Raw genomic sequence first — 55,619 nt, 5'->3', positions numbered from 1 at the left:
GTCGACAACTTCGCGACAAGATCGAGCAAGAACGTCTAGTTGCCTCGGACGAAATCTGCCGGCAGGTGAAGCCGGAACACGACCGCCTGCGGGACAAGGCGGCAAAGGCGCTGGCCGAGGCGATCCGCGCCTATGACGCGTACGGGGATTTCAAGGCGCAGCTTCGCAACGCCAACGTCTCATTCGGCCAGCTTGGCGTCCTGAATGCCGACACCAGCGCCATCCGCCGGGAGCTTGCGCGACATATCCGTGACGGGAACCTGAACCGAAACATCGTGAAGGGGATCAAGACGTGAATCGCCACCTCTCCCCGCTCGCAATGGCGGATGCCGACCGCCTCCACCAACTCACGCAAGCGCGCCTTCGCGCGGGTGCCCCGGAAATGGCGCCCCCGCCGGTCGGCAAACAGCCGATGCCCGCAGTCCAAGGTCTGGCGATGTCGTATCGGAGGGCTGCAGCTCGCGATGGCCATTACGTCGTTTACCTGCCGGGCGCATTCGAAAAGGCCCTCCAGGGCAGCCGGCCAATCAACCTGCGGAAAAGCCATAACAAGGCGAAATCCTACGGCAGCACAGCCGACGGCAGCCTCGAAGTCTGCGACGGCCCCCACGGCCTCGGCATCCGCTGGACGCCAAAATGCGAGGCCGGGCAGCGCCTGTTCGAGGAGGTGCGCGAAGGCAGACTCTGCGGCCTGTCCGTCGGCTGCCTCCGCCGCAGTGTGTCGAACAAGACCATTGCCGGGGAGTTGGTTGTGTTCGTCCACGAGGCGGACCTGACCGAGATCAGCCTCACGGAACAACCCGGCATGAGCCAGACAGCCGCGTGGATCACCAACGCCGCGTCCGCGCCGCCGCTCCGCGAGGCCGTCGCATCGGGCAACCTCCGGTGCCGCGCCGCCCGGTTTCATGTGGATCGCAGTTTCGAAAGCCTCTCAACCATCCTGGAGCGCGCTCATGATTAGCTCCTTTACCCCGCAAAAAACTCCTGAGCCTGAGTTGCGGCGGCCGGACCAGTCGCAGGTGTCCGGGGCCAAGAACAGCGACAGCGGCGGGCCGCCTCTCCTTTGCGGCCGTGGTCGTACCACTGAAGGTCACGAGATGAATGAGCGGGATGGCGGTGCAAGTGCAAGTGCCGCTGTCCCGCCGCTCGTGCTCGACTACCAGAACGTGGAAGGAATGCGCGCCCTGGTCGATTGGGCACGGCAACGAGGTGACGAATACCTTGTGCGGCTCGTTCAGCAGTATCGCGACACAAGAGCAACGGGCGCCCTGTCCGCTCTGCGGGACCGCATCGCCAGCATGTCGCACGACGACCAACAGGACATCGCGGACATCCTCAGAGGGGGGGGGTGGGTCAAGACCTGTCAGGCAAGCGGCCAGGAGCGGCGCGGAACCTCCGTGTAGCCAAAACTAAGGATTTGCTTTGAAAAGTTCGGCACAAAAGCGCAGAAATCCGCCAAAAACACTAAGCCACGAGGCGCGCGGCTGGTGGAAAAAGCTCGTCGCGGATTACGAATTTGACGACGAGGCCGCTTTTTTATTGCTGCAAACGGCGCTCGAAGCCTTCGACCGAATGCGCGAGGCGCAGGCGACCATCGCCGCAGACGGAGCCGTCATTCTCGACCGTTTCGACCAGAAAAAAGCGCACCCGTCGGTGACGACCGAACGGGATTCGCGCTCGCAAATGATCCAGGCGCTCAAGTCCCTAAATCTTGATTTGGAACCGCTGAACGACGGCCCCGGACGGCCGCCGGGGAGTTAGACATGGCAACCAACAGGCGCCGCAGGGTCAGAAACCGCAGGGACGATGCCGAGCTTCAAGTCGTGCGCCGCCATCTGGTCGACGGCGACGTGCGGCCCAGCGACTGGCATTTTACCTATCCGTGGTTTCCGATTGACCATTATGTGAAGCCGATGTGGGAGCGGCTGCGCGATGACATCCTTGCCGCGCATATCCGCGATCATCCGGGCACGCGGCCGCACGGCTGGTGGCGCTTCGATGCACCAGAGCCGCGCCGCCAAGTCGGCGGAACCGGGCAACCGTCGGACGCCTTGTTGCCTGCCCTGAAAGATACCTATTCGTTCGGCGTCCCAACCTCGTGGTGGAGCGATGATAACGCGGCAATTCACGGCTGCGGCATCCCCGTCGATCCTGACGACCCCCCGCTGATCGAATCCGAAGCCGCGTACCTGGACCGCCACAACCTCCTGACCGATGCCGAGCGGAAGCGGCTGCCGGCGGCGGCCTTCGAGCCGGAGCGGCTCAACCTAAAGGACGATGAATAATGGCAACCATCGCCAGCATCTTCGTTGATCTGCAAGCAAACTCGGCAGGGTTCCAGCGCGACATGAGCAAGGCGTCCGAGGCGGCCCGGTCGAGTACAGCGCGGATCAACCAGAGCCTGTCCAAAGTTGACAAATCGTTCGGCAGGATGACAGGCAGCGTCCAGAAAACCGTCAAATCGTTCTTCTCGTTGAAGGGCGCCATCGGGCCGCTGGTCGCGGCGGCGGGCGTCGGCGGCATCGGCGCGCTGGTGAGCAAGAGCCTGTCCGCTGCGGACGCCATCGGGAAGATGTCGGCGGCGGCGGGCATCAGCACGAAAACACTCCAGGAGCTACGCTTCGCGTTTTCCCAGCAAGGCGTGGAAACCGCCAAGGTCGATGACTCACTCAGGCGCTTCAACCGCCGCCTGGGTGAGGCCAAGAACGGTAGCGCCGAATTTGGAAAAGCCTTCAACCGGGCCGGGGTGGACATCGGCCAGACGACGAACGGCGCCTTGGAGCAGGCGCTTGTCCAGCTTTCGAAGATGGAGGACGCCAGCGAACGCGCGGCGACGGCCAGCCGCCTATTTGGCGAAGATGTCGGCCCAAAACTCGCGGCCGCGCTCGGCAACGGCATCGGCGCGATGCGCAGTCTACGACAGCAGGCAAATGAGCTTGGCATCGTGATCGAAAAATCCTTGATCGAGGACGCGGAATCGGCCCGGAGCCGGATGGACGCGCTCGGCAACGTCATGTCCGCGCGGTTGACCTCGGCGGTTGCGCAGGTTGCGCCGCAACTCGACAGCCTGTTCTCGCAAATCCTTGAGGATTTGCCGAAAGCGCTGACGGGCCTGGAACGCTTCTCACAGCGCTTGGGCCTGATCGATCAGTTATCGGATCGCGCCAAGGCGGCGGAGTTGGCGCAGGAGCTGGCCAAGGTCGATGAACGCTTGCAGGGGATGCGCAATCTCCGCGAAACCGCGGGGCCGGTCGAGGACGCGCTCCGCTTCCTGGGGCTGTCGGACCTGGACGAAGCCATCGCACAACTTGAACAGCAACGAGGCGAGCTTGGCCGCAAGATCGGCCTTCTCCGCCGAGAAGCCGATCCGCTTGGCCGACTGTTCGTGGAAGGGGCAATCGGCTTGAACAGGTTCAGTGCAGCGGCGGGAGCGGCGGAACAACCGACCAGCGCGCTCGGCCTTGCCATCAGCGACTTTGTGGTGAATGCACTGGAGTTGCCGAAGGCATCGGCGCGGATGCAGGAACTCGGCCAGCGTGTCTCGGCCATTAACGACAACGTCGTAGAGTTCCGGGAGAACCAAGTCGAACAGACGAACGCCATGGCGAAGCAGGCGCGTCAGGCGGAAATTCTGGCTGATGTACTGCGTAACCAGGGCGGAGATGCTTACGAGCGGGTTAAGGATCAGATCGACCTCGTCAACACCGCCCAGCGTTTGAACATCGATATCACCTCGAAACAGGGGACGGAGTGGGCCGAAAACTTCCGCCGCCTGCAAGATGCCGAACGCCAGATGCAGGCGTTCCGAGAGGAACAGGCCAAGGCGTCGAAGACCAGCGACGATCTCGCCGGCAGCGCGCGTGATCTCGGTCTCAGGATGCAAAGCATGGCGGAGATCGCCAGCGAGTCCGTGCGGGAGATCGTTCGCGACACGCAGTCCACCGTGACGGGTGCCTTCGACCGCCTGTTCGACGGGCAGATCAACAGCTTTGGTGACTTCTGGGATGAGATGATCAATGTCGCCCGCCGGGGTCTTGCCAATTTGGCGGGGGCGATTGCCATGCAGAAGTTCATCACCCCCGTTTGTTGTGCCCCCGTTGGCGGCGGGAGACTGGCATGACGATCTTCGCGGCCGTGATCTTGCCGGAGACCGCGCACGTCTGTACCGATACCGCCTGTTTCCAAGCGGACGGCGAGTTCTACAGCTTCACGAGCAAGCTATTCCCGCTGCCGCACATTGATGCCGTGATCGGCGGCCGGGGCGCGCGGGAGCCGCTTGCCGACGCATATTGCGAGTTGCTGGCCGAACCCCTGCCAAACGGCGTCGACGACCTTGCCGAACGCGGCCAGGAGATTTTTCGCAGGCGCTTTGCACGCTACATGACCAGGACCGGGCGCACGGCCCGCATCATCAGCATGGCCGAATTCGCGACCACGACGCCCGACGAGATGATGGAGGCGTTCGTTATTGGGTACTCGTACAGTCTCAAAGTCTATCGCGGCCTCGCTTTCCACAACATCGAATCCGACTTCGCGCCGATGTTCTTCGACCCGAACTCGGACATGATGTCGCCACCGGCAAACGTTGTCGGGTTCCAGTGGACGACCTCGCAGCCGGGCGTCCATGACGTGGTGCGGGCAAGCAAGGCGCAATACAAGGCTGCGGCGGAGAACGGCCTTGGCAACTACGTCGGCGGCGAGGTGCAGGCGGCGACGTTGCGGCCCGGCTCCATCGAAGTGCGCACCATCGACCGATATCCGAACTACAACAATCTCGTGACGGCCATTGGTGGCACCGTCCGTCCTCTCGCCAGCAAGTCGCCGGAAGCAAGGCAGAACACACCGCAGGCGCCGCAAGGCTTGTCCAGGGCCGAGCGGCGGCGCCTGGAGCGGGAACAGCGGAAAGGCCGTCGCCATGCATGATGATGTGAAAGACCTCGCCAAGCACCTCGAACAGATGTGGAGCGGTTGCGCCGAAGTCCGCAACGAATGGCAAAAATCGTTTCTCCAGCAATACCCCCAATACGCCTGGGAACAGTGCGACATAATTTTGTTCATGGCGGGGTTGTTCGGGATTGTCGAAGAAGAAGGCCGTGCGGAAGGCGTCCGCTTCCTGCGGGAAACGGCGAACGCGCTGGAGCTGGCGGACGTGATGACCACCCGGAACAAGCTGCCGGGGCCTGTGAGACAGTGAACGTGCCGCGCTTTTACGCCCAGCCGGACGCGGCGCGTAACCCCGGCGGGTGGGTAAAGGGCACCCGCCGGGGCATGACACGGGAGTGCGCCATGCCGGACAAGAGCTATCGCAACGACGTCACCCCGGCACAGGCGGAGGAACGGCATCAAGCCTTCGCCATGCTTCTGAGGACGGCGTGCAGGACGATCAACGAGCAAGGCCGTGGCGATAGCCTGCGGAACCTTGAACGTGCCGTGCAGCGGATCGTGAGCGCCTATGGCGAATGATACCACCATCCGCGCCTTGGCGATGCACGCGGCCCTCGTGACCGGCGGCGACCTCGGGGCCGTGGAGCGGGCGGAAGGGTATGCGCGGCTGATTCAGGAGTATGCGGATACAGGCGATTGCGCGGAGCTGCGGCAGACGACCGAGGTCGCACGGCGGGAGAACGCGGATGCTGGAAACATGCCAGTGGATTGATAGCGGTCCGAGCTTCGACGATATATGCAAGTGCAGGTGGCCAACGTGGTTCGGGAATATTATGAGAAGGTTTATATCTAACACGGTAACACCCGTTGACGATTCAGAGTCGCCAAGCCACTTATCAGATGTGGGCACTTGGAAATCGAGGCCCATTGTGTCACCCTGCAACCTACACGAAGCGTAAACGGATGCTATGTAAGCTCTGGACTGCAAGTTGAGAGGCGTCGCAGATTTTCGGGCGAGTACTTGCGACGGGGCGGAACCAAGATGAAGTTCGTGCAAGACATAATCCGATTCCCAGTGAATCCGGACAAGTGCATCCAAGGGGTGGATCTGCTGGCACAACGTCAGCCGGGAATTACCCAATATTACGTCTGTAAAGTGTTCTTTTTTGCGGACCGGGAGCATTTGTTGGACTGGGGTCGCCCAATTTCCGGCGATCGCTTTGTCGCAATGGAGCATGGTCCGGTACCGTCCTTCGTATATGATTTGCTGAAGAACTGTGACGCTGAACCGGATGAGGTTGTTCAAAAGCTCAATGAGCGCGTACTGATAGAGCGCCAGCATAATATGCTCAAGGTATACTCCAAAGGGAAAAACTCATTCGATTTGCTTAGTGGAAGCGATGTTGAATATCTTGAGTGGTCGCTGAAAAAGCATATCCATTTATCCTTCGGCCGATTGCGCGAACTGTCCCATCAAGACCGGTCCTATAAAGCAGCTTGGGAAAAGCCTGGTTTAAACAACGAGATGGATATCTCGTTGTGGTTTGGCGATAATGACGAGGAGAGGGGCGCAGCCTTGGATGAGCTTTCAGGTAAGGCGAATATTATGTTTTCAACTGCAGCAGAATAGATGACGCGTTTTGTTGAAAAAGTGGGACATTTTAAGCATTTGGTATCCTGAGTCACGACAACCTCATTTTAAATATTGTATATGCATATGTCCCAAAAGATATTGGTTTTTATTTATCAACTCGGACCCACCGGTTGGCCGGAAAGCTCGTAAATACGCGGTCGAAATTGAAAATTATCAAGCCACATTCCTTAGATATAGATCATATATTGACACGACTTTTGTTGCCAAATTTGACAAAGATAGAGTTTCCGACGCCCTCAATAGCGATAACGGGCAATGTGGTGCTTTAACCCCCCAGCTGCGAAGTGAAGTTAAGCATATGGCATCTCAGCATAAAGTACTAAATATCGCTGAATTAAACGCCGTGCTTAATGATTGATATAATATTAATAGATATTACTGATGATATATTGAATGTCTATATTGTCAGAAGCGAGATCAACTTATAAGGGCGTCGAGAGAAACGTACGAGTGTGTGGATTGGTTCGCCCCACTGGGCCGCCCGCTGGACGCTGCGCTCGGTGTTCCCAGTCTTCGATGCCGAGTCAGCCGCGAAGGACGAAAACTTTTCGTCTTTCGTCTGCTTTCCTCCGCCGGCTTTACCTGGAGCACCACCCTGCCGCGTCTCCGGATGCAGCCGCTCGTATAGTTCCTTCCGCCGGGCGATGTGGGCGCGGGATGCGCCGTGAAGGAAAAGCCCCGCCGCACGGAGCGACGGGGCAGATACAGGGATTGGGGATGGCGTCAGGCGGCTTTTGTCTGCGGGTTCTCCGCAAACCTGTCCGCCTCTTGAATGTGCCGCTCCAGTTGCCGCGCAAGGTAGGCGAGGCGATCCATTTCCGCCTTGTCGGCTTCGGGCAGTCCGCTGCGGTCGAACTCAATGAGGCCGTCTCGCAGCATATCGGCGGCATGGGCCGCGTCTTGCAGGCAGTAAAGCAGATCGTTCCATTGGCGATGATCGAACTCAGGCATGGCTCAGGCCCTCCCCGTCACGGATGCCGCTGCAAGTTCCGCGATCATGCAATGCATGTCGCCTCTGATGACGTAGTCGAACGATTGGTTGTAGCGGCACATGAACTCGTGGAACGGCTCGAACGTCTCATCCGTGTGCGGCTCCCCTCGTGCTTGGCCGCGCAGGTAGTCGAGGGCTTGCTCGGCAAGCTGGTGGTCGAACTTGAAGCCATCCGCGACATGGCAGGTGGACAAGGTGTTCACGACCACCTCAAGGCGTGCGAGGGCTGCGTTCTTGTCGATAGCCATGACTACACCTCCCCGGCCGCACGCATGACGGCCTCAAACACGCGGTCGACCAGACGGCCGCACACGTCCGGGCACCAAGCCTCGAAGCCGTCGACCTCACGCCAGTGTTGCAGCACTTTGGCTTGAGCCGCAGCGCCGGCAGGGGAATCCGCCGCGATGTCGGCCATCTGCCGCTCAATGTGCAGCCCTTCGGCCAACAAGGCGTCTTCGCGCGCCCGGAGGCGATCCAGGCCAGCGTCGACCTGCCACTGGCGGCGGGCCTTCTCGCGCCCGTCGTAGATCGCCACGGCTGCTTGCTGATCGCCCCGGTTCAGCGCGGCGCGGCTATCTTGCCGAATGCGATCCGAGTGGAGTTCCGGCGGCATCCCCCCGTCGATCCGGTCGTATTCAGATTCGATCTGATCAACTTCGGCGTGGACGGCCGCGAACCGTCGCCACAGCGCCCACAGCCGGGCGTCATTCGGCCCCTGAGCGGCGTTCGCCATCGCCCCGGCAGTCGGCAGTGCGGACGCTACCGCCGCCGCTGTCGCGCCCGTGAGGGCGTTCCTGCGCGTGATCGGCATGGTTCAACCCTCCCCGGCGAGGCGTTGTACGTCATAAAGCGTGGCAATCATGCCGCGCTCGAAGACATCGGCGTGGCAGTTACCGTTATTGTCGTAGAACATCAGTTCCGCCTCGACGCGGCAGATGGCGGCGCGAGCTTCGGCGCCCCTGATCGTATCCGCCGGGGTGTCGACCATCCGCTGGAGAATGACATCCTGCAAAGTCAGAATCTGGTCGCGACGATCAACGACATTGTCGCCAAGCCGCGCCGTCTCGCGTTCCTTCTGACGCTCCAGCGCATACCAGCGACGCTCCAACTCCATCAGGCGCCGGTCGTTCGGGCCGATCACGCTTTCAGCCTCTAGCGCCTTGCCGATGACGTCGGCTCCGATCCGATTCCGCCACCAAGCCAGGAAAAGAAGCTGGTCGGACGGGATGCGCCCGATTCCTTCGTCGTAATACCCCCCACGGCCGAATGTTAGGGAGACCCCAAGGCTTCGGGCGGTGTCGATCCAGGCGCGGGCATCGAGCGGCATCCGCTCGGCAACCATGCGAGCGGCGTCAGAGTAGCGTGGACCAGTGCTGGTCTCGTTGTTCTGGAGAACACTCGCTCCGGCCGTGGCGGGCACCGCTGCGGCGATAGCGGCGGCGGCACCGGAAACAAGGGCCGTGCGGCGATTAACTTTTGTTGTCATAAGAACCTCCCGTTGATGGGCCTGCCGGGAGGCTGCGAATCGATTGATGCGCTGCTATGTATTGCATAGCCCCTCTTGCCTCCATGCAGGCGGGTGGGGTTAGGGCCAGTCGGGAGCTAGCACCTCCCGGCTGGTCCGCCTATTCCAAACCTTCCCCCGCGAAGTTTGCAACGGAAAAAACGGGTTACTTTTCCATACGCCACCTAGGCGATGGCGTGCGCCGTGTTGGAAGGAAGTCCCTGCCGCTGCAACCTAAACTGCAACCTATTTGCCAAACCCCACCCGTCGCCGCTTTCGGCGGAATGTGATTTTTGCTGGTTTTATCGGGGGTTAAGGTGGTGAGCCCGGCAGGACTTGAACCTGCGACCCGCTGATTAAAAGTCAGCTGCTCTACCAACTGAGCTACGGGCTCGCCGTGCGCGCTTGGCGCGATTCGCGGGGCGGACGATAGGTCGAGCCGGGGCCGCGGTCAACATGGAAGGGCGAGGGTTCGCCCTAGTGTTCCGCCGCGGTCCGGCCGGCGAGCTTGGCGGTATCCTCGCCCTCCCTGGCGAAGCGCCGGGCAAGGTGCTCCGCTACGCGTGGACTGACAAAGGTGGAAATATCGCCGCCAAGGGAGCCGATCTCCTTCACGAAGCGGGAGGAGATGAACTGCTGGCGCTCCGAAGCCGTCAGGAAAACCGTCTCGATCTCCGGATTCATCCGCGTGTTCATGCAGGCCATCTGGAACTCATATTCGAAGTCCGAGACAGCACGAAGCCCACGCAGGATAACGCTGGCGCCGACATCGACCGCGAAATGCATCAGCAGCGAATCGAAGGCGTGCACCTCCACATCTGCGCCGTTCGTTTCCAGCTCGTCCATTTCCTCGCGGACCATCTCCACCCGCTCATCGGCGGAGAAAAGCGGGCCTTTGCCGGCGTTCGTCGCCACGGCGATCACAAGGCGGTCGACGACCTTGGTGGCCCGGCTGATGATATCCATGTGGCCAAGCGTGATCGGATCGAAGGTACCGGGGTAGACGCCGACAAGCGGCCCGCGCTGCTTCATTCCTGATCCTCCGGTTCCTCGCCGGCCGCGCCGCTAACTGGCCCGTCGCCATCGTTGCCCGTGTCGGCGACGGTATTCTCTACGACACTCTCACTGCCGCCCTCGGCATCGGCGCCTTCGTCGCCGTCCTCGGCCGCGGCTTCGATATCGCGTTCGGCCAGTCGCGCGACCGAGACGACGCGCTCGCCGTCGGCAACCCGAAGCAAGCGCACACCGCGCGTATTCCGGCCGGCGACGCGGATGCCCTCGACCGGACAGCGGATAAGCTGCCCGCCGTCGGTCACCAGCATGAGTTGATCGCCAAGATCGACGGAGAAGGCCGCCACCACCTCGCGCTGCACGCCGTTGCGGGCGAGGTCCATGTTGGCGATCCCCTGCCCGCCCCGGTTCGTCACACGGTACTCGTAAGCCGGGGTGAGCTTGCCGAAGCCGTCGTCGGCGACGGAGAGGATCATCTCCTCCTGCTCCTCCAGCTCGGCGATGCGCTCGGACGGAATCTCGATGCCGACGTCCTGCGGCGTGCAGGGCGCCTCGTCCTCCGTCGTGCGACGGCGGGCCGTGGCATAGCGAAGGTAAGCCTCGCGCTCCTCGATCGTCACATCGACGTGATGGAGGATCGACATCGAGATGACGCGGTCGTCCTTGCCCAGCCTGACGCCGCGCACGCCGGTCGAGTCCCGGCCGCGGAACACGCGCACGTCGGTGACCGGGAAACGTACCGCCTTGCCGCCGGCGGTCGCCAGCAGGGCGTCGTGCTCTTCCCCACAGACCCGCACGGAAACCAGCCGGTCGCCCTCGTTCAGCTTCATCGCGATCTTGCCGTTCGCCTTGACGTTGACGAAGTCGCTGAGGCTGTTGCGCCGGACATTGCCGCTGGCCGTGGCGAACATGACGTACATCTGCTCCCAGGTGCTCTCGTCCTCGGGAAGTGGCATGCAGATGGAAATCGTCTCGTCGGCTTCAAGCGGCAGCAGGTTGACGAAGGGTTTCCCGCGCGAGGCCGGCGTGCCGGTTGGCAAGCGGTAGACCTTCAGCTTGTAGACCATACCCCGCGACGAGAAGAACAGCACCGGCGTATGCGTATCGCAGACGAAGACCTGATCGACGAAGTCCTCCTCACGCGTCGACATGCCCGAGCGGCCCTTGCCGCCCCGCCGTTGCGCGCGATAGGCCGACAGCGGCACGCGCTTGACGTAGCCGTTGTGGGAGACGGTGACGACCATCTCCTCGCGCGGGATCAGGTCCTCGTCGTCCTGCTCGAACTCGCCTTCCTGCAGTTCGGTGCGGCGCGGGTTGGCGTAACGCTCCTTGATCTCGACAAGCTCGTCGCGCAGCACCTGCATCAGCTTGTCGCGGGAGCCGAGAATCGCCAGGTACTCCTGGATCTTGGTGACGATCTCGTTCAGCTCGTGCTCGATCTTCTCGCGCTCCAACCCGGTGAGGCGATGCAGGCGAAGGTCGAGGATCGCCTTGGCCTGCTCGGGTGAAAGGCGATAAGTGCCGTCCTCGGCAACGCGGTGGCCCGGCTCGTCGATGACGGCGATGAGCGGCGCCACGGCGTCCGCCGGCCAGGCCTTTGCGATCAGGCCCTGGCGCGCCTCGTCCGGGCTCGCCGCCTCGCGGATGAGCTTGATTACGGGGTCGAGGTTCGCCACGGCGATGGCGAGGCCCACCAAGATGTGCGCGCGCTCGCGCGCGCGGGCCAGTTCATAGGCCGTGCGCCGGGTGATCACTTCTTCGCGGAAGTGCACGAAGGCCGCGATCACGTCCTTCAGCGACAGCATTTCCGGCCGGCCGCCGTTCAGCGCCAGCATGTTGACGCCGAAGGTCGTCTGCAGCGGCGTGTGGCGGTAAAGCTGGTTCAGGACCACGTCCACCTGGGCATGCTTGTGGCATTCGATCACGACGCGCAGGCCGTCACGGTCGCTCTCATCGCGCAGGTCAACGATACCGTCGATGCCCTTGTCGCGCACCAGTTCGGCGATACGCTCCACCATGCGGGCTTTGTTGACCTGGTAAGGCACCTCGGTCACGACGATGGCAGTGCGGTCGCTACGCGCCGGTTCGGTATGGGTTCGCGCCCGCATCACGACCGAGCCGCGCCCGGCGTGGTAGGCGTCGCGGATACCCTTGCGGCCCACGACCAGGGCGCCCGTCGGGAAGTCCGGGCCCGGCAGATGTTCCATCAGGCCCGTTACATCAATACCCGGATCGTCGACGTAGGCGCAGCAGGCGTCGATCACCTCGCCCAGATTATGCGGCGGAACGTTGGTTGCCATGCCAACCGCAATGCCGCCCGCCCCATTGATCAGCAGATTGGGGAAGCGCGCCGGCAGGACCGTCGGCTCCTTCGTCGTCTCGTCGTAGTTGTCCTGGAAATCGACGGTGTCGCGGTCGATGTCCTCGAGCAGCGCTTCGCTGGCGACACGGGCCAGCCGGGCCTCGGTGTACCGCATGGCCGCCGGCGGGTCGCCGTCCATCGAGCCGAAGTTGCCCTGTCCGTCCACCAGCGGCAGGCGCATGGAGAAATTCTGCGCCATGCGCACCATGGCATCGTAAATCGCGGCATCGCCGTGCGGGTGGTACTGGCCCATGACGTCGCCGACGATGCGCGCGGACTTACGGTACGGGCGGTTGTAGTCGTATCCGCCCTCCTTCATCGCATAGAGGATGCGGCGGTGAACCGGTTTCAAGCCGTCGCGCACGTCGGGCAGGGCACGGCTGACGATGACGCTCATGGCGTAGTCGAGGTAGGAGCGGCGCATCTCCTCCTCGATGGTCACCGGCGTTATATCACGATGGTCGGTTGGCGGGTTGTCGCTCACGCGTCTTTTCCTCGTCGGTATGCCTGTGTTGGTATGTCTGGAATCGCTGCCGGGTCGCGGTCAATGTCGCGGGCTCGAGACTCGTGCCCGAGAATGCCAGATGCCACGCGCCATGAAGCGTCACCCTGCCCCCTGAAGCAACGCCAAATATACCACATTTCGCAACTGCGAACAATCTGAACACGAGATGGCGCGGATGCCTGATAAATTCAATGCAATGGTTAACGGAATGTTCTCGAATTCGTGCCTAAACCGAGCCTGAGGGGACATTCATCGGATCATCCATGCAACCGCCGCAATCCGCGCAATCGGAGGCAAGGCCCGAGCCGGTCGAGTGGGACGCCGCGCTTGGCCGTGGCGAAAGCTGCCTGAAGGCGAATGCGCAACGTGTGCGCGTGCGCGGTCGCAACCCCGCCCGCGCCGCGTTGTCTGCGCTGAAGCGCCGCGGGATCGGAGTCGTCGATGCATGGAAACTGGATCTCAACATTGCCGTTTTCGCGCGAGGACAAGCCTCGCCGCCGCGCGCCGTCTTCGCGGTGGCCGGCCCCGCCGAGGCGCCGGAACTACAGCTTCGCTTCGCCCGTATGCTGCCGCAGGACTCGAGACTTCACACCAGTAACGGGCCGCTGGAAGCCGAAGCGGTGTGGGCGGAGGTGCCGAGCGTCATCCGCCGGAAAGCGGAGATCGATCTCGGCAGGCTCGGAATCCGCGCCTTTCTGACGGAAGCCTTCTGGCAGCGCGAGGTCAGCGTCTATGTCGGCACGGCGCTTGTCCTGACGGCATTGGGATTCCCGATGACCCCCGCCGTTTTCATCGTCGGTGCCGTGCTGATTCTTCTTCATGGGGCCGCGCGCCTCGGCTGGGACGAGGTCCGGCTACGCCTGCGCCGCCGCCATATCGCCCGCGATCCCGCCACGCAGCCCGAGATCGACAGAGCCGCGGGATACCGCGTCCTGATCCGCGCCTTGGGGCTGAACCCCGACAAGCCGCTTCCGGCCCTGGGACAACATGTGCTCAGCGGCGATATTGCCGTACCCGACGGCTTTGCGGATCATGCGGTGCGATTGCTCGTGGACGAGGACGCTCGCGTCGATCTAGGCGGCCTGTCGGCTCCAGGCGCGCAGGACAATCCCGAAGATGAAGGCGATTCCATAACCCTGCCGGACACCGATGGAAGCGTGACGGTCGTCTTCCGTAGCCGCAAGCCGCAGCGCCAAGGTCGGCGCAACGCTCCATCGGTCGACCGGGAACGGGAAACCGACACCTATAGTGCCGGACACGCTGGCTCTGCCGGCGGCGTCCCCGCCAAGCTGGACGTGACCGAAATCGGCAGCCGCAGGCCGTCAGAGGACGAGGACATCGAGGTCATCGACGCCGAACTCCTCGACCCCGACGACGACGTGCCGCCAGGGCCAACGACCGCGACTTGATCCTGACGCTATCTGGCGTATTCGGGCTGTCGCTGTGTGCCCGTCAGCGCGTTGAGGAATGCGACCAAGTCGTCCACCTCCTGCTCCGAAACCTCGAACGGCTGCATCAGCGGTGTCTTGTTGGCATGGTCCCCACCGCCGGCAGCATAGAAGCGGACGACTTCCTCAAGCGTCTCGAAGGCGCCGTTATGCATGTACGGCGCGGTCTGCGCGATGTTCCGCAGGCCCATGGTGCGGAAGGCGCCAAAGTCGGTGGTATCCTTGGTGATCTGCGCTCGGCCCGGATCCTCGGAGAGATCCGCCCAGCCTTCGTAGCCATTGCGTTTGGCATCGAAGCGAATCGAGGCCATAACAGCCGGCTCGCTGGTCACATGCGCGTCGGGGACACCGAGATTGTAGAAGTTGTTGTCGCTCAGGTTCGGGCCGTTGTGGCAAACGACGCAGTTGCCCTTGCCCATGAAGATGGTCAGGCCACGCTTTTCGGCGTCGCTCAACGCGTTTCGGTCGCCACGCATGTAGGCGTCCAACGGGCTGTCGTCGAAAACGAGCGTGCGCTCGAAAGAACCGATCGCCTTGCCGATCCGCTCCTTCGTGATTTCGCCATCCCCGAACGCGTCCTCAAAGGCCAAGACATACGACGGGTCGGTCTTCATCGTTTCGATCATAAGATCGTGGTTGTTGTTCATGTGAAGGACATTGCCCATCGACCCGAGCGGCTGCTTGTCGAGCGCACCGGCACGGCCATCCCAGATCAGCGGAAGGTTATAGGCCACGTTCACCAGAGTGGGAGAATTGCGCCTTTCCGCCTTTGATGGATAAGCCGGCCCAAGCTTCTGCGGCACGGCAAATCCGTGATTGGGCAAATGGCAGCTTTCGCAGGACACGGACCCGTCGCCCGACAGCGCCGCGTCCTCGAACATGCGCTTGCCCAGTTTGACCTTCGCCTCGGTCATGGGGTTGTCGGCCGGGATCGGCACGGGGCCCAGGTGGCCGATGGCGTCCGTGACCTCCTCAGGCGCCGGCGAATTCGGGCTGGCCACCGCAGGCACTTGGCTGACGGCCAAGAGCACTCCAACCGCCACAAATCTCTTTATCATTCGAGTTTCTCCCGTCCGAAGCAAAGCAAGCATGGCGACTCGCAAACAATTTTAAGTCGCAATTATACGGCATCTTCCACTTTACCTTCAATCGACGATTCAGCGCCGCAAGGCGCGTCCGGCATGGCCGGTTCGTCACGCCGGTCACTCTGGATCCGCATGGCAAGCGCCATGATCGCTATGGCAATCGCGCAGGAAACAATGAACATGAGCTCGAAAGATCCCGTCTGCGCCTTGATCGTGCCGCCGACGAAGTTGAACAGCGCCGCGCCAGAGCCCAGGCACAGGTTACCGATACCGTAGGTCGAGCTTGCATCTCTCTCGGCCACCATCTTCGAAACATAGGCCGGAAACATGCCGAACGTTCCAAAGTACGCGAGACCGAAAATGCAAGCGGTCGCGACCACGGTTATGGCCGACGGCCACAACAGGGTTGTCATGATCGCCAGCATCATCGCGAAGTGCCCGTAGATCAGGCCCTCACGAACCGAGGTCCGATCGGCGAGTTGCCCGACGAGCACACCACTTGCCATCCCGCAAAGACCTAGAAGGCTCCAGGCGAGCCCGCTCAGCTCCGAAGAGATGCCGAGGTCCGAGCGGACATAGGGCACGAAGTAAGTCAGGAAGACCGTCAGGCCGCCGCCGGAAAGAAACATCATTGCATAGACCCGTAGCGCTTGGCGCGAAAAGCTGGAAAAGCGACCTCTGCCGCTTCCCTGCTTCTGGCCCTCCTGTCGCGGCACGTCGGGCACCACGACGAGTCCCACAACGGTCAGCACCAGAGCCACGACGCCAAAGACATACCAGGACATCGTCCAGTCGAACGTTCTGTTGATGACCGGCACCAGGGCGCCTGTAATCGCGGTGCCATAGGCCGTGCCGCTGCCGATGATCCCCAGCGCGCGGCCATGCAGCCGCTCGTCGATCGCATGCTGGATCAGGCGCACCATCGGCACCCAGGTCGTCGCCGTAAGGGCGCCGAGTGTGCCCACGAGGACGCCGATGACGAGTGGCTCCCGCACCGCGCCGAGCGCACACAGGAACAGCCCGGTCAACCCTACGGAGCCGACGATCAGAAGCTTCGGATTGACGAGGCGCGCAAGAAAGCCGCCCAGGAAGGAGAAGGCCAGGTATCCGATCTGGTTGACGGACGTCATCGCGGCCAAGCCGTCGTAACCGATCACCCCGTCTTCGATCATATCCGGGGCCAATAATGGCAGCATGTACCGACCGAACGCGAATCCCACCATGATGTAGGACGTCAGCAGCACGAGCAGCGGCGCAATCGACAGCACGTCTTTTCACACACGCATTTGGCAGCTCTCTCCCTCCTGCCAGCAACGTGCACGGATCGAGCAACTGGTTGTACGCGTGAACCGACCGATAAAAATCCATTTTCGCCATGGATTCCGCTTAACATTATATAATTTTCTGCATTTGCCCGGATCGAATGAAAAGGAACGACCTGCGGGATGCTGCCAGTCGTTCAGTGAACAGGCAACTCCAACGCCATGATCGGACCTTCCAGCCCGACTGCTACGATACCCATCTTTCGCGCTAGAAGGGTCTTTTCTTAGCCGATTGGTGCCCGCCGCAAAATCAGGCCGGAGCTATCCTCGAGCGTCAGGCCATCCGACTGTGGGGCAAATTGATTGCAAGTACCGACCGATCCCGAATCGCACATTACTCCGTTGATCCAAATGGCGCCCGACAGGTCTGCGGCAGGCTGCCATTCGCTTCCCTTGAACCGAGCACCTGTTATGTTTGCGCCCTCAAGGTTGGCACCGCTCAGTCGCGCCCCGGTGAACACGGCGCCTCGCAGATCGGAATCGCTCAGATCGGTGTTCCGCAAGCTTGCACCCTCGAATCTGGCCTTCTGGGCATCGACATCGCGGAGGTTGGCCCCATCCAGTCTCGCGTCGGCTAGGCTTGCCCGCCGCAGGATCGCCGCCTCCAGGTTTGCATTCTTGAGCCGGGCACCTTGCAAGTTGGCATCGGTCAGGTTCGCCCTGCGCAGGATTGCGTCGGTCAAATAGGCACCGCTCAAGTCCGCGCGGACAAGTTGGGCCGTTTCGAGATTTGCGTCCTCGAATCGGGCTACGGCCAAATCCGCGTTGCTCAGGTCCATCGACCCGAGATCGACGCCCGAGCAAGCGGCGTAAGGTTTGATCTCGCACGAGGGGTCTTGCGACCAAGCCGTTGAGATGAGTGCCGCCGAGAGAACCGCGAAGGTAAGCAACAGGTCGAACGAGGAAAGGCGGGCGCGACGGCCCGCCTTTTCTGCTTTCCGGATTCCGCGCCACTTACGCTGGCCGAAGGAGGTCATCGCACTGATCCACGATCTCATCCTGGTAATCGGCCTTCTTGGCCGTTGTTGGAGCAAACTGCTTGGCCAGCTTCTCGCGAGCATCGTTGTCCCAGCCCTCCAAGGCACTGGCCTTCTTGCCTTGTTCCTTCCAGTGGGCAAGGGCATTCGTCTCACATACCTGAGCCAACGCGGACACCTTGGCGGCTTGAACTTTCTCGTTCATGGTGCCTGTAGTCACAATCCAATCCGCACTGAAGCCGATAATCGCTATCCCCACTGCGCCTACGGCTGTCCCGAGCGCATAGGGTTTCAGGGATGTGATCGAATCGCGGATATTCATTGTGGGCTCCCGTTTGCTGAATTCCAGTTAACGGGAGCAACATTCTGTGCTTTTCATATGTCGGAAATGCGGCGTTCGCGTGACGATATGTTTACTCATCCGCTGCCCGATTTTTACGGACATCGCCGCATTCCCAGTGCGCGAATGCTCGGCCCGATCAATATGCGCATGTCAGCCTCCGTTGCCTCTCTTTCAGAATACAGCGCCTGCGTTCTTCACGATCGCCACGATGATCAATACTGGTACTGTGGCGAACAGCAGCCCTATTGGCCATTCGACACGGCCAAAGATCTTTCTCGGATTGTTGTTTTCATCGTTAAGCATCTACCGATCTCCTTCAGATGATACCTTTACGTGGCGGGATTTGCGTCTCCAGACTTGGCTAACAATCTCACATAACCCTTGGCCGATATTTCCGCCATCACCGGGCTGCTTGAGGCCTGCTTGCGATTGACCCACGGTCTGCTCCATACCGGTCATCGAGCCATGCGCACAGACCGCTGTGGCTGAAATGGGGCAGCAGTATCCCGGCAATGTGGAGAAACCCTTACCGCTATCGTCGCAAAAAGGGCCTTGGAACAACTCTAGGGTACCCTAATGATACCTTTGGTCCCCGATTCCCCCATGCAACGAAAAGACGGCAAGGGCGCTTCGGTGCGCGATAACCCCCTTGCCGCCCAGAGTATATTCGACCGCCGGATCTACTCCACAGCGGCGACTTGGTCGCGTGTCTTGAAGACCTTCGGATTCGCGGGGCCCTCGACGTCGATCCGAGCGACCAGGCCGCGGGCAAGCCGGCTCAAGGCGTGGTCGACGATGAGGTATTCGCCCGGCACTTCGAAGCTGACCTCGGCAACCGTTGCACCCCCCGGTGCGACGCTGACTGTCTGGACATCCTCGACGGGCCCGGTCGCCAGGCTGCCAAGGTTGTACACCTTGTCCATGATCTCGCCGATCACGTGGAAGGAAGAAGTCTTATTAGGGCCGCCGACGCCGAAGTAGATTCGGACCGTCTCTCCAACCTTGGCCTTTAATGGGGCTTGATCGCTGAGGGCTCCGACGGCGCCGTTGAAGACATAGTATTCCGGCTGTTCGTCCAGAAGCTTTTCATAGCTTTCGGTCAACTGACCGCGTGTACCCAGCTCCTGTTCGGTATAGATTTCGCCCTGCATCACGTAGAATTCGCGGTCCACCTCCGGCAAGCCTTCCTTGGGCTCGACGAGGATCATGCCGTACATGCCATTCGCAATGTGCTGGGCGACCATCGGGGTGGCGCAGTGATAGACGTAAAGCCCCGGCTTCAGCGCCTTGAAGGAGAATGTCCTGGCCTCTCCCGGCGCGGTCTGTGTCGCCACGGCCCCGCCGCCGGGGCCGGTGACGGCATGGAAGTCGACCGAGTGATACATCCAGCTACCCTCGGCATTTTCCAGCGTCACCTGCACCGTATCGCCCTGTTTCACCCGGACGAACGGTCCCGGCACGGTGTCGTTGAAGGTCCAGTACCGGAAGCTCGTGCCGTCGTCGAGACGCCCAACCACCTCGGTGGTTTCCAGCGTCAGCCGGACGGTCCTGTTCTCGCGCTCCCCAATCGGGCCCGGTATATCGTCCGGCGCGCGAACGATGCTGACCGGCGCTGCCTGCTCGTTGTCGCCGGCCATGGCGGGCACTGCCCCGCCGCCTGCCGCGATGCCGATGGCCAGCGCCATTGTGCCGGCCGTCAAAGCCAGTTTGGATACGACCTGCATTGCCTTCACTCCTTCAGTGTCCCCACGGCATTTTCTCTTGCCGCCTATGGAGGCATATGCGGTCGCCGGGCATTCGAAGGTTTGCTGAAGCGCAAACTGGCAGGTTTTTTGGGCAGCGGGTCCTGGGGTCTTTAGGATCCTTGAACTTTGTATCCTCATACCTTCCAATGAATGCGTATGGCAGGCATCATAATCCGGCTCTGTTCGTTCGAGGGCTGTCTCGTTCCTGCAGAGCCCATGGCCCCAGCGGATCGATTAACCGGTTTCAGGTGACCGCGGCTTCGTGGTTATCCCGGCACAGCGGTCTATGCCTAGCGCAGCTATCATCGGCGTGGGTCCGGACTTGCGGCCGTAATCCGGGTGGCGGTGGAGCGCCGCCATTTATGCTTAGCGACAGCACGGACTGAAACAGCCATAATCATTACCCCATTTGCCGATACACGTTCGGTTTATTTGATAAATTCAACGTCATATGTTGCGAGTTCTTTGACCCGTCCATACCGCTTTTTGTAGTCATGGAGCGATTCCGTCTCCGAGCCGCCAAGATTGAGCAAAGATATACCTTTTTGGTGGAGGTTGCCAACGGCATCCACCAAGAGGTAATTTGAGGTTCCCCGTGTATTACTTGCACTTACAGACGCATAAAGGGCCGCCGAATTGCGATCTATGCGACCACAGAATGAAAACCCCGCCGGGTCACCGTTTAAATACAATAGTCTCCCGAAATACTCTCCGTTGTCGGCGTGATTGGAGAAATGGCGCCATAGTACATCGTATGCGGCGGGGTCCGCTTCCATTATCGTCCGCTCAATGTTGATATTCCGGGCGTTGTATTTCTCGACCCACTTGTGAATAACATACGGAACGTCCGATTGTGTCTGTGCGTCCAAATCTACAGCGCAAAGACTGCAAGTTCTTTGGAGATAAGATATTTGATTGCGGAGTTTTTGGAACCGTGGCCCAACGAGAGAATTCACTTGTTCCACATCAATCAATACTTGAGGAAATATGTCCTCAGGAAGGTCGGCGGGCAGGGTGAATGTGCTTGGGGGGAGCATGCGAAAGCGACCAGAGCCCTCCAGCCGTCGACTTAATTGCTTTGGGGTTCGACGGAGAACCACCCTTCGCCCGGTAGCGCGTCTGAGGTTTTGACAAAGAAACACATGCACATCCGTCACCGGTTCAGTATCGGCGGCCCACGGAGGGAGTAGAAATACGAAATCGCTATTCTCATCCTTGATAAACGCTACCGCAAGAAGACCCTCGACACAGTAGCGCGCAGCGTTCGAACGCGTTTCTTGTACAATATACGCGAAAGAGTTTTCGTATGCGCAGCACCTACCGAAGGCCTTGGCAAATTTCATGAACAGGCGCTCGTCTTCAGCCGAAAGGCGTTCCCAGTTGTCATTCATGAGCAGCGAGCCAAAGGTCATTGTTCACCTCTGCATTTATTGAAGGTCGTGCACCTAGGGCGTTACCGCGTACAATTGGTGTCGGCTAATTAAATGGTACACCTTCCAAAAGAATAGGGCCGTTATCGATAATTCACCGAGTGTGAGACCTATCCAGGCACCGGCGGTAGGGACACTTGCTAACCGTGAAAGCCCATAGGCAATTGGTATCCCAAGCATCCAACTTCCGGCGGCCGCGGTCCATAGTTGAAATTTCGCTGCTTTAAATGCGCTAAGCGTACCGCTTAGGGGTGCTTGTAAAGCGACAACGATAAACCAGAGCATTGCAATTGGAATGACCTGTAACGCCATGGTTATGGAGATGGCGTTAGCGTTACCTAACATGAGTGTCGCGATGGACTCAGAAAACACGACGACGGTTGCACTGACGATAATGCTCACTATTAGGGCTAAAGCCACTCCGACAAGAACCGGAAGACGTGTTTGGCGATGTTCGTTGGACCCGAGCATATAGCCGATCTCGGCGTTGACGGCGCTGCTAATTCCAAACGCAATCGAGCTGGTAATCTCACCTAGACGTGATGCAACGGCGTGTGCCGCAATAACATCCGCCCCGAATACGGCCACGATAAGCGTCGTAGCAGGTAGAACGCCTTCTCGGAGGACAATGCGGAAAGCGAAGGGTATTCCCAGAGATAGAATTTCTTTTCGTTCCGATCTTACCGCTTTTGGCCTCCAAATAAGAATGGACGAGGTCGGCGTCAGGTTGATGTATTTGAGAATGAGTGCCGTTACAGTTACGATGATCAGCGCGGTCAGTGTATACGCTAACCCGGACCCGAAGACACCCAATTTGGGAATCGGACCCAATCCGAATGTAAGCACTATAGCGAGTGCGGTATATATTGGGATCGCTGCGACCATTACCCCTGTTATTACGTATACGCGGCCAGTAGCAATTCCAAAGCAGCGGATAGCGACGTAGATCGTCCAGAGCGGTAGGCCCGGAGCGGCACCTGTGAGATATGCGGCCGCAGCGCCAAATCGAGCGTATTCAGCCGACATGCTCGCGAAAACACCGGCCGCGCCAAAAAGCGCGACCATTAAGGGCGTGGCAATCATCAAGGCGACTAGCACTCCTTGTTGACCGAAATTGCGCACCCCCTCAAGGTCCCCTTTTCCATATGCCGTGGCCGCTAGCGGAGTAACCGCGGTAACGACACCAAGAGAAAACAGGAAGCTCGCCACATAAAGGGATAGCGCGATTGTGACCCCGGCCAGTGCATCGGCGCCCAGTCGTGCAACGATAACGGTTTCAATAAATGTAATTAAAAGCTGCGCTGCAAATGTGATCCACACGCCACTACCGACAACAACGAGGCGACGGACTTGTGGCCAAATTGCAGCGGACTCGCTTCTATTCAAAATGCACCCCTGCGCTCCTCTATGGTATCCGAATGGTCCTCAGGCCCGGCAAAATGCTACCTGCATTCCGGACACTACCGATGCCACGCAACTCTCGTCTAAGTTTGCGGATACGACGCAAGAGCGCTTTTCAATATTGAGACACCTAACTGAAAATCGGCCTCCTTTTTCAGTAGACTGACCCGGAGTCTATTGCGCGGTGCCATGAGCGGGCTTTGAGACCAGAAAAATGGATATCCAGGCAACAGATGAACGCCCCTAGCGTTAAGCGCCTCAACGATCCTACTGTCGTCGTCGCCCATGGCTGAACAATCTAGCCACTCAATTGGCAAACAACTGTTTTCCCCTTCCTGCGCCGTCCTTAGGCCACTTTCAGCGATGGCAGCTCGTAACATGTCTCGCCGTCGCAACAGGAGTGCCTGGAGAGAGTCAAAGTGTTCGCTGTAAGGCGGCGCTGAGGACAGGATGTAGTGGAAAAACAGCATGGCGAATGGTGACGCGCACAGATACATCTCCTGATAGAGTTGTGACATCACGTCGGTATAGTGTTGTGAACAAATCACAGGGCTCATTTTCAGATCCAATGTGGGCCAAGTCTTCCCCGTGTCTTCTATAATCATAAATGGTACGTCATATTGGGCTAAGAGCTCACTCAATTTTGGTTCCGCAGTACTGAAGAACCGGAACGTTCGATCGACAATCAGGGTCTTATTGTGATCTGCGCATAGTCTAATAATTTGTTCCCATTGGGTGCCGTCCAATTGTGAACCTGTTGGATTATTGGGGTCCACGACAAATATGGCGTCGATTCCATCAAGATAGCCGTCCAGGGAACCGTTTGATAGGTCCGCTTCGGGAATGGGGGTGAGGGCGGCTCCCCGCCGACGGAACAGCAAAGCGAGGTTATCGAATGTAGGTTCAAGAAGTCCCGTTCGCATGGCACGGCCAGCGAGTATCGCTGCAACCAGGTCAATTGAGTTTGATGCCGTTGGGCATATCCACATCTCTGCGCCCAGTGCTAGGGTTTCACAAGTGAAATGTTCCCAGGCTTCCCGGAATCGAGATTGCGCTTCCGGGACTCGAATACCCGTCGCCTCGTCCCAAATTTGAGGGAGTTTCTCAATGACCTCCAGCATGTGTTTTGGAATGTCATGGTATGCGTGGCCGTCAGCTAAGCTGGCCCGGCTATGCATCCCTTTCCATTCGTAGTTCGTTAGCGGTGTTGCTTGAGAACGCGCATCATGCATCACAACTTCCCCTTACTTCATGCGGCAGTCACAACGACGAATGCGCCCAAATTACGTTACGGGCATTCGTTTGTGTTTTGAAAGACGAGAATATTACTGTGTTGGACCCCCTCGACAACATCCACCCCTGTATCAACGCAGTATATGATCTCGTCGACAAGTGGCACTATTCGCGCAAGACGGACGGCGACCTCATGCGTATACGTAGAAAGAAAGCCATCTATGCGAGGGTTAGCGGTTTCAACGACGATTAGTCCGTGTTGTTTAATGAACGTGCGACAATGACCTACGACATGTTCAACCAACTCATAGCTACTATCGTCAACGATACGCACACCTTCAGACACTCGGCCAAACGGCGGACTCGTGATCATGCAATCGTAGGCCCGTTCGCGGAGCACGACATCTCGTGAGTCCGCGTTGATAATATCGATTTGGTTCGGTAAATGTTGTTGTGCGAATTGACACCTATCGGAGTCTAGCTCAATGCCGCAACCGGGCCGTCCTAAGTCGTGAGCGATTTTTAGAACTGTGCCAAATCCACAGAATGGATCTAAGATATGATGCCCGGGAGCCGTATAGTTGAGGACCAGATCACACGCTAATGCGACGGGTATTTGATCAGCACCGGAGCCGGGGACCTCTTCTTGTATTGGGATAGCGCCGTCGACATGCTGCCATGTACGACGTCGCTTCGTGGCCCCAGTCACGACGTTATGCATCTAGCTCTTCTGCTGCAACGAGATTCTCGATGGACTTGTTGAGCATTCGATCCCATGTTTCTGGAGTCCTGGCAGCGGTATGCCCGGTCACAATGACGCGTTCTCGCGGCAGGGTGAGGAGACGGTCCGTATCCTCCGCGCCCGTATATGGTGGTTCAGAAAAGAAACCATCAAATGCGGCCGTGGACACTATATCGGCGTTCAATGCGGCCAATAAGGCATCGGCATCGACCAGCCACGGACCTGCGGTATTGATTAAAGTGACGTGTTTTTTCATTATGTTAAATTCTCTCGGACCAAGGAAGTGTCGGGTTTCCTCGGTGCTGGGGATTAACAATATGATTACGTCGGAACTTTTTATAAGATCGTCTTTGGATTTATAGGTAACCCCAAGCGTCTCTTCATGACGGACGTGTCGGGTCCGGCTATAGTAAGAGACGTTTGCACGAAATCCCTGAACCAGAACCCGCGCCACCTCCTCTCCGATGGCACCGAGACCCACTATTCCTATTTCTCTGCGGGACAATTCCAAGGAGGTATCTTCACAAACACCTCCGGATTTGAGAGTGGAATTTCGTTCAAAGAGGCGCCGTTGGGCACCTATGAGGAGACCGATGGTGTGTTCGACGACAGCTCCAACCATCAACCTTGGCGTCGAACAAGTCTGGATTTGGAATTCGCGGGCGGCAGCTGTGTCTATAAAGGAGGAATAGCCGGTTCCAACATATGAGATTACGCGCAAGCACGACGCGGCTGCTAGAAGCTCCCGATCCAGGTATTCATTACCACCGAGTACATGACCCCAAGCGTCCGAAAGCGCATTGCGCAGCTCTTCTCTATCAGAATCGTCCGACACCAAGCGGACTTGATAGCCATGGGAGCGTAAAAGCTCGAGGTGATGCGGACTGACGTCCGGCCCAGACACGGTTACTATGCGCGCCATGACGTAACCCCCATTTGCTATCATTCGTTAAAGGATAAGCTCGAAAACAACACGCGTCAAGGGTGCCGACGGTGCTGGTTCGCGTGTAACGTGTGTCCCGCGTCAAGGTGTCCTTTCTGAGGTTTGAAAGCCCACTCACCGCCACCCTCGGCGTCGAGCTGTTCCGCGCTGACCCGAAGGCGCCGTCCGGCCGCGCGATGTGAGCAAGCGCGGGCGCCCACCGTTCGGCGTAGTGCTCAAGTTCCGGATACTGGTGCTCCAGGATCTGCACGGCCTATCGCTGGGTCAGACCGAATATCTGGTGTGCGACCGGCTGAGCTGGATGCGCTTCTGCTGGCTGGGGCCGGTGGACGCCGTACCGGACGCCACGCGCGTCGCTGCCTCCCCTCAACGCAATACGAGCGGTGAGATGACCGCGATCAAGGTGGGCAAACGCGCTTGCGACATTCGGCCCGAGAAGCTGGCGAGGCTTGGCAGAATGTCACGGACGTCGCCGCCCATGAGGTCGCAACGTCGCGCAGGTCTGATCGACACGACCAATATGGTCTCCGACGTCTAGCAGGTTACTGAAGACTGAGACGGCGTGAGGTTTATCCACAGCGGCGTTGGGTTTGTCCTCAACCGGCGTCGCTGCGTGCCTCAGTTCGTGACAGGAGCTCTGCCGCGGCGGCTGGTTTCTTCCTGGTGCCGCAGTTTAATCTAGGCGATCGCGACAAGGCCCGGGGGTGTGACGTCGAGAAGCAGACGCCTAGTGCGTCACTGCATTTCGCTCTGCGACGTGAAGGTTCGCTCGGGCGACACGTAAAAAGTGCCCACCTGCCCCGTGGGGGCTTGGTGAACAGGACCAACGGCTTCCGGGCGCCTTCAGGGAGTCCGGAAGAGCGCTGGGGGAACCAAACAGAAACGAGGTGACGCGAGCGGTCGAGCGGAGCGTTATGGATAGATGTATAGGGCGAAACATAAGTGTTTAGTTGATAAAATCGTGGCGCGATACCTTTCAAACGGCAAGTGCAGGGGGGGGCCGAGAATGCGAAGTTACTCTTTTGTCGCCATACTTTCCCTTTTGGCAGGTGCGGCGCATGCAGCACCGCAACTGGAGCCCGCGCCATGGCAGCCGGCTCCATCGGGTACCGCGATGGCGTGGGAAAACGAAAGCAACGGTGAATCAGGTCGCGGCGTGATTGGCTCTCCCGACGATTTCGAGGTGAACTGGACCTGGGAGAGGGACGAGCGCTCCGGTTATATATTCTGCAGTTACTGTGGCAACACGCACTTCGATGAAGACGCCTACGCCAAGCTATGGCCTCTCGAAGTCGGAAAGGAAGTCAGCTTCTGGCGAAACCGGAGCGGCAACAAGTGGAAGGACCGTATCGAGGTTGTCGGTACCGATACCTTCGAGCTTGAGCGAGGAGAGGTCGACGTTTACGTCGTTCGATGGACTTCCAAGGCCTATAGCCATTCCTGGCAAGGCGAGACGGTCACACTGTATTCGCCCGAAATCGGCTGGAGCGTCAGGTTCGAGCACGAGGACAACAAGGGTGAATCCTGGGCTTGGCGCGCCGTGTCGTTCAGTGAGTAGCCTTAAACGCTACCGCCTTCGGGCGTGGATGGTACGACAGGTCGGGAAGAGGCGACACGCCTATCGCCCTTCCTGACCACCATCCAGTTAAAACGGGATCTCGTCGTCCAGGTCGTCGCCGCCGCCGGGGCCAGGTGCCGGCTGGCGGGTGTCCATGCCGCCCACGCGCTCGTCGCGGTAGCCACCGCCACCGCCGCCACCACCGTAACCGCCGCCATAGCCGCCGCCTTCGGAGCCGCCGCCCCCGCCGCCGCCACCACGGGTATCCAGCATGGTCAGTTCACCGCGGAAACGTTGTAGTACGACCTCGGTGGTGTAGCGGTCCTGCCCATCCTGGCCCTGCCACTTGCGGGTCTGGAGCTGGCCCTCCAGAAACACCTTGGAGCCCTTGCGCAGGTACTTCTCGCACACGTCGACCAGGCGGTCGTCGAAGATCACGACTCGATGCCACTCGGTCCGCTCCCGCCGGTCGCCGCTCTGCCGGTCAGTCCAGGTCTCCGAAGTCGCAAGCGGGAAGTTCGCTACGCGCTGCCCGGAGTTGGTCTGCCGGACCTCCGGATCGCGTCCAAGATTGCCGACGAGGATGACTTTGTTGACGCTTCCCGCCATATCGGATCGACCTTACCTACAGTACCTAGAGGTGACATGCTATCGAGTGGCCGCGGACTCTAGCGGCTCCGACGCCACATCGCCATAGCCTGTATCGGATTTCTCGCACCCTCGCGACACCCTCGTTTTTCGAGCGCGATTGAACCATATTGCGAAGCGTCACAAACTCGACCCGGTCCCGGATGAAGGAAGCGGAGCAGCGGATGGCGGAGCCGACCGGCGCGCCGGTTATTCATGTGCGCGGTGCGCGCGAGCACAACCTGCAGAACGTCGAAGTGATCCTGCCACGGAACAAGCTGGCTGTGATCACCGGGCTCAGCGGCTCGGGCAAGTCATCGCTGGCCTTCGATACGATCTATGCCGAGGGCCAGCGCCGCTATGTCGAATCGCTCTCGGCCTACGCGCGCCAGTTCCTGGAGCTGATGCAGAAGCCCGACGTCGACTCCATCGAGGGCCTGTCGCCGGCGATCTCCATCGAGCAGAAGACCACGTCGAAGAACCCGCGCTCCACCGTCGGTACCGTCACTGAGATCTACGACTACATGCGTCTTCTGTGGGCGCGCGTCGGCACGCCCTACTCGCCCGCCACCGGACAGCCCATCGAGAGTCAGACGGTCAGCCAGATGGTCGACCGCGTCATGGCGATGGACGAGGGCACGCGCCTCTATCTGCTGGCACCGCTTGTGCGCGGACGCAAGGGCGAGTACCGCAAGGAGCTGGCCGACCTGCAGAAGCGCGGCTTCCAGCGGGTCAAGATCGACGGCGAACTCTACGAGATCGACGAGGCGCCGGCGCTGGACAAGAAGCGCAAGCACGATATCGAGGCCGTCGTGGACCGTCTTGTCGTTCGCCCTGGCATGGAAACCCGGCTGGCCGACAGCTTCGAGACGGCGCTGGCGATCGGCGACGATCTGGCGTTCACCGAGAATGCCGACGACGGCAGCCGCACCACCTTCTCGGCAAAGTTCGCCTGCCCCGTCTCCGGCTTCACCATCCCGGAGATCGAGCCGCGGCTGTTCTCGTTCAACAATCCCTTCGGCGCCTGCCCAAGTTGCGACGGCCTTGGCGTCACGCTGCACTTCGATCCGGGGTTGGCCATCGACGAGCGGCTAAGCCTGCGCGAAGGGGCGATTCTGCCGTGGGCGAACTCCGCCTCGCAGTTCTACAAGCAGACGCTGGACAGCCTGGCGCGCCACTTCAAGGTCTCGACCCACACGCCCTGGCAGGAACTGCCCGAGCCGGTACGCGAGGCGATCCTGTTCGGTTCCGGCGGCGAGTCGGTGACGATGCGCTACAACGACGGTCTGCGTTCCTACGAGACAAAGAAGCCGTTCGAGGGGGTCATCCCGAACATGGAGCGCCGCTGGCGCGAGACCGACAGCGACTGGGTGCGCGAGGAGCTGTCGCGCTTTCAGGCCAGCAAGCCCTGCGGCGCCTGCGACGGCTATCGCCTGAAGCCCGAGGCGTTGTGCGTGAAAATCCGCGGCATGCACATCGGCCAGGTCACCGAGATGTCGGTGGGCGAGGCGCATCCCTGGTTCGCCGAGGTGCTGGAACACCTGAGCCCGCAGCGCCGGGACATCGCCCGGCGCATTGTCAAGGAGATCGACGACCGCCTGACCTTCCTGATGGATGTCGGGCTCGAATACCTTACGCTCTCCCGCGCCTCGGCCACGCTGTCCGGCGGGGAGAGTCAGCGCATCCGCCTCGCCTCCCAGATCGGCTCCGGCCTGACGGGCGTGCTCTATGTGCTGGACGAGCCCTCTATCGGTCTGCATCAGCGCGACAACGCCCGGCTGCTGGGCACGCTGGAGCGGCTGCGCAACCTCGGTAACACCGTCATCGTCGTGGAGCACGACGAGGAATTCATCCGCGCCGCCGACTATCTCGTGGACATGGGGCCGCGTGCCGGTGTTCACGGCGGCCGCGTCGTTGCCGAGGGTACGCCGGCGGAGGTGATGCAGCATCCGGAGAGCCTGACCGCGCAGTATCTGACCGGCTTCCTGCAGATCCCGCTGCCGAAGAAGCGCCGGCGCGGGCGCAAGGGACAGGCGATCCGCATTCGCGGTGCGCGAGAGCACAACCTGCGCAACGTCGAAGCGACGGTGCCACTCGGCACCTTCACCTGCGTGACGGGGGTTTCCGGCTCAGGCAAGTCGACGCTGATCAACGAGACGCTCTACAAGGCACTGTCGCGGCGCATCATGGGCGGGCGCGCGGCGCCGGGTGAGCATGACAGCGTCGAGGGCATGGAGTTCCTCGACAAGGTGATCGACATCGACCAGTCGCCCATCGGCCGCACGCCGCGCTCCAACCCGGCGACCTACACCGGCGCCTTCACGCCGATCCGGGAGTGGTTCGCCGGCCTGCCGGAGGCAAACACCCGCGGCTATAAGCCGGGCCGCTTCTCGTTCAACGTCAAGGGCGGGCGCTGCGAGGCGTGTCAGGGCGACGGCGTCATCAAGATCGAGATGCACTTCCTGCCCGACGTCTTCGTGGTCTGCGACGAGTGCAAGGGCAAGCGCTACAACCGCGAAACGCTCGACATCACCTTCAAGGGCAAGTCCATCGCCGATGTGCTCGACATGACGGTGGATGAAGGCGTGGAGTTCTTCAAGGCGGTCCCGACCATCCGCAACAAGCTGGAAACGCTGCAGCGCGTCGGCCTCGGCTACATCAAGGTGGGCCAGCCGGCGACCACGCTTTCCGGCGGCGAGGCGCAGCGGGTGAAGCTGGCGAAGGAGCTGTCGCGCCGCTCCACCGGCCGCACTTTCTATATCCTGGACGAGCCGACGACCGGCCTGCACTACGACGACGTCGCCAAGCTGCTGCAGGTGCTGCACGCGCTGGTCGACAACGGCAACACTGTCGTGGTGATCGAGCACAACCTGGAGGTCATCAAGACCGCCGATTGGCTGATCGACCTCGGCCCCGAAGGTGGCCACAAGGGCGGCCGCGTCGTCGCCATGGGCACGCCGGAACAGGTCGCCGAGATCGAGGAAAGCCACACCGGCCACTTCCTGGCCGACTACCTCACCACCCACCACGCGCCGCGCAAGAAGCAGGCGTAACCCCTACCCGGCCAGCGCCCAGACTCCCGCCGCGAAGGCGAACAACGCCGCCGCGACCGCTGCCGCCATCGGCAAAGAACGGCGGTAGATCTCGGATTCGCCGCCAGGCTGGCCGATCAAGGCGGCACCCATGGCGATGCGGATGGGCGAGAACATCGTCAGCGCGTTGCCGGAGGCGATCTGGATGGCCGCCAGCCAGGTCAGTGGATGACCCGTGTGAGCCGCGATCTGTGCTTGAAGCGGCATCATGATGGCGTTCGAGGCGACGTTGCTTCCCGTCAGGAAACCGGCGAGGCCGCCCATTGCCGGAGAGGCCAGCACCGCCGTGCCGCCGGCCGCCGCCACCAGGGTCTCCGTCATTGCGCCGGCCATGCCGGATGCCCCCGTCAGCCGGCCCATCACGACGAAGACAAGCGTCACTGCCGCCGGGCGCCATGCAGCCCGCCATGCAGCCACCGCCGCCTCGCGCCACAGCCTTGCGCCAAGCCCATGTGCAAGCCCGTTGCCAATGGCAACGACGAGAATGAGCACGCTGACATGGTGCAACAGCGCAAATCCCAGGCTGTCGGCGAACGGCTGTAAGGTGGACGCCGCGCGCAGCCAGGCTTCGACCGGCTCCGCCGCCCGGGTAAGCAGGACAAGCCCCGTCAAGGCGAGATACGGCGCCGCCCGTGCGATCAAGCTCTGCCAAGCCGCCAGATCCGGCCGCTCGTCGCGAAAGAAGCGTAACGGCAGCAGGATGCCGCAGGTCACGATTGCACCCGATTCGAGCGCGATATAGCGGTTCGTCAGGTACAGGCCGGCGCAGATGGCCGCTAACCAGCCGACATCGTCCAGTATCGCGTTCAAGCCCGGCCGCGCACCTATGCGCCCGACCAGCCACCAGAACGCCAGCAGTAGGGCCACAAGCACCGGCACCTCCACGGCCACCGTCGCCACGCCCGCGACGTCGGCGGGAAGCCCGGCCAGCCCGGCGCCCACGGTGGAGCCGATAGCCATCGCGCCCCAGGGCACCATCGCCTGGCTGTAGAGCCCGAACACCGCCGCCCATATCGGCGCCAGACCAAGCCGCAGAAGCGTGGGTACCACGATGACCAGCCCTACGCCGAAGCCGACGGCCGCCTCGAAGAACGGTCCAAGCAGGAAGCAGGCCGCGAACAGCCTCCGGTGGCTGTATTCCGTGCTCGCCGCATCTTCCCCGCGTTGCCGGGTCACGATCCGCCCAACCTCGTGGAAGAACAGGCCGGCCAGAATGACCGCGATGGCATGCCAAGCCAGCCACGCCCCTTTTCCAGATTCCAGCGCCAGCACCGCCATCGTGCCCTGGCCGTCAGGCAAGGCCAGGACAGCCGGCGGAATCGTCGCGGCGAGTCCGGCAATGCCGGCGGTCAGGCTGGACACCTGCCGGCTGGCCAGAAGGACGATTACGAGGACGGTCGGTGCTGCATACCCCCAGAGCATCCGTTGCGAATGGCCCACGCCTGTGGTCCCGTCAACGATTCAATTTGTCCTCAAAATTTTCAGCGGGAGACAAAACGGCAGGGGTTTCAGGCACGTATTGAATCCCGCGTCTTGTCGTCGTCCCCCGGCTTGTTTATCTGATGGGCCATGGGACAGTCCTCACCTTCTTCCGTGCACGTCATCGGCGGCGGCCTTGCCGGCAGCGAGGCGGCATGGCAGCTCGCGCGGCGCGGCGTGCCCGTGGTGCTGCATGAGATGCGCCCGGGCTACGGCACCGAAGCGCACCAGACGGACGGCCTGGCCGAGCTGGTGTGCTCCAACTCGTTCCGTTCGGACGACGCCGCCAACAACGCCATCGGCCTGCTGCACGAGGAGATGCGCCGCTGCGGCAGCCTGATCATGGCGGCGGCGGATGGCGCCAAGCTACCGGCCGGGGCCGCCCTGGCGGTGGACCGGCACCGCTTCTCCGAGGCTGTTACCAACGCTATCGCACAGGAGCCTCTGATCGAGCTGCGGCGGGAGGCGGTGGATTCGCTGCCGCCGGAGGCGTGGGACAGCGTCATCGTCGCAACCGGCCCCCTCACCTCGCCGGGCCTGGCCGAGGCGATACAAGGGATTAGCGGCGAAGGCTATCTCGCGTTCTTCGATGCCATTGCGCCCATTGTCTACAAGGACAGCATCGACTTCGAGACGGCGTGGTATCAGTCGCGCTACGACAAGGTCGGTCCCGGCGGTGAGAACGAGGGCAGCGGCGACTACATCAACTGCCCGTTGGATCAGGCGCAGTACGAAGCCTTCATCGACGCCCTGCTTGATGCCGAAACCACGCAATTCAAGACCTGGGAAGCCGATACCCCGTACTTCGAGGGCTGCCTGCCGATCGAGGTGATGGCCTCGCGCGGGCGGGAGACGCTGCGCTATGGCCCGATGAAGCCGGTCGGGTTAACCGACCCGCGCACCGGGCGGCGCCCCTATGCGGTTGTGCAGCTTCGTCAGGACAACGCCCTGGGGACGCTCTACAACCTCGTCGGCTTCCAGACCAAGATCCGCTACAAGCAGCAGGTCGAGATGTTCCGTATGATACCGGGGCTGGAGAACGCGGAATTCGCGCGTCTGGGTGGGCTGCACCGCAACACCTTCATCAATTCGCCCCGGCTTCTGGATGACCGTTTGCGCATGAAGGTGGCCCCACGCATTCGCTTTGCGGGCCAGATCACCGGTGTCGAGGGCTATGTGGAAAGCGCGGCCGTCGGCATCCTCAGCGGCCGTTTCGCCGCAGCCGAGCGGTTGGGCGAGGACACGGCGCCGCCGCCGCCGACCACGGCCTTGGGCGCGCTGCTCGGTCACATTACCGGCGGCGGTGATCCGGAAACCTTCCAGCCGATGAACGTGAACTTCGGCCTGTTCCCACCGATTTACGGCGAGAACGGCAAGCCGGTGAAGCGGAAGGAACGCAAGCCGGCGCAGTGCGCGCGGGCGCTTGCCGACCTCGACCGCTGGCTGGCCGGCGACACGCCGCGCGCGGCGGCGGAGTAGGCTGCCCGTCAGTACCGACCCGTCGTCGCGGCCCACAGCAACCGCAGGGGCCGCCCGGGTAACGGCAGTTGTACACGGGGCTGGAAAGGGTCGTGCCCGTGCTTTTCCAGCACGCGGAGATAGCGCCGCGCGAGGACCGCCGGCAACAAGGCCGGTGTCGCATGCCTGGGCACATCCCGGCGCATGTTGGTGGCCTGATCCAGATGCTCTCCCGCCCTTTCGGCCACCTGCCGCACGACTGTCGCAACCTCCTTCGGCTGGCGAAGCTCAAAGAGGTCGTGCGGGTCCAAGCCGGCATCGTAAGTGAGGTCGCCGGGTAGTAGCAGCCTGCGCTGGCTGGCATGGAACGGCACTGCACGGGCCAGCCCGGTGAGGGCCCAGGCGATTCCGACGTGGTGCGCGGCGCTGCGGCTTCGCTCGTCGCGCACGTCCAGGATGCCAAGCGCCAGCTCGACCAGCGTCGACGACGTATCTCCCGCATAGCCCTCAAGGTCGGCCAGCGTCTTCGGCGGTGTATCCTCCAGGTCGTTCTCGCGCGCATCCAGCAGCCGCTCGAACGGCTTGCGCGGAAGGCCGTGCGCGCGGATAGCTTGCGACAGTGGCTCGGCCACCTGATGCTTGCGGGGCTGTCCACCGAACAGCCCGTCCAGCGCTTCGCGCCACCACTGGATACGAATCCGCCCGGCCATCGGCTCGGTGACGACCTCTGCGACCTTCGCGACCTCGTGATTGAAGGCGTAGAGCGCGAACATCTCCTCACGCACCGGTGGCGGCGCGAAGAGGCACATGAGGAAGCGGTCATGGTCGTAGCGCCGAAGTTGCTGGGCGCAGTACGAGAGCTCTGTATCGTTATCGTGGGCCATGGTATGGGCACATCTAGGCCATGCGGCCGCCGCCGCCAAGGCTTGTCCACAGCTTTGCGTCGGTCGCCCGGTTAACAGCGCTTTCGTTATACCTATCTAAGGGGTAGCCGGCTTTCTCGACCGTGCATTCGCCACGAAACGACACTATGAGGAGGGAGAACCGATATGGCATTCGAGCTTCCGGACCTGCCGTATGCGTACGACGCGCTTGATCCGTACATGTCCGCGGAGACGCTGGAGTATCATCACGACAAGCACCACAACGCCTATGTAACCACGCTGAATGGTCTTATCGAGGGTACCGACCTCGCGGGCAAGTCGCTGGAGGATATCGTTCGCGAGACGTACAACGACTCGAACCGGACGAAGATTTTCAATCAGGCTTCGCAGGCGTGGAACCACAATCAGTTCTGGCCCTGGATGAAGAAGGGCGGCGGCAAGGAGCAGATGGGCCTGCCCGGCGAGCTGGAGAAGGCGATCAACGACGCTTTCGGCGGTTGGGACCAGTTCCGCGATGCCTTCGTGACTGCGGCTGCCGGTCAGTTCGGTAGCGGCTGGGCTTGGCTCGTGCAGGAAAACGGCCAGCTCAAGGTCACGGCGACCCCGAACGGCGTGAACCCGCTTTGCTTCTCCGGTCAGACCGCGCTGCTTGGCTGCGATGTGTGGGAGCACAGCTACTATCTGGACTACCGCAACCGCCGGCCGGACTACGTCAAGGCTTTCCTCGACAACATGGTCGACTGGGAGAACGTGGCCGGCCGCATGAAGGGCTGAAGCCCTGCTGGTGCGACTGTCACGGTTTTTGGAAAAGGGCTCGCCAATCGGCGGGCCCTTTTCATGTCAATCTCTTGCGGGGATGTCCTATACCGCGATAAGAGCAGCGGCAACCCGGCGGTCCTCCATCATGAGGACGTTGTAGGTCCGCGCGGCGGCACCTGTGTCCATAGGTTCAATCACAATTCCGGCATCGCGCACCCGCCCGCGCACTGTCTTGGTAACCAGTTCCATGCGCGCGCCGCAGCCAAGCAGCAGGACCTCGACGTCGCCGGCTGCGTCTATGATGGGCTGCAGGCTCTCGACTGTCAGATCCTCGAAGGCGGCAACCTTCCAGTTCAGCGTGCGATCCGGGAAAACGAGGATGGAGCCCTCGTATACCTCGCCGGTGACGCGAAAGCGCTTATCCCCGTAGGCTTCGATAACCTGTTTGCCTTCGGCAATCTGCGGTGTGACGTCCATCTTCGCTCTCCCGCCGCCGAATGGGCGGCCGGTGGCACAGGAACGTCAGACGGACGCCTTGCCAGCGGCGCGCTCGGCGGCCTCTTTCTCGCTTTCCTCGCCGGTGCTCATCGTCGAGGGCTTCACCCCAAGGAACATAAGCAGTGGAACCGCCAGGCCAACCGACGAGAAGGTTCCGATCATGACACCCCAGATCAGTCCCCAGGTGAAGCTGCGGATGACCGCGCCGCCGAAGATGGCGAGCGCGATCAGGGCGATCAGAGTCGTGCCCGATGTCAGAACCGTCCGAGTCAGCGTCGAGTTCACGGCCATGTTCAGAAGCTCGGGCATGGCCTTGCGCTTATACCGGCGCATGGTCTCGCGCACCCGGTCGAAGATCACCACGGTGTCGTTGATCGAATAGCCGGCAATCGTTAGCACGGCGGCGACCGTGCCCAGATTGAACTCAAGCTGCGTCAGGGCGAAGAAGCCGATGGTGGCTAAAACGTCGTGAATCAGGGCGAGAAGGCCGGCGACCGCGAACTGCCACTCGAAGCGGAACCAGATGTAGACCGCCATTGCCGCCAGTGCCAACGCCGTCGCCAGGATGCCGGCCTGCTTCAGCTCCTCACCGACTTTCGGTCCAACGAATTCCGTCCGGCGATAGCTTTCGACGACCTCGTCAAGCGTTGCCTTGACCCTTTCAATCGCTGCAGCCTGCGCCTCGGTGCCGCCCTCCTGCTCCTGAATATTGATCAGGACGGTATCCGGTTCGCCGAACCGCTGAATGGTCACATCGCCAAGGTTCAGGTCGTTCAGGCGATCGCGGAAATCCGCGATATCGGCCGTTTCAGCCTTGGTGCGGACCTCCATCAGGATGCCGCCCCGGAAATCGACGCCGAAGTTCAGTCCCTGGACAGCGAACAGCACCACCGACAACAGCGCGAGCGCAATGGAGAAGCCGATCGTCAGCCTGCGCAGGCCGACGATATTGAACTCGGGTTTGATGGGGACGCGCTTGATAAGAGCCATCTTGCTCGTCTCCTCAGATCGGGAGGGCCTGGGGTCGCCGGCGGCGGAGCCAGCCGGCTACCAGCAGACGCGTGACCATGATGGCCGTGAACATCGACGTCACGAGGCCGATCGCCAGTGTAACGGCAAACCCTTTGACCGGCCCGGAGCCGAAATAGAACAGCAGGACGGCCGCGATCAGGGTCGTGATATTGGCGTCGAAGATGGTCGTCAGCGCCCGGCGATAGCCCGCATCGACCGCCGAGACCGGCCCCCGGAAATTGCCCGCTTCTTCCCTGATGCGCTCAAAGATCAGGACGTTCGCATCCACGGCCATGCCCAGCGTCAGCACGATGCCCGCGATGCCCGGCAACGTCAGCGTCGCCTGCAGCCCCGACAGTGCCCCCATGATCAAGATCAGGTTCGCGACCAGGGCCACGTCCGCCAGGATGCCAAACAGGCCATAGGCGACGGCCATGAAAACGATCACGGCGACCAGGGCCAGTACGCTGGCGAACTCTCCCGCACGCACCGAATCTGCGCCCAGGCCCGGACCAACCGTCCGCTCCTCCAGGATCTTCAGCGGTGCCGGCAAGGCGCCTGCACGCAGGAGCAGCGCCAGATCGTTTGCCCCCTGCACCGTGAAGTTGCCGGAAATCACACCGTTGCCGCCCAGGATGGGCTCGCGGATGACCGGCGCGGAGATCACCTTGCCGTCCAGGACAATGGCAAAGGCATGATTGACGTTGTTCTTGGTCACGTCGGCGAAGCGCTTGGCACCCACGGTGTCGAAGCTGAACGACACGACGGGCTGACCCTGCTGGAACGTCGGCTGCGCATCGGTCAGGTTCTCGCCTGATACCATGACGCGCTTGCGCACGACGTGACGGCGCTGTGGCGTTCCCTCGGGTGTTTCGTCGTCCGACGGCAGAACCTCCGAGCCTGGTGGAATCCGGCTGCTCTGCGGGCTGACATCCTCATCCACAAGGCGAAACGTCAGGCGTGCCGTCTTGCCCAGGATCTCCTTCATGCGCTCGGGATTGTCGATGCCGGGAAGCTGTACCACAACGCGGCGTTCGCCCTGACGCTGAATGGTGGGCTCGCGCACGCCGGTTTCGTCGATGCGCCGGCGGATGATCTCGATGGACTGCTGAACCGCGTTGCTAATCCGCTCCTGCACGGCCGTATCGGCATAGCGCACGCTGGCCTTGCCGTCCTCGCCAACGCTCACCTGCAGTTGACCGCCGATATCAGAGATCAGTTCTTCGACCGTCGCGGCCTGCGTTGGATCGCGCAGCGTGAAGGTCGCAGCCCCATCCTCCACCCCGAGGTTACGATAGCCGATTCGCTCGCCACGGAGCTGAACCCGGATCTCGTCAACGAGATTGTCCAGCTGCTCCTCGATCACGGCCTCGGTCTGCACCTCAAGAAGCAGGTATGAGCCGCCCTGGAGGTCGAGGCCAAGGTTGATCTGCTGGTTCGGCAACCAGTCGGGGATATTGTCCGTCGCCTGCCGGCTGATGAGATTGGGACTGGCGAACGCCACGCCGATCAGCAGGACGAGCACAATCAGCGCGGTTTGCCAACGCGGAATCTGCAACATTTCGAACGGTCCGTCGTCTGCCAGCGCGTGCGGCTACGACTTCGAGCCGTCGTTGCCGGACCCGCCGCCAAGCAGCTTGCCCATCAGGCCCTTGCCCTTGTCGCCAGGGTCGTTGGCGGCCTGCTGCTTGCCCTGTTCCTGTTGTTTCTCGGCCGGCTCGGTCTTGGAGAGCACTTCCTGGACGGTGCTGCGCACGACGCGCACACGCACGCCCTCGGCCACCTCGACCTGCAGCTCGTTGTCGTTGACGACCTTGGTCACCGTGCCGATAAGACCACCGGCGGTGACCACGCGGTCTCCCCGCCGCAGGGCCTGAACCATGCTGCGGTGTTCCTTCATCCGCTTCTGTTGCGGGCGGATGAGCAGGAAATAGAAGACCACGAAGATGAGGATCAGCGGCAGCAGTGCGACGATATCAAAGCCGCCCTGCCCGCCGCCCGCGGCCTGGGCGTAAGCCGGGCTGATCAGCATGCAAACTCCCTAAATCCGTCTGTTGAGACGGCACGATGTGCAGCAATTTCGCGGACTATAACGGCCCGCGTGCGGATTGCAATGATGCCGAACCATCCGCCCGTCCGGCGACCGAATTGACGGCCGTCGGGGCCGGGGCTAGGCTCCGGCCGCTTTTGCCGCCGGATCAACAAACGAAGAGCGACAAGATGACCCAGGACAGCGAGCCGCTGGCACCGTTGCTGCGCCGTATCGCCGATGCCTTGGAGCGTCAGGCGCCGCCGGCCCGCGACCGTCTTGTCCTCGACGACGCGGAGGCCTTCGTCTGGCAGGCTGAGCGCGAGTCCTTGCAGCCGGTCGCGCGGGTCAACCGGGTCGACCTGCCGCTCCTCAAGGGCGTCGACCGGCAGGCCGATCAGCTTTACGCGAATACCGAGCGATTCGCCCGCGGCCTGCCCGCGAACAACGCCCTGCTGTGGGGCGCGCGGGGTATGGGCAAGTCTTCGCTGGTCAAGGCCGTCCACGCGTCGGTGAATGTGGCGGCGAAGGAAGGCGGCTACGAGCCCGTGGCCCTCATTGAAATCCACCGCGAGGACATCCCCTCTTTGCCACGCCTGCTGCACGGCCTGCAGGACGTCGAGCGGCGCTGCCTGCTGTTCTGCGACGATCTCAGCTTCGACCTGGCCGACACCAGTTACAAGTCGCTGAAAGCGGTACTGGAAGGCGGGGTCGAGGGCCGGCCGGAGAACGTGACCTTCTATGCCACCTCGAACCGCCGTCACCTCATGCCGCGCGACATGATCGAGAATGAGCGTTCGACGGCGATCAACCCCTCCGAGGCAGTGGAGGAGAAGGTGAGCCTGTCCGATCGCTTCGGCCTCTGGCTTGGCTTCCACAACTGCGATCAGGACACCTACCTGGCGATGGTCGAAGGCTACGCCACGCACTACGGCCTCGACATGGCCACGGCAAAGCTTCAGGCCGAAGCGAAGGAGTGGGCGATGGCCCGCGGCGCGCGGAGCGGGCGCGTTGCCTGGCAGTTCATCCAGGACTTGGCCGGGCGCCTGGGTACGCCTCTGACGTAGCCGTTGGCCAGCCTTTCTCGCTTTCGCGTGTTAAACCGGCGCTTTGCTGACCCAGCACCTTGAGCGGATCAACCGCCCGGCTGCCCTGGCGAACCTCGAAATGAAGTTGCGGGCGGGAGACGCCACCCGTACTGCCAACCCGCGCGATGGCGTGGCCGCGGCGAATCTTCTGTCCGCGCTTCACCAGAATCCGGTCGGTGTGGGCATAGGCCGTGATCCAGCCGTCGGCGTGCTTGATCAGAAGCAGGTTGCCGAAACCTCGCAGCTCGTTCCCGATATAGGCCACGACGCCGTTCTCCGCAGCGCGAATCGTGCTCCCCCGTGCCGCGGCGATATTGATGCCATCGTTGTGAAGCCCGTCTTTCTGCGGCCCGAAGCGAGTAATGATGTCGCCCTTCACCGGCCAGAGGAAGCGGCCGGACGAGCGTGGTGGCGGCTTCGGAATCTCTTTCGGGGCCGGGGTCGAAATGCTGGCCGGCTTGGCCTCCGTCGATTGCGTGGAGCCCGCCGGGGATGGATTCTTTGCCTTTGTCTGCTTGGGCGCCGGGTTCTTCGGCTTCGAGGCGGTTTTCGCCACTGTCCCGTTCGGTCCTGCCTTATCCGACTTGGCCTTGTCGGACGCGGACGCCGAGGCCGTTCGGGTCGTGCCGTCGTCGGGTTTCGTAGCCACACGAGTTGCCGCCGCCCGGCTCCCGACGCCTGGCACGATCAGGACTTGGCGCGGCTTGATGGTATAGGGCGGCCTAAGTTCATTGATGCGCGCAAGCTCGTGCAGGTCAACGTCGTAGGCGCGCGAAATGCCATAAAGCGTGTCCCCCTTCTCCACGATATGGCGTCGGGGCACGGGAATCTGCAGCCGCTCTCCGATTCGCAGGACATAGGGCGGGCGCAGGCTATTCGCGTCGATCACGGAACGCAGCGGCACCTGATAGCGCCGCGCGATGCCGTAGACCGTGTCCCCCCGCTTCACTGTGTGAATGCCGGCGCGCCCTCGCGGTTTGCTCGGATTGAAGGCTGGCTGCTTCTGCGTGTCGGCCTGGACGTGGACAACGCTTGGCGACGTCGAAGGTGTCGTGGTGCGCCCCAGCCTCTCGACCTTCGGCGCCTTTCGCTCCCCTTGGCTGGTAGGCTGTCGGGGCTGCTCGGCCTGTTGCCGGGGCTGGCTCGTGCGCTCCTGCGATGTTCCGCCGTCCTGGCCATAGACCACCGGCGCCGGCGGCGAACTGCGCGCACAGCCGAGCAGGGCAAGGCAGGCCAGCAGAATCGCGATGTTGCGCGTCATGACAGCCCAAGCGTTGCAGCGAACGGGCATGCCCGCAATGCAAATTGTCATGCCAGTGAACCGCTCGCCGATCCGCCGGCGGCGCCGCCAGCCTGCCCGCCACTGAAAGCGACCAACGGCACGAAGCGAACACCGCAGAGGCGCTCTTCGTGAAGCCCGCCCTCGTCGTCCCGGCTGACCCGCAGCAGGTCCTGCTCACGCCCCTGCGCGCCGACCGGAACAACCATGATCCCGCCCGGCCCAAGCTGATCCACCAGTTTTGCCGGAACCTCGGGCGCCGCGGCCGTGACGATGATGCGATGGAACGGCGCCTGCTCGGGCCAGCCCTGCCACCCGTCGCCGACGCGCGCCGTGATGTTGTGCAGGCGCAGCGCCAGCAAACGTTCCTCGGCGCCTCGAAGCAGGTCGCGATATCGCTCGACGCTGTAGACCCGGCGACTTAGGCGTGAAAGCACGGCAGTCTGGTAGCCGGAGCCCATACCGATTTCGAGAACCTTCATCCGCCTGTCGGCCTTCAGGGCCTGCGTCATCGTCGCCACAACTTCCGGTGCCGACAGCGTCTGGCCATGGCCGATAGGGAGCGTGCGATTCTCGTAGGCCTGATCCTGGAAGGCTTCAGGCACGAAATGTTCGCGGGGAATACGCTCGATGGCGGCAAGAACGGCCGTATCGGCGATACCGGCCTGGCGCAACTGCATGATCAAGCGGATCTTGTGCGCCGCCAAGCTCACGAAAACGCAGCCCCCAGTGTTTCGAGCAACCGCCGCTCGGTCAGGTCGAGATGCAAAGGCGTTACGGCAATGCAACCCTCGTTAACCGCCGCCAGGTCGGTATCCGGCTCAAGCGACTCGTCCACCATGTAGTCGCCAATCCAGATATAGGGCCGGCCACCGGGATCGACGCCTTCGACGACCTCCGTTTCCACGTCGCGCCGACCTTGCCGGCAGACGCGCGCGCCGCGCACCTCATCCGGCTGTAAATCGGGGAAATTCACGTTCACCAGCATGTCCGGCGCGAAACCCACCTCCGCTACCCGACGGATTATGTCTGGCGCATGACGCTCGGCCGTTTCCCAGTAGAAATCATGATTGCCGCGACGAGCCAGCGAAAGCGCGATAGCCGGTAGCCCGATCAGCGCGGCCTCCATCGCGGCGGCCACCGTGCCGGAGTAGATCACGTCCTCGCCCAGGTTGCTGCCGTGGTTGATGCCGGAAAGCACGAGATCGGGCTTCCGGTCGGCCAAGACCTTGCTGACAGCCACCACGACGCAATCCGTGGGCGTGCCGTCGACTGAGAACCGCCGCGCCTCAAGCTGGCGCAGGCGCAGCGGCCGGCGAACCGTCAGCGAGTGACTCGTCGCCGACTGCTCGGTTTCCGGCGCGACAACCCAGACATCGTCAGAAAGCTTTCTCGCAATGCCTTCGAGGACATCAAGGCCTGGCGCTTGCACCCCGTCGTCGTTGGTAACGAGGATACGCGCGTTGGAGAGGTCGAGGGGACGGCATTCAGGCATCGCCACCCACCATATCCATGCCGCCTAGATAGGGACGAAGGGCCTGCGGTACGGCAATCGTGCCGTCCGCGCGCTGATGGTTCTCCATCACGGCGATAAGCGCCCGGCCAACCGCGATGCCGGAACCGTTCAGGGTATGGACGAAGCGTGTCGCCTTCTCTCCCTTCGCGCGGAAACGCGCCCGCATGCGGCGGGCCTGGAAGTCGCTGCAGTTCGAGCAGCTTGAAATTTCGCGGTAAAGGTTCTGGCCCGGTAACCAGACCTCGATATCGTAGGTTTTGCGTGCGGCAAAGCCCATGTCCCCCGTGGACAGCACCATCACCCGGTAGGGCAATTCCAGCTTCTGCAACACCGCCTCTGCGCAGGCGGTCATGCGCTCGTGCTCTTCCTCTGAGTGATCCGGATGGGCGATAGAAACCAGTTCGCACTTCTCGAACTGGTGCTGGCGCAGCATACCGCGCGTGTCCTTGCCGGAGGCCCCGGCTTCGGCCCGGAAGCAGGGTGTGAGCGCGGTGAACCGTTGCGGCAGAACGTCCTCCTCCAGGATCTCCTCTGCCGCCAGGTTGGTCAGCGGCACCTCTGCTGTGGGAATCAGCCAGTAACCCTCGCCGGTGCGGAACAGATCATCGCTGAACTTCGGAAGCTGACCGGTGCCGTAGAGCGCCTGATCGCGCACCAGAAACGGCGGCGCGATTTCCAGATAGCCGTGCTCCCACGTCTGCAAGTCGATCATGAACTGCGCCAGCGCCCGGTGCAGCCGCGCCACCTGCCCACGCATGACGACGAAGCGGGATCCCGCGAGTTTGGCGGCTGCGTCGAAGTCCATCAGGCCCAGATCCTCACCCAGCTCGAAATGCTGCCTGGGCGTGAAGTCGAAGGATGTCGGGGTTCCCCAGCTTCGTACGCAGACGTTGGCGGCCTCGTCCTCGCCATCCGGAACGTCCGGCGCCGGCCGATTCGGCAGCGTCGCCAGCAGGGTATCCAACTCCTCGCCCAGCCGGCGCTGCTCCTCTTCGGTCTCGGCCATCTTCTCCTTGAGCGCGGCCACCTCGTTCTTCAGTTCTTCCGCGGCCTCAAGCTCGCCGGCCTTCATCTTCTGGCCGATTGCCTTCGACGCCGCATTGCGCCGGTTCTGCATCTCCTGCAAGGCCGTCTGCGCCGTCCGGTGGCGACGGTCCAGGTCGATGATGTGCCCGGACTGGGGTTCCAGGCCTCGCCGGCTCATATCGCGGTCGAAATCTTCGGGATTTTCGCGGATCAGCTTCAGGTCAAACATCGCGGCTCAATCGGAGAATCGGGTTGGACCGCCAAAACGGCGACGGCCCGGGCGTTATACGGTTTCACGCCCGGGCCGTCCATGCCCTACACCTTCGAGGAGGCCTGCTTACTCGTCGTAGAGCTCGCGGTCGACTTCTTCCTCGGTCTCAGCCCGTTTCTTCTCCACGAAATACGCCATCCAGATGGAAATCTCGTAAAGCAGGATGATCGGCACCGCGAGGCTGATCTGACTGAGCGGGTCCGGCGGCGTGAAGACGGCCGCGACGACGAAGACGCCGACGATCGCGTACTTCCGCTTGCTCTTCATTCCCTCTGAACTGGCCATGCCGACCCGCGCCAGCAGCGTCATCAGCACGGGAAGCTGGAAACACAGCCCGAAAGCGAAGATCAGCTTCATCACCAGGCCGAGGTACTCGTTCACCTTGGCTTCGAGCTGGATGGGCAAGTTATCTCCCATTCCCTGGGTCTCGAAGGACAGGAAGAACTCCCAGGCCAGCGGGAAGATGGCGAAGTACACGAGCGCCGCACCCGTGAAGAACAGCACCGGCGAGGCGATTATGAAAGGCATGAAAGCCTTTTTCTCGTGCCGGTACAGGCCGGGCGCCACGAACAGCCAGACCTGCGAGAGGAAGATCGGACAGGTGATGAATGCGCCAAAGAAGAACGCGACCTTGATGTGCGTGAAGAAGACCTCGGTCAGGTCCGTGAAGATCATCCGCCGGTAGCCTTGCTCAAGACCACGGCGCTGCAGGATCTCGGCCAGCGGATTAACCAGGAAATCGAAAAGATCCTGTGCGAAATAGAAGCAAACCAGGAACCCGATGAACAGCGCGATCACGCTGTACAGCAGTCGCTGCCGCAGTTCGATCAAGTGTTCCAGCAGCGGCTGTTTCGTCTGGTTGTAGCTGTAATCGCTCACGGCTGCCCGCGTCCTCTTCGTCGTCGCTAGCTGGAGCTACGGGACGCGCTGGCCGTGGAGCCGGTCCCCGCCGGCTCCTTGCCGTTCGTGTCGCTTGCAGCGTGGCCGCCGCCATCATCGGCGGGCTTGCCTGCGTTCACCGAATGCGCCGGCGCCGTCGGCGTGTTCTGATGCCGGTAACTCGCACCCGCCGACTCACTATCCGACGATCCACCGTCGCTCCGGGCTTCCTGCTCCAGATCCCTGGCGCTTTCGCGCACGCTGCCGGTCGGGTCGACGTGCCGTTCCACTTCGCGCCCCACATCGAAGCGGCTCGTCCGCTCGACGGTCTTGCGTGCCTCGTCGAGCTCGGTCTCGCGCATCATATCGTCGAGGCCGGATTGGAACTCCCGGGCAATGCTCCGCGCCTTGCGCATCCATTGCCCAACGGAGCGCATCACCCGCGGTAAATCTTTCGGTCCGATGATGACGAGTGCCAGTAAGGCAATCACCGCCATCTCGGACCAGCCGATATCCAACATGGCCGGCCTAACTCAGGAAATTGGCGTCATTCCGCGCGCCCCACGCGCACGGCAACCGCTTAGCCGTTGGCGGCCTTGCGGTCCTGACTCTGGCTTTCGGATTCGGACTCGCTCGCGCTGGCGGTCGTGGTCTCGCCCTCGATCGCCTTCGGCGCCTCGTCGCCGCCCTCGTCACCGGCCTTCTTCTTCTCTTCGTCCTTCAGGCCCTTCTTGAAGGCGTTGATGCCGCTACCGACGTCCTTCATCAGTTTCGGAATCTTGCCGCCGCCGCCGAACAGCAGCAGCACCACCGCAAGCACGATGAGCCAATGCCAAATGCTGAACGTTCCCATCACGGGATCTCCCTGGATCTAAAGCTGAGGTCCTGCGCCTAGCGCGACTATCGCAGAAACCCGTTGTAGCCGCAACGTCCACCCTCTACGCACTTATCTTGCACCTTCCGCCGGGAAAACAAAGGTTTGGCTCCGATCCAGATGGATCTCGAGCAACTCGTTCTCCGGCGGCAGGAAGCGTCCCGGTATCCGCGCGTGCAGGTGGACATCCTGCCCTCCGTCATCGGTCGAGCCCCAGTTGTCGAGACTCAGGTGAACCATCGAGCTGCGCCCGAGGAGGCGTGCCGCCATCACGCGCGCTGAGTGATGTCCAGGCTTAGCTTCCCCGCCCAACGGTTGCAAGCGTAACGCTTCGGGACGGATCAGAATTTCGACTTCCGTGCCGTCCGCCAGCCCTTGCGCGTCGACGTCGCCGAATGGCGTCGCCGCGCGCCCGCCACGAACGATGCCGCGCAAGCGATTGATATCGCCGAAAAAGCTTGCCACGAACTTGTCGGTGGGTGCGGCATAAAGTTGCGCCGGCGGGCCAGCTTGCACGATCCGCCCCGCACGCATCAAAATTACCCTGTCGGCCATGAACATGGCTTCTTCCGGGTCGTGCGTCACCATCAATGTTGCCGCGCCGCTCTCTTTCAGCACGTGTAGCGTCTCGTCGCGAATCTGGTTACGCAGCGCAGCGTCCAATCCGGAGAACGGCTCGTCCAACAGCATCACGCGGGGCCTGGGGGCCAGAGCGCGGGCGACTGCAACTCGCTGCTGCTGGCCGCCGGAGAGCATGTGCGGGTGCGCCTCCGCATAGTCCGCCATGCCCACCTGATCCAGAACCTCCCTCGCCCTCGCCTCCCGCTTGCGCGCCGGTTGTTTGCGCAGGCCAAAGGTCACGTTCTCCAGCACGGTAAGATGCGGGAACAGCGCGTAGTCCTGGAAGACCAGGCCCACGCTGCGCTGTTCCGGGGGCATATCCCGCTTGGCGTCCGCCACGGGCCGTCCGTCGAGCAGAACCCGGCCATGTTGCAGGTGCTCCAGCCCGGCGGCGATACGCAGGGCAGTTGTCTTGCCGCAGCCGGACGGCCCCAGAAGGCAGACCAGTTCGCCGGCCGCTATGCTCAGCGAGAGGTCGTCCAATGCCTGGACCTCGCCAAAGCTATGGCTGACATGTTCGAGTTTCAGCACGTCCATTGCCGGCGTCTCGCGTTCCGTCCAGTGTGGCGGTGGGAATCCGTCAAGCGCTTACTTATGCCGACGAACGGCGCGCTTCAACATACGCGATTGCATTGCCGCGCCAATCGCTCAGTCGTTGTGATCCGCCGAAGCTCAGTCCTCGTCCTCGCGATCCTCGGGAACGAGATCCTCGCCGAAGTCTGGATCGAGACCGTCTTCCGCGTCTTGCGGCGCGGCGCCCTTCGATTCGACGTCCTCGCCCTGGCCAACCTCCGTAAGCTCGCCCCGCGCGGTCAACGCCGTCAACGCGGGCCGGGCGTCGATCAGGCCCGCCGCCTTCAACTCCTCAATGCCAGGCAGGTCCCCGATCCGCGACAATCCGAAGTGATCGAGAAAGGCCTGGGTCGTTCCCCATGTGACGGGACGTCCCGGCGTCTGGCGCCGACCGAAAGGGCGAATCCAGTCGGCCTCCAGCAGCGTGTCAAGCGTGCCCTTGCTAAGCCCGACGCCCCGGATTTCCTCGATCTCCGCCCGCGTCACGGGCTGATGGTAGGCGACGACGGCAAGCGTCTCGATGGCCGCGCGGGAGAGCTTGCGCGTCACCGTTTGCTCGATTCGCAGCTTGCCAGCCAGGTCCTCCGCTGTCCGGAACGCCCATCCTTTGCCGATTTGCCGCAGTTCGATACCACGATTGGCATAGAGGGTACGCAGCTCGGCCAGCAATTCCTCGATATCGTCCCCGTCCGGCAGGTGGCGTGCCAGTTCGGTCGGCGTCCGCGGCTGGCCCGAGGCGAACAGCACGGCTTCCAGGATGCGCAGCCGCTCAAAGCGGTCGTCGCTCATCAGCCGCTCCCGTCCCCATCATCGCCTTTGTCGTCGCCCGCACCGCCGGCCTCGTCGTCCGCCGGCGGCTTCGCCCGCAGGAACAAGGGACCGAAAGTGGAGTCCTGACGCAGTTCCAACTGCCCTTCGCGGCACAACTCCAGACTGGCCGCAAAGGTGGCGGCGAAAGCGGAGCGCCGGTGCAACCCCGATTGCAGCTCGCCCGGCAGGAAGCTGGCCAACGTGTGCCAGTCCGGCGCCACGCCGAGTAGACGGCGCAGCCGTCCCAGCGCATCCTCCACCGAATAGAGGTCCATGGCATCGACGCGCAGGCTTGCAGGCTCGGCCCGCCGCTGCTGCCGGCCATAGGCGCTGAGCAGCTCGTAAAGCGAGCACTGGAACCGGGTCGTAGTGACAACGGGAATATCCTCGGGCTCGCCGCGGGGGAAGACATCCACCCCCAGTCGGGCCCGGCGGAACAGTTTCTTCCCGGCATCCTGCATCGCCTGCAGCCGCTGAAGCTGGAACCGCAGGGCGGCGGCCATCTCCGCGCCGCTCGGTTCTTCCTCGGTGCCCTCGGGCTCGGGCAGTAGCAAGCGCGATTTCAGGAACGCAAGCCACGCCGCCATGACCAGATAGTCCGCCGCCAGTTCGAGGCGCAGCCGCCGTGCCTCGCGAACGAAACCGAGATACTGCTCGGCAAGCTGCAGAATGGATATGCGGGTGACATCCACCTTCTGATCGCGTGCAAGCTGAAGCAGCACGTCGATCGGGCCCTCGAACCCATCGAGGTCGAGGACAAGCTGGACACCGGCTTCCTCGTCTTCGGCGCGCGGCTGATCCTCCTCGAATGGCGGCATCGGAGTCACAAGCGGGGCTCCATAACTGTCCCGCCTTGGCTATTACTCCCGCATCAGGCCGTCAAGCTGCCGTTGCACATCCTCGCGGTCGAAATCGTCTGTGCGCGTTTCCAGGCGCATCTCTTCGGCGCGGGCAAGCCGGTCGGCGGTCTCGGAGCGGATTTCGCCGACGCCCTCCATGAGCTCCCGCATCTCGTCCAGCCGGCCGTTACAATGAAGCGCCAAGTCGCAGCCGGCGTTCAGCGTCGCCTCGGCCCGCTCCCGCAGGTTGCCGGACAGGGCCTTCATCGAGAGGTCGTCGGAGATCAGGACGCCCTGGAAGCCGATCTCCTGCCGGATGATGATGTTGATCATCTTGGGAGAGACCGTCGCCGGCTTGTCCCCGTCGATATAGTAGAAGTCGACGTGTGCGGTCATACCCCACGGCGCCTCTCCCAGTTCGATGAAGGGCCGGAAATCCTTATTCGCGAGGTGGATGTGCAGCGCGTCCACGACCGGCAGCGCCTCGTGGCTGTCGACCTTGGCCCGGCCGTGACCCGGCAGGTGCTTCAGGACCGGCAGCACGCCGCCTTCCATCAGTCCCTTACATGTTTGATATCCAAGTTCTCCAACCACGGCGGGTTCGCTTGAGAATGCGCGGTCGCCGATGACGTCGTGCCCCTCTTCCCACAGAAGGTCGAGCACCGGGGCGCAATCGACGGTGATACCGGCGTCCGCCAAGTCCGCGGCGATCATGCGCGCGTTCAGGTAAGCCGCCTTGCTGGCATCCTGCGGGCGCCGGTTCGACATGTGGCCGAACACCCGCGCCGCGGGCGGCGCATACCAGTGCGGCTTGCCAAGGCGCGTCACGCGCCCGCCCTCCTGGTCGATCAGCACCGGCGCATCGTCGCGCCCCACAGCCGCCCGGAGATCACTCACCAGCGCGCGAAGCTGGTCCGGGGATTCCGCATTCCGTCCAAACAGGATGAAGCCGATGGGATCGGCCTCGGCGAAAAATCGGCGCTCGTCATCCCCCAGAACGGGGCCCGAGCAGCCGAGGACCACAGCGCGCGGCATAACCTACTCCTTTACAACAAGACAGTCCTGGCCCTTGGCCTTGAGCTGCGCGCACATATCCTCCGCCGTCGCCCGGTTGGGAAATGGCCCGGTCCGCACGCGCCAGAAAGTGCCCTTACCGTCAATATCGACGCGCTGCAAGGACAACCTTTGGTCATCAAGCAGTCCGGGGTATTTTCCCTGGAGTTGTTTCCAGGCACGCTTCGCCGCCGCCTCGCTTTGCAATGCTACCAACTGAATGGCTAGGTCGCCGGCGTTGAGCCGCACCGTCTTCCGTGCCGTTTCGTTTGCCCCGTTGGCAGAAGTGGCCTGGTCCGCCGTAGCCGTGGAAGCCGCGTCGGCCGTGGAGGTTGTTTTCTGTCCACCGGAGGACGCCGTTGAACTTCCAGGCTTTGCCGCGGCCGCACCATCCTCGGCTTCCGTCGACTCCACTTCCGCCGGTTCCGGCTCTGCGTTGGCAGCGCCATTTTCGCTTGGCGCGGGCGGCATCTCCGGCATGTCCGCTTCGGGTACCTGGGCAACTTGGTCCCCGGCCGCCGGAGCGGCACTGTCGCTATCCTCGGCCGTGGCGGACGCGGCGCCGGCGCCGTCGGTAGGCGGCGTGGCATCTTCCATGCTTGTCGACGATTGCACCGCGGAGGGATCGGCTTCCGGTGGTTGCGGCGTTTCGGGCGGTGGCAGCAGCCGCTCGACCTTCGCCTCGCCGCCATCCTGGCCGTTCTCGTTCATGACAAGCTTGTCCTGATACGGAACGTCCATGCCGCCGGGATCCTCGGGCCGGACCTTTTCCGGGCTCTTGTCGGCGCGCACGACGGGCAGCGCCTGACCGCCGCCGTCCTGGCCGGTTCCCCAGCTATAGGCGTACCAGATCACGCCGACGAAGACCGCGACGGCGATGACGGCGACACCCGCCTTCAGCAGGGCCCGCGTCAGCGGCGTGCCCAACTCCCCGCTCTCGGCATCCCATGGGTCGTTGTAGTCGAGATCGTCGTCGTAATCGTCGTAGTCGTCCCCGCGGCCAGCCAGATCACCTTCGGAGGGAAGGCGGTCTTCGGGGCTTGCCTGTCCGGGCCGAGGTGTCCGAGACGACCACTCCAACCCGGGCTCCTCGGCATCGCGATCCGACGGCATGGGCATATCTCCTCGATGGTCGCGACGCCGACCGCTGCCGGCCGTCTTGCCGGAACGATCCGCGTGCCGCACGCAAGCGATGGGCGCCTTATCGTTGTCTGTGTCTTAAGAACCGGCCAACGTTATCGGCCGACATCGCCCCCGCCCGTTCTTTACACAGGCTGGCGAAGCGTGTGGCCAGTTCCCGAAGCTGCCGGCAACGCATCGAAACGCGTGTGAGTTGACAGCCCGCTGCGACAAGGCACACGTCAACGCCACTACTCTGTCGATTAATCGGATTGGCGGCGATTCGGTCAAGTCTTGTCTGTAGTTTTCACGAGCAGATCGCCAAATCGACGTCAAGTCGGGGCGTGGACGTCGAAAAGTTTGCTGTGTTCCTGCAAGGCATAGCGGTCGGTCATGCCGGCAATGTAGTCGCCCACGAGGCGTGCCCGGCCGGCGGGCTCAAGGGCGCGCGCGTGCTGCCGCCAGTCCTGCGGCAGGCAATCCGGCTGCGACATGTACTGCTGGAACAGTTCCTGCACGACCCGGCGGACCTTCGCGGTCATGCGATTTACCTTGTAATGGCGGTACATTCGCTCGAACAGGAAATCTTTCAGCGCCCGGTCGTTGCCGCGCATCTCCTCGGAGAACGCCACCAGCGGCCGATCGGCCCGGCGCACCTCGGCGGCGCTCCCTGGCGCCAATAATTCGATCCGCCGGCGAGTCTCGGCCACGAGATCGGCCACCATCCGGTCGATCAATCGGCGCACCACTTCGTGGATCAGCCGGCTTTCCTCCAAGCCCGGATAGCGTTCCGCCACTTCCTCGAAAACCGGCCCCACCAGGGGTATGTCACGCAGGTCCGCGATGGTGAACAATCCGGCGCGCAGACCGTCGTCGATGTCGTGGTTGTTGTAGGCGATATCGTCGGAGATCGCGGCGACCTGCGCCTCCGGACCGGCATAGGTGGCGAGTTCCAGGTCGAAGTCGCGGCAGAATGCCTGGACAGAGGGCGGCGGGTCGTTGACCGGCCCGTTGTGCTTCACGACGCCTTCCAGTGATTCCCAGGTCAGGTTCAGGCCGTCGAATTCGGCATAGCGTTGCTCCAGCCGCGTCAGGATGCGGAAGGTCTGCTCGTTGTGATCGAAACCGCCCTCCCCGGCTAGCATCTCGCCGAGCGCGTCCTCTCCGGCATGGCCGAAGGGCGTGTGCCCAAGGTCATGCGCCAGCGCCACCGCCTCGGCAAGATCCTCGTTGAGGCCGAGGCAGCGCGATACCGACCGGGCGATCTGCGCCACCTCCAGCGAGTGGGTCAGGCGCGTGCGGAAATAGTCGCCCTCGTGGTAAACGAACACCTGCGTCTTGTACTGCAACCGTCGGAAGGCCCGGGCGTGGACGATTCGGTCCCGGTCACGCTGGAAGCAGGTGCGCGAAGCGCTTTCCGGCTCCGCGTACAGCCGGCCGCGCGAGCTTGCGGGATCGGTTGCGCACACCGCCGGCGCGCCAGGATTTGCGACGACCTCGGACATGGCCGCGACCCTACTGCCGGCAGGTGGTGGTGTCCACGTGCGAAAGGCGCACGGCGGACTGTTGCGATGCGCCCTTTGACATGCCCCCCGATTTGCTTACATACATGATCGATAGGTCGAGTGTAGGCTGGATAAGGAGTTGCGCCATGTCCGAGGTGGCCGAGGCGCCCGGCATCACCATCAGCGAGAACGCCGCCAAGCGGATTGCCGGCCTTGCCCAGCAGGAAGGCAATCCGAATCTTATGCTGCGTGTGTCCGTTTCCGGCGGCGGCTGCTCGGGCTTCCAATATGGCTTCGACTTCGCGGACAGCGTCAACGACGATGACCGGACCTTTCACCGCGACAGTGTCACCGTGGTCATCGACGAGATCTCGCTGGAACTCCTGCAAGGCAGCGAGATCGATTTCGTCGAGGACCTGATCGGCTCGTACTTCGAGATCAAGAACCCGAACGCCAGTAGCTCCTGCGGCTGCGGCTCGTCGTTCTCGATCTAGGCTGGAAAACAGCGCCCTCGCGTTCTACAGGATCTGGCCCAGGAACTCCTTCGTCCGCGCATCGCGCGGGTTCGCGAAGAATTCCTTCGGCGGTCCCGATTCGACGATCACGCCATTGTCGGTGAAGTACATCATGTCCGCGATCTCGCGCGCAAAGCCCATCTCGTGGGTCACCAGCATGCAGGTCATGCCCTCTTCCGCCAGATCGCGGATCGTCACCAGCACTTCCTTCACGGTTTCCGGATCAAGGGCCGCGGTGACCTCGTCGAACAGCATGACGTCGGGGTTCATCGCCAGCGAGCGGGCAATGGCGACCCGCTGCTGCTGGCCGCCCGAAAGCTCGCCCGGATAGGCATCCTCCTTGCCGTTGAGGCGCACCTTCTTCATCAACTTCAGCGCGCGCTCCCGCACCTCGGCCTTGTCCTGCTTCAGGACCTGGATCGGCGCCATCATGACGTTCTGGAGCGCCGTCTTGTGCGGGAACAGGTTATATTGCTGGAAGACCATGCCGACCTTCTTGCGCAGGGCCAGCTTATCCAGCTTCGGGTCGTGAACCTCCTGCCCCGCCACCTGTATCGAGCCCTCGTCGATCGGAACCAGCGCGTTGATGCAGCGCAAAAGCGTCGACTTGCCCGAGCCGGACGGCCCGATAACGCAAACAACGTCGCCCTTCATCACGTCGAAGGTGACGCCGCGCAGCACCTCGAAATCCCCGAAGCGCTTGTGAACGCCGTGGATGGAGACAATCGGACGGTCGGGCGTCCATGTGGCCTGCGTCGCGGCGGTTTCAGAGCTTGACGACATAGCGCAGCTCCAGCTTGTGCGTGAAACGGGCGATTGGATAGCAGTACATGAAGAACAACAGCAGCACGAAGCCGTAGAACGGCACCAGCAGCTCCGGCCGGCTTTCGGCGGAGAGCACGCGCTGGGTCAGGGTCATGACCTCCGACACCCCGACCACGGAGGCCAGAACCGTGGCCATGGTCAGGATGGCATAGAGGTTCATCCACGGGGGCAGCATCCGCTTGATGCATTGCGGCAGGATGATCTGGACAAGCGTCTGTCGCCGGCTGAAGGCCAGGGATTCCGCCGCCTCCCACTGTCCCGAGGGAATCGACTGGACTGCGCCGCGCACGATTTCCGAGACATTCGCCATCACCGGCAGCGACAGGCCCAGGGTCGCCTTCACCCAATCCGGGAACGGCACGACGAAGCCCATGACCCGGAATTCGAAGGGCAGCAGGAACATGCAGAAGAACAGGAGCACCAGCCATGGCGCGTTGCGGAAAAACTGCGTCACGATCCAGGAACCCGCCCGCACCGGCGGCAGCAGCGAGATCTGCATGACGCCAAGGACGGTGCCGAGAGCGGTTCCGATGCCCATGCCCAGAAAGCTGATGGCGATGTTGAAAAGGAAGCCCTCAACCAACAGCGGCACCCACTTCCATAGCGCTGTCAGGACGCCGGGCCGCGCCTCGGCCGCGCCCTGCGCCTGCGCGGCTGCGGCGGCCAGCAGCACCACGGCCGCGATGACCGCACCATGCCATGCCTTGAGCGTAAGCCGGGGAACGCCGTCCGTGCGCTCACGGCTGGCGCGGCGCAGCAGCCGCTCGCCGGGGGGAAGCAGGACCGGCAGGTCCGTCGTGCCATAAAGCCGCTCGCCGGCCGCTCTCATACCCCATAGCCGGGCAGCCGCATCGCCCGCTCCCATCTGTTCATCACGTGGACCAGCAGTCCGACCAGCACGACGTAGGCCAGCAGCAGGAAGGTCATCATCTCCGGCACGTTGACGCTGTCCGACCAGATCTGGTTGGCGACATAAAGCATCTCGGGCACCGCTATGGCGTAGGCCAGTGTCGTGGTTTTCACCAGGTTCACGAGGTTGTTGTTCAAGGCCGGCAAGCACACGCGGAAAGCCAGAGGCAGCACCACGTAAATGTACGTCTTCAAGCGTGTGTAGCCGAGCGACTCCGCAGCTTCCACGGTCGAACGCGGGACCGCCTCGATGCCCGAGCGAAATATCTCCACGTTGAAGGCACCGGCAAAGAACGACAGCGAGATGATGGCCCAGTGCCAGTTGCTCAGCACCGGCTCCATGATGCCGTACTCGTTCTCCATGCGCGGCATCAGGCTGCCCAGCGCGAAGAAGAAGAAATACATCTGCACCAGAGGTGGCGTATTCCGGAATAGCTGGATGTAGCCCTGCACGATCCGACGCGTCCACTTCAACGGCGATCCCTGCAGCCACGCGCCCACCAGTCCGATCACGACCGAGAGGGCAAGACAGATGAGCGACAGGTAGATCGTGTTGAAAAAGCCGCGAACCATCCGCTCGCGGTCGAAAGAGTCGTACAGGATCGTCAGATTGATGCCGGTCTCGTCATAGAGCCAGCGGAACCACTGGAAGAAATCTTCCACGCCGCCTCCCGCCGGTTACGCGCCGTTCGCCACGCCCTTGAAGTCCACAAGGTACGGAGCGAACCTGTTGCGTCCGCTCCGTGCCCCCGATTGGTGCGACCGTTCGATCAGCCTTCTTCCTTCGGCACGAAGCCGCTGAACAGCTCGTGCATCCGCTGCGTGAACGGCGTCGGCTTGATGCCATATTCCTTCTCAAGCTCGACGATCCGCCCGTCGACGTGCCACTTCACCACCATACCTGACATGAAGCGGGCGAAACGCTCCTCGCCGTGCTTGACC

At 62.2% G+C, this 55,619-nt stretch carries 60 protein-coding genes and 1 tRNA gene (2 of these 61 only partly in view); 19 read left to right on the top strand and 42 right to left on the bottom strand.

Annotated elements, in window-relative coordinates:
• The 11 genes from DRB17_RS13355 to DRB17_RS13310 all read left to right on the top strand — a co-directional run.
• Window positions 1-296, top strand: the end of a protein-coding gene (locus tag DRB17_RS13355; protein ID WP_114582713.1) for a hypothetical protein. The gene continues 310 nt to the left of window position 1, outside the view; the window shows 296 of its 606 coding nt (coding positions 311-606); the start codon falls outside the window, past its left edge; the stop codon is at window positions 294-296.
• On the top strand, window positions 293-961 hold the full coding sequence (locus DRB17_RS13350) for an HK97 family phage prohead protease (RefSeq protein WP_147274911.1): 669 nt from the start codon (window positions 293-295) through the stop codon (window positions 959-961). The genes DRB17_RS13355 and DRB17_RS13350 overlap by 4 nt, the downstream gene beginning before the upstream one ends.
• A gap of 136 nt (window positions 962-1,097) precedes the next feature.
• Window positions 1,098-1,403, top strand: coding sequence for a hypothetical protein (locus DRB17_RS13345; RefSeq protein WP_114582711.1), 306 nt, complete (start codon window positions 1,098-1,100; stop codon window positions 1,401-1,403).
• A gap of 19 nt (window positions 1,404-1,422) precedes the next feature.
• Complete coding sequence (locus DRB17_RS13340) at window positions 1,423-1,761, top strand: P27 family phage terminase small subunit (RefSeq protein ID WP_114582710.1); 339 nt, start codon at window positions 1,423-1,425, stop codon at window positions 1,759-1,761.
• Window positions 1,762-1,823: 62 nt separating this feature from the next.
• Window positions 1,824-2,285 (top strand): hypothetical protein, encoded by a 462-nt coding sequence (locus DRB17_RS13335; RefSeq protein ID WP_147274910.1) that lies wholly within the window; start codon window positions 1,824-1,826, stop codon window positions 2,283-2,285.
• Window positions 2,285-4,120: a hypothetical protein gene (locus tag DRB17_RS13330; protein WP_114582708.1), complete on the top strand. Its 1,836-nt coding sequence runs from the start codon at window positions 2,285-2,287 to the stop codon at window positions 4,118-4,120. The genes DRB17_RS13335 and DRB17_RS13330 overlap by 1 nt, the downstream gene beginning before the upstream one ends.
• Window positions 4,117-4,923, top strand: coding sequence for a hypothetical protein (locus DRB17_RS13325; protein WP_114582707.1), 807 nt, complete (start codon window positions 4,117-4,119; stop codon window positions 4,921-4,923). The genes DRB17_RS13330 and DRB17_RS13325 overlap by 4 nt, the downstream gene beginning before the upstream one ends.
• A complete protein-coding gene (locus DRB17_RS13320; RefSeq protein ID WP_114582706.1) occupies window positions 4,916-5,194 on the top strand; it encodes a hypothetical protein in 279 nt (92 codons plus the stop codon). Before DRB17_RS13325 ends, DRB17_RS13320 begins: the two co-directional genes overlap by 8 nt.
• A gap of 2 nt (window positions 5,195-5,196) precedes the next feature.
• The gene (locus DRB17_RS19980; RefSeq protein WP_147274909.1) at window positions 5,197-5,463 is read left to right on the top strand and encodes a hypothetical protein; all 267 of its coding nucleotides are present in this window, start codon (window positions 5,197-5,199) and stop codon (window positions 5,461-5,463) included.
• Window positions 5,453-5,656: a hypothetical protein gene (locus tag DRB17_RS13315; protein WP_114582705.1), complete on the top strand. Its 204-nt coding sequence runs from the start codon at window positions 5,453-5,455 to the stop codon at window positions 5,654-5,656. Before DRB17_RS19980 ends, DRB17_RS13315 begins: the two co-directional genes overlap by 11 nt.
• Window positions 5,657-5,926: 270 nt before the next feature.
• Window positions 5,927-6,514, top strand: coding sequence for a Panacea domain-containing protein (locus tag DRB17_RS13310; RefSeq protein ID WP_114582704.1), 588 nt, complete (start codon window positions 5,927-5,929; stop codon window positions 6,512-6,514).
• Window positions 6,515-7,261: 747 nt separating this feature from the next.
• Here the strand turns inward: DRB17_RS13310 and DRB17_RS13305 are convergent.
• From DRB17_RS13305 to gyrA, 7 genes are all read right to left on the bottom strand, one after another.
• A complete protein-coding gene (locus DRB17_RS13305; RefSeq protein ID WP_114582703.1) occupies window positions 7,262-7,489 on the bottom strand; it encodes a hypothetical protein in 228 nt (75 codons plus the stop codon).
• A gap of 3 nt (window positions 7,490-7,492) precedes the next feature.
• Window positions 7,493-7,777: a hypothetical protein gene (locus DRB17_RS13300; protein WP_114582702.1), complete on the bottom strand. Its 285-nt coding sequence runs from the start codon at window positions 7,775-7,777 to the stop codon at window positions 7,493-7,495.
• Window positions 7,778-7,779: 2 nt separating this feature from the next.
• Window positions 7,780-8,340 (bottom strand): hypothetical protein, encoded by a 561-nt coding sequence (locus tag DRB17_RS13295; protein WP_114582701.1) that lies wholly within the window; start codon window positions 8,338-8,340, stop codon window positions 7,780-7,782.
• 3 nt (window positions 8,341-8,343) lie between these two features.
• Window positions 8,344-9,015 carry a hypothetical protein gene (locus DRB17_RS13290; protein ID WP_147274908.1) on the bottom strand — a complete coding sequence of 224 codons (672 nt, stop codon included), beginning with the start codon at window positions 9,013-9,015 and terminating at the stop codon, window positions 8,344-8,346.
• Between the two features lie 336 nt (window positions 9,016-9,351).
• Window positions 9,352-9,427, bottom strand: a tRNA-Lys gene (locus DRB17_RS13285).
• A gap of 83 nt (window positions 9,428-9,510) precedes the next feature.
• Window positions 9,511-10,065 (bottom strand): pantetheine-phosphate adenylyltransferase, encoded by a 555-nt coding sequence (gene coaD / locus DRB17_RS13280; RefSeq protein WP_114582699.1) that lies wholly within the window; start codon window positions 10,063-10,065, stop codon window positions 9,511-9,513.
• Window positions 10,062-12,890 carry a DNA gyrase subunit A gene (gene gyrA, locus DRB17_RS13275; RefSeq protein WP_114582698.1) on the bottom strand — a complete coding sequence of 943 codons (2,829 nt, stop codon included), beginning with the start codon at window positions 12,888-12,890 and terminating at the stop codon, window positions 10,062-10,064. Before gyrA ends, coaD begins: the two co-directional genes overlap by 4 nt.
• A 284-nt stretch (window positions 12,891-13,174) precedes the next feature.
• On the opposite strand from gyrA, the gene DRB17_RS13270 reads away from it, so the two are divergent.
• A complete protein-coding gene (locus DRB17_RS13270) occupies window positions 13,175-14,320 on the top strand; it encodes a hypothetical protein (protein ID WP_114582697.1) in 1,146 nt (381 codons plus the stop codon).
• An 8-nt stretch (window positions 14,321-14,328) separates the two neighbouring features.
• On the opposite strand, the gene DRB17_RS13265 is transcribed toward DRB17_RS13270, so the two are convergent.
• The 11 genes from DRB17_RS13265 to DRB17_RS13230 form a co-directional block, all read right to left on the bottom strand.
• Window positions 14,329-15,417, bottom strand: a complete 1,089-nt coding sequence (locus DRB17_RS13265; RefSeq protein ID WP_161958815.1) for a cytochrome-c peroxidase — start codon at window positions 15,415-15,417, stop codon at window positions 14,329-14,331.
• 62 nt (window positions 15,418-15,479) lie between these two features.
• Window positions 15,480-16,712: an MFS transporter gene (locus DRB17_RS13260; protein WP_114582695.1), complete on the bottom strand. Its 1,233-nt coding sequence runs from the start codon at window positions 16,710-16,712 to the stop codon at window positions 15,480-15,482.
• Between the two features lie 278 nt (window positions 16,713-16,990).
• Entirely contained in the window at window positions 16,991-17,743 is a 753-nt protein-coding gene (locus tag DRB17_RS13255; RefSeq protein ID WP_161958814.1) for a pentapeptide repeat-containing protein, read from the bottom strand.
• Entirely contained in the window at window positions 17,721-18,065 is a 345-nt protein-coding gene (locus DRB17_RS20340) for a hypothetical protein (protein ID WP_161958813.1), read from the bottom strand. The genes DRB17_RS13255 and DRB17_RS20340 overlap by 23 nt, the downstream gene beginning before the upstream one ends.
• A 192-nt stretch (window positions 18,066-18,257) precedes the next feature.
• Complete coding sequence (locus tag DRB17_RS20865) at window positions 18,258-18,389, bottom strand: hypothetical protein (protein WP_277738576.1); 132 nt, start codon at window positions 18,387-18,389, stop codon at window positions 18,258-18,260.
• 377 nt (window positions 18,390-18,766) lie between these two features.
• Window positions 18,767-19,810, bottom strand: a complete 1,044-nt coding sequence (nirK, locus tag DRB17_RS13250; RefSeq protein WP_114582693.1) for a copper-containing nitrite reductase — start codon at window positions 19,808-19,810, stop codon at window positions 18,767-18,769.
• Between the two features lie 449 nt (window positions 19,811-20,259).
• The gene (locus tag DRB17_RS19970) at window positions 20,260-21,243 is read right to left on the bottom strand and encodes a phosphatidylglycerol lysyltransferase domain-containing protein (protein ID WP_147274906.1); all 984 of its coding nucleotides are present in this window, start codon (window positions 21,241-21,243) and stop codon (window positions 20,260-20,262) included.
• Between the two features lie 33 nt (window positions 21,244-21,276).
• The gene (locus DRB17_RS13245; RefSeq protein ID WP_147274905.1) at window positions 21,277-22,581 is read right to left on the bottom strand and encodes an MATE family efflux transporter; all 1,305 of its coding nucleotides are present in this window, start codon (window positions 22,579-22,581) and stop codon (window positions 21,277-21,279) included.
• 164 nt (window positions 22,582-22,745) lie between these two features.
• Window positions 22,746-23,894, bottom strand: coding sequence for an aminotransferase class I/II-fold pyridoxal phosphate-dependent enzyme (locus DRB17_RS13240; protein ID WP_114582691.1), 1,149 nt, complete (start codon window positions 23,892-23,894; stop codon window positions 22,746-22,748).
• Window positions 23,895-23,950: 56 nt separating this feature from the next.
• On the bottom strand, window positions 23,951-24,616 hold the full coding sequence (locus DRB17_RS20975; RefSeq protein ID WP_114582690.1) for a TRM11 family SAM-dependent methyltransferase: 666 nt from the start codon (window positions 24,614-24,616) through the stop codon (window positions 23,951-23,953).
• On the bottom strand, window positions 24,609-25,559 hold the full coding sequence (locus DRB17_RS13230) for a 2-hydroxyacid dehydrogenase (RefSeq protein WP_161958812.1): 951 nt from the start codon (window positions 25,557-25,559) through the stop codon (window positions 24,609-24,611). The genes DRB17_RS20975 and DRB17_RS13230 overlap by 8 nt, the downstream gene beginning before the upstream one ends.
• A 199-nt stretch (window positions 25,560-25,758) precedes the next feature.
• Between DRB17_RS13230 and DRB17_RS20715 the strand changes: the two genes are divergently transcribed.
• A complete protein-coding gene (locus DRB17_RS20715; protein ID WP_241503836.1) occupies window positions 25,759-26,118 on the top strand; it encodes a transposase in 360 nt (119 codons plus the stop codon).
• 468 nt (window positions 26,119-26,586) lie between these two features.
• Window positions 26,587-27,138, top strand: a complete 552-nt coding sequence (locus DRB17_RS13220; protein WP_147274904.1) for a hypothetical protein — start codon at window positions 26,587-26,589, stop codon at window positions 27,136-27,138.
• Window positions 27,139-27,225: 87 nt separating this feature from the next.
• On the opposite strand, the gene ssb is transcribed toward DRB17_RS13220, so the two are convergent.
• Window positions 27,226-27,747: a single-stranded DNA-binding protein gene (gene ssb / locus DRB17_RS13215; protein WP_114582687.1), complete on the bottom strand. Its 522-nt coding sequence runs from the start codon at window positions 27,745-27,747 to the stop codon at window positions 27,226-27,228.
• A 203-nt stretch (window positions 27,748-27,950) separates the two neighbouring features.
• Between ssb and uvrA the strand changes: the two genes are divergently transcribed.
• Window positions 27,951-30,818 (top strand): excinuclease ABC subunit UvrA, encoded by a 2,868-nt coding sequence (gene uvrA, locus DRB17_RS13210; RefSeq protein ID WP_114582723.1) that lies wholly within the window; start codon window positions 27,951-27,953, stop codon window positions 30,816-30,818.
• Window positions 30,819-30,821: 3 nt separating this feature from the next.
• On the opposite strand, the gene DRB17_RS13205 is transcribed toward uvrA, so the two are convergent.
• The gene (locus DRB17_RS13205) at window positions 30,822-32,297 is read right to left on the bottom strand and encodes an L-lactate permease (protein WP_147274903.1); all 1,476 of its coding nucleotides are present in this window, start codon (window positions 32,295-32,297) and stop codon (window positions 30,822-30,824) included.
• Window positions 32,298-32,426: 129 nt separating this feature from the next.
• Here DRB17_RS13205 and trmFO point away from each other — a divergent pair, with 129 nt between their 5' ends.
• Window positions 32,427-33,815, top strand: a complete 1,389-nt coding sequence (trmFO, locus tag DRB17_RS13200; protein ID WP_114582685.1) for a methylenetetrahydrofolate--tRNA-(uracil(54)-C(5))-methyltransferase (FADH(2)-oxidizing) TrmFO — start codon at window positions 32,427-32,429, stop codon at window positions 33,813-33,815.
• Between the two features lie 8 nt (window positions 33,816-33,823).
• Here the strand turns inward: trmFO and DRB17_RS13195 are convergent, their stop codons facing one another.
• On the bottom strand, window positions 33,824-34,678 hold the full coding sequence (locus DRB17_RS13195) for a phytoene/squalene synthase family protein (protein ID WP_114582684.1): 855 nt from the start codon (window positions 34,676-34,678) through the stop codon (window positions 33,824-33,826).
• 165 nt (window positions 34,679-34,843) lie between these two features.
• Between DRB17_RS13195 and DRB17_RS13190 the strand changes: the two genes are divergently transcribed.
• Window positions 34,844-35,452: a superoxide dismutase gene (locus DRB17_RS13190; protein ID WP_114582683.1), complete on the top strand. Its 609-nt coding sequence runs from the start codon at window positions 34,844-34,846 to the stop codon at window positions 35,450-35,452.
• A gap of 87 nt (window positions 35,453-35,539) precedes the next feature.
• Here the strand turns inward: DRB17_RS13190 and DRB17_RS13185 are convergent, their stop codons facing one another.
• The 4 genes from DRB17_RS13185 to yajC are packed head-to-tail and all read right to left on the bottom strand — an operon-like array spanning window position 35,540 to window position 38,978.
• Window positions 35,540-35,914 carry an Mth938-like domain-containing protein gene (locus DRB17_RS13185; protein ID WP_114582682.1) on the bottom strand — a complete coding sequence of 125 codons (375 nt, stop codon included), beginning with the start codon at window positions 35,912-35,914 and terminating at the stop codon, window positions 35,540-35,542.
• A gap of 45 nt (window positions 35,915-35,959) precedes the next feature.
• Complete coding sequence (gene secF, locus DRB17_RS13180) at window positions 35,960-36,925, bottom strand: protein translocase subunit SecF (RefSeq protein WP_114582681.1); 966 nt, start codon at window positions 36,923-36,925, stop codon at window positions 35,960-35,962.
• Window positions 36,926-36,938: 13 nt separating this feature from the next.
• Window positions 36,939-38,507 (bottom strand): protein translocase subunit SecD, encoded by a 1,569-nt coding sequence (gene secD / locus DRB17_RS13175; protein ID WP_114582680.1) that lies wholly within the window; start codon window positions 38,505-38,507, stop codon window positions 36,939-36,941.
• Between the two features lie 33 nt (window positions 38,508-38,540).
• Window positions 38,541-38,978, bottom strand: coding sequence for a preprotein translocase subunit YajC (gene yajC, locus DRB17_RS13170; RefSeq protein WP_114582679.1), 438 nt, complete (start codon window positions 38,976-38,978; stop codon window positions 38,541-38,543).
• Window positions 38,979-39,166: 188 nt separating this feature from the next.
• Here yajC and DRB17_RS13165 point away from each other — a divergent pair, with 188 nt between their 5' ends.
• A complete protein-coding gene (locus tag DRB17_RS13165) occupies window positions 39,167-40,042 on the top strand; it encodes an ATP-binding protein (RefSeq protein WP_114582722.1) in 876 nt (291 codons plus the stop codon).
• Here the strand turns inward: DRB17_RS13165 and DRB17_RS13160 are convergent.
• The 13 genes from DRB17_RS13160 to DRB17_RS13100 form a co-directional block, all read right to left on the bottom strand.
• On the bottom strand, window positions 39,999-41,324 hold the full coding sequence (locus DRB17_RS13160) for a LysM peptidoglycan-binding domain-containing M23 family metallopeptidase (RefSeq protein WP_161958811.1): 1,326 nt from the start codon (window positions 41,322-41,324) through the stop codon (window positions 39,999-40,001). The two genes, DRB17_RS13165 and DRB17_RS13160, sit on opposite strands and share 44 nt — an antisense overlap.
• A gap of 47 nt (window positions 41,325-41,371) precedes the next feature.
• The gene (locus DRB17_RS13155) at window positions 41,372-42,055 is read right to left on the bottom strand and encodes a protein-L-isoaspartate(D-aspartate) O-methyltransferase (RefSeq protein ID WP_114582677.1); all 684 of its coding nucleotides are present in this window, start codon (window positions 42,053-42,055) and stop codon (window positions 41,372-41,374) included.
• Window positions 42,052-42,837 (bottom strand): 5'/3'-nucleotidase SurE, encoded by a 786-nt coding sequence (surE, locus tag DRB17_RS13150; protein WP_114582676.1) that lies wholly within the window; start codon window positions 42,835-42,837, stop codon window positions 42,052-42,054. The genes DRB17_RS13155 and surE overlap by 4 nt, the downstream gene beginning before the upstream one ends.
• On the bottom strand, window positions 42,830-44,113 hold the full coding sequence (gene serS / locus DRB17_RS13145; protein WP_114582675.1) for a serine--tRNA ligase: 1,284 nt from the start codon (window positions 44,111-44,113) through the stop codon (window positions 42,830-42,832). Before serS ends, surE begins: the two co-directional genes overlap by 8 nt.
• 108 nt (window positions 44,114-44,221) lie before the next feature.
• Window positions 44,222-45,034: a twin-arginine translocase subunit TatC gene (tatC, locus tag DRB17_RS13140; RefSeq protein WP_114582674.1), complete on the bottom strand. Its 813-nt coding sequence runs from the start codon at window positions 45,032-45,034 to the stop codon at window positions 44,222-44,224.
• 26 nt (window positions 45,035-45,060) lie between these two features.
• Entirely contained in the window at window positions 45,061-45,555 is a 495-nt protein-coding gene (gene tatB, locus DRB17_RS13135; RefSeq protein ID WP_114582673.1) for a Sec-independent protein translocase protein TatB, read from the bottom strand.
• A gap of 59 nt (window positions 45,556-45,614) precedes the next feature.
• Entirely contained in the window at window positions 45,615-45,887 is a 273-nt protein-coding gene (locus DRB17_RS13130; protein ID WP_114582672.1) for a twin-arginine translocase TatA/TatE family subunit, read from the bottom strand.
• A gap of 93 nt (window positions 45,888-45,980) precedes the next feature.
• Window positions 45,981-47,066: an ABC transporter ATP-binding protein gene (locus DRB17_RS13125; protein WP_114582671.1), complete on the bottom strand. Its 1,086-nt coding sequence runs from the start codon at window positions 47,064-47,066 to the stop codon at window positions 45,981-45,983.
• Window positions 47,067-47,201: 135 nt separating this feature from the next.
• On the bottom strand, window positions 47,202-47,891 hold the full coding sequence (gene scpB, locus DRB17_RS13120; protein ID WP_114582670.1) for an SMC-Scp complex subunit ScpB: 690 nt from the start codon (window positions 47,889-47,891) through the stop codon (window positions 47,202-47,204).
• A complete protein-coding gene (locus DRB17_RS13115; RefSeq protein ID WP_114582669.1) occupies window positions 47,891-48,730 on the bottom strand; it encodes a segregation and condensation protein A in 840 nt (279 codons plus the stop codon). The genes scpB and DRB17_RS13115 overlap by 1 nt, the downstream gene beginning before the upstream one ends.
• Window positions 48,731-48,772: 42 nt before the next feature.
• Window positions 48,773-49,786, bottom strand: a complete 1,014-nt coding sequence (gene nagZ / locus DRB17_RS13110) for a beta-N-acetylhexosaminidase (RefSeq protein WP_114582668.1) — start codon at window positions 49,784-49,786, stop codon at window positions 48,773-48,775.
• A gap of 3 nt (window positions 49,787-49,789) precedes the next feature.
• Window positions 49,790-50,917, bottom strand: a complete 1,128-nt coding sequence (locus DRB17_RS13105) for an SPOR domain-containing protein (RefSeq protein ID WP_147274902.1) — start codon at window positions 50,915-50,917, stop codon at window positions 49,790-49,792.
• Window positions 50,918-51,255: 338 nt separating this feature from the next.
• A complete protein-coding gene (locus tag DRB17_RS13100; RefSeq protein WP_114582666.1) occupies window positions 51,256-52,428 on the bottom strand; it encodes a deoxyguanosinetriphosphate triphosphohydrolase in 1,173 nt (390 codons plus the stop codon).
• Window positions 52,429-52,574: 146 nt separating this feature from the next.
• On the opposite strand from DRB17_RS13100, the gene erpA reads away from it, so the two are divergent.
• The gene (gene erpA / locus DRB17_RS13095) at window positions 52,575-52,922 is read left to right on the top strand and encodes an iron-sulfur cluster insertion protein ErpA (RefSeq protein WP_114582665.1); all 348 of its coding nucleotides are present in this window, start codon (window positions 52,575-52,577) and stop codon (window positions 52,920-52,922) included.
• Between the two features lie 24 nt (window positions 52,923-52,946).
• Here the strand turns inward: erpA and DRB17_RS13090 are convergent, their stop codons facing one another.
• The 4 genes from DRB17_RS13090 to DRB17_RS13075 form a co-directional block, all read right to left on the bottom strand.
• On the bottom strand, window positions 52,947-53,726 hold the full coding sequence (locus DRB17_RS13090; protein ID WP_114582664.1) for an amino acid ABC transporter ATP-binding protein: 780 nt from the start codon (window positions 53,724-53,726) through the stop codon (window positions 52,947-52,949).
• Entirely contained in the window at window positions 53,710-54,597 is an 888-nt protein-coding gene (locus DRB17_RS13085; protein WP_114582663.1) for an amino acid ABC transporter permease, read from the bottom strand. Before DRB17_RS13085 ends, DRB17_RS13090 begins: the two co-directional genes overlap by 17 nt.
• Window positions 54,594-55,340 carry an amino acid ABC transporter permease gene (locus tag DRB17_RS13080; RefSeq protein ID WP_241503835.1) on the bottom strand — a complete coding sequence of 249 codons (747 nt, stop codon included), beginning with the start codon at window positions 55,338-55,340 and terminating at the stop codon, window positions 54,594-54,596. The genes DRB17_RS13085 and DRB17_RS13080 overlap by 4 nt, the downstream gene beginning before the upstream one ends.
• Window positions 55,341-55,447: 107 nt before the next feature.
• Window positions 55,448-55,619 carry the 3' portion of a transporter substrate-binding domain-containing protein gene (locus tag DRB17_RS13075; protein WP_114582662.1) on the bottom strand. 671 nt of this gene lie beyond the right edge of the window, so the window shows 172 of its 843 coding nt (coding positions 672-843); its start codon lies beyond the right edge, outside the window; it ends in the stop codon at window positions 55,448-55,450.

This window comes from Ferruginivarius sediminum, assembly GCF_003344765.1.
Classification (GTDB): domain Bacteria; phylum Pseudomonadota; class Alphaproteobacteria; order Kiloniellales; family Rhodovibrionaceae; genus Ferruginivarius; species Ferruginivarius sediminum.
The sequence above is the reverse complement of the archived record's forward strand: the minus strand, read 5'-3'. Positions and strand labels throughout refer to the sequence as shown.

Coding starts and splice junctions, on each gene's coding strand:
- DRB17_RS20975 (WP_114582690.1), bottom strand. CDS start 24,616: ATGCATAACGTCGTGACTGGGGCCACGAAGCGACGTCGTACATGGCAG.
- uvrA (WP_114582723.1), top strand. CDS start 27,951: ATGGCGGAGCCGACCGGCGCGCCGGTTATTCATGTGCGCGGTGCGCGC.
- DRB17_RS13160 (WP_161958811.1), bottom strand. CDS start 41,324: ATGACGCGCAACATCGCGATTCTGCTGGCCTGCCTTGCCCTGCTCGGC.
- DRB17_RS13345 (WP_114582711.1), top strand. CDS start 1,098: ATGAATGAGCGGGATGGCGGTGCAAGTGCAAGTGCCGCTGTCCCGCCG.
- erpA (WP_114582665.1), top strand. CDS start 52,575: ATGTCCGAGGTGGCCGAGGCGCCCGGCATCACCATCAGCGAGAACGCC.
- DRB17_RS13100 (WP_114582666.1), bottom strand. CDS start 52,428: ATGTCCGAGGTCGTCGCAAATCCTGGCGCGCCGGCGGTGTGCGCAACC.
- DRB17_RS13295 (WP_114582701.1), bottom strand. CDS start 8,340: ATGCCGATCACGCGCAGGAACGCCCTCACGGGCGCGACAGCGGCGGCG.
- DRB17_RS13105 (WP_147274902.1), bottom strand. CDS start 50,917: ATGCCGTCGGATCGCGATGCCGAGGAGCCCGGGTTGGAGTGGTCGTCT.
- DRB17_RS13270 (WP_114582697.1), top strand. CDS start 13,175: ATGCAACCGCCGCAATCCGCGCAATCGGAGGCAAGGCCCGAGCCGGTC.
- DRB17_RS19970 (WP_147274906.1), bottom strand. CDS start 21,243: ATGACCTTTGGCTCGCTGCTCATGAATGACAACTGGGAACGCCTTTCG.
- DRB17_RS13310 (WP_114582704.1), top strand. CDS start 5,927: ATGAAGTTCGTGCAAGACATAATCCGATTCCCAGTGAATCCGGACAAG.
- DRB17_RS13115 (WP_114582669.1), bottom strand. CDS start 48,730: ATGCCGCCATTCGAGGAGGATCAGCCGCGCGCCGAAGACGAGGAAGCC.
- secD (WP_114582680.1), bottom strand. CDS start 38,507: ATGTTGCAGATTCCGCGTTGGCAAACCGCGCTGATTGTGCTCGTCCTG.
- DRB17_RS13190 (WP_114582683.1), top strand. CDS start 34,844: ATGGCATTCGAGCTTCCGGACCTGCCGTATGCGTACGACGCGCTTGAT.
- DRB17_RS13195 (WP_114582684.1), bottom strand. CDS start 34,678: ATGGCCCACGATAACGATACAGAGCTCTCGTACTGCGCCCAGCAACTT.
- DRB17_RS13315 (WP_114582705.1), top strand. CDS start 5,453: ATGGCGAATGATACCACCATCCGCGCCTTGGCGATGCACGCGGCCCTC.
- DRB17_RS13085 (WP_114582663.1), bottom strand. CDS start 54,597: ATGAGAGCGGCCGGCGAGCGGCTTTATGGCACGACGGACCTGCCGGTC.
- DRB17_RS13185 (WP_114582682.1), bottom strand. CDS start 35,914: ATGGACGTCACACCGCAGATTGCCGAAGGCAAACAGGTTATCGAAGCC.
- DRB17_RS13320 (WP_114582706.1), top strand. CDS start 4,916: ATGCATGATGATGTGAAAGACCTCGCCAAGCACCTCGAACAGATGTGG.
- DRB17_RS13305 (WP_114582703.1), bottom strand. CDS start 7,489: ATGCCTGAGTTCGATCATCGCCAATGGAACGATCTGCTTTACTGCCTG.
- DRB17_RS13240 (WP_114582691.1), bottom strand. CDS start 23,894: ATGCATGATGCGCGTTCTCAAGCAACACCGCTAACGAACTACGAATGG.
- DRB17_RS13325 (WP_114582707.1), top strand. CDS start 4,117: ATGACGATCTTCGCGGCCGTGATCTTGCCGGAGACCGCGCACGTCTGT.
- trmFO (WP_114582685.1), top strand. CDS start 32,427: ATGGGACAGTCCTCACCTTCTTCCGTGCACGTCATCGGCGGCGGCCTT.
- DRB17_RS13290 (WP_147274908.1), bottom strand. CDS start 9,015: ATGACAACAAAAGTTAATCGCCGCACGGCCCTTGTTTCCGGTGCCGCC.
- DRB17_RS13165 (WP_114582722.1), top strand. CDS start 39,167: ATGACCCAGGACAGCGAGCCGCTGGCACCGTTGCTGCGCCGTATCGCC.
- tatB (WP_114582673.1), bottom strand. CDS start 45,555: ATGTTGGATATCGGCTGGTCCGAGATGGCGGTGATTGCCTTACTGGCA.
- surE (WP_114582676.1), bottom strand. CDS start 42,837: ATGCCTGAATGCCGTCCCCTCGACCTCTCCAACGCGCGTATCCTCGTT.
- DRB17_RS13300 (WP_114582702.1), bottom strand. CDS start 7,777: ATGGCTATCGACAAGAACGCAGCCCTCGCACGCCTTGAGGTGGTCGTG.
- secF (WP_114582681.1), bottom strand. CDS start 36,925: ATGGCTCTTATCAAGCGCGTCCCCATCAAACCCGAGTTCAATATCGTC.
- nagZ (WP_114582668.1), bottom strand. CDS start 49,786: ATGCCGCGCGCTGTGGTCCTCGGCTGCTCGGGCCCCGTTCTGGGGGAT.
- DRB17_RS13230 (WP_161958812.1), bottom strand. CDS start 25,559: ATGGCGCGCATAGTAACCGTGTCTGGGCCGGACGTCAGTCCGCATCAC.
- coaD (WP_114582699.1), bottom strand. CDS start 10,065: ATGAAGCAGCGCGGGCCGCTTGTCGGCGTCTACCCCGGTACCTTCGAT.
- DRB17_RS13265 (WP_161958815.1), bottom strand. CDS start 15,417: ATGATAAAGAGATTTGTGGCGGTTGGAGTGCTCTTGGCCGTCAGCCAA.
- DRB17_RS13330 (WP_114582708.1), top strand. CDS start 2,285: ATGGCAACCATCGCCAGCATCTTCGTTGATCTGCAAGCAAACTCGGCA.
- DRB17_RS20865 (WP_277738576.1), bottom strand. CDS start 18,389: ATGCTTAACGATGAAAACAACAATCCGAGAAAGATCTTTGGCCGTGTC.
- nirK (WP_114582693.1), bottom strand. CDS start 19,810: ATGCAGGTCGTATCCAAACTGGCTTTGACGGCCGGCACAATGGCGCTG.
- DRB17_RS13130 (WP_114582672.1), bottom strand. CDS start 45,887: ATGGGAACGTTCAGCATTTGGCATTGGCTCATCGTGCTTGCGGTGGTG.
- DRB17_RS13255 (WP_161958814.1), bottom strand. CDS start 17,743: ATGACCTCCTTCGGCCAGCGTAAGTGGCGCGGAATCCGGAAAGCAGAA.
- DRB17_RS13125 (WP_114582671.1), bottom strand. CDS start 47,066: ATGGACGTGCTGAAACTCGAACATGTCAGCCATAGCTTTGGCGAGGTC.
- scpB (WP_114582670.1), bottom strand. CDS start 47,891: ATGAGCGACGACCGCTTTGAGCGGCTGCGCATCCTGGAAGCCGTGCTG.
- DRB17_RS20340 (WP_161958813.1), bottom strand. CDS start 18,065: ATGAATATCCGCGATTCGATCACATCCCTGAAACCCTATGCGCTCGGG.
- DRB17_RS13220 (WP_147274904.1), top strand. CDS start 26,587: ATGCGAAGTTACTCTTTTGTCGCCATACTTTCCCTTTTGGCAGGTGCG.
- ssb (WP_114582687.1), bottom strand. CDS start 27,747: ATGGCGGGAAGCGTCAACAAAGTCATCCTCGTCGGCAATCTTGGACGC.
- DRB17_RS13090 (WP_114582664.1), bottom strand. CDS start 53,726: ATGTCGTCAAGCTCTGAAACCGCCGCGACGCAGGCCACATGGACGCCC.
- yajC (WP_114582679.1), bottom strand. CDS start 38,978: ATGCTGATCAGCCCGGCTTACGCCCAGGCCGCGGGCGGCGGGCAGGGC.
- serS (WP_114582675.1), bottom strand. CDS start 44,113: ATGTTTGACCTGAAGCTGATCCGCGAAAATCCCGAAGATTTCGACCGC.